This is a genomic window from Leptolyngbya sp. FACHB-321, from assembly GCF_014695975.1.
Lineage (GTDB): Bacteria > Cyanobacteriota > Cyanobacteriia > Leptolyngbyales > Leptolyngbyaceae > Stenomitos.
This window is the reverse complement of record NZ_JACJPI010000078.1, coordinates 57672-115342: the sequence shown is the minus strand read 5'-3', so window position 1 is coordinate 115342 and position 57671 is coordinate 57672. Positions and strand designations below refer to the sequence as shown.

Here is a 57671-nt window from a genome sequence, read left to right as displayed (position 1 = left end):
GATCGAAGTGCCAGCCCAACAAGCTATCGTGCCACTGTTGCTTGACAACGTAAAAGCTTTAGGTATTCAAGATTGCACCAAGCTAAAACTGAGTGGACGCGAACTTGGTGACGATTTTCCAGATTGGCAACAAGATTTTGAACTTGATGAATCAATTAACTCAACCGCATCTCTACCTGATGCGTCAGTTGCGCTCATACCTGAAACGAGTGCTCAAGCATTGAATCTAGAAAAACCTTCAACTGAAGAACCGTCTTTTTGGGGTTCCATGTTTGGGGCAGTTGCAGGAGCTGTGGGAGCTGTTGGCGGTACAGCAGCTTACGCCGGCGGGGCGGTTGCAGGCACAGTGTCGGGAACAGCTGGATCGGTTGGTAATGCAGCCGCGCAGGCAGGTGGAGCGATCACTGGCACTGCCTTTGGAGCGGCTGGCGCATTAGGTGGCATGGCATTACAAGCGACAGATGGCGTTGGCTACGTCTTTGACATGATTAACAGTAGCCCGCAATTACAAGATCTGACTAAAGCACTTAACGTAGACTGGCTACTCAAAATCGCTGAGCAGGTGGACGTTGTGCAAGCTGAAACGCACGTCAAAAATTTACAGCGAAAATATCCAAATGAGAAACCTGGTGACATTGCCCACCGTGTGATGCAAGAAAAAGCTCTCCACGTTGGAGGAACAGGGTTTGCTAGTAGCTTACTGCCAGGGTTCGCGGCGGCGATGATTGCCATGGATCTAGCAGCCACTACTGCATTACAGGCAGAAATGGTGTATCAGATTGCCTGTGCTTACGGGCTGAATCTATATGAACCAGCCAGAAAAGGTGAAGTCATGGCAATTTTTGGCTTGGCGCTGGGTGGCAATGCTGCACTTAACGCAGGTTTAGGGTTTGCAAGAAACATTCCTGTTGCAGGCGCGGTAATTGGCGCGGGTAGTAACGCTGCCATGCTGTATGCCCTTGGATATGCCGCTTGTAGATTCTACGAAGCAAAGCTGACTCCCTTATCACCTCCAACTGCTCTCAAAGCGTCTCAAGTTGAGAGTGAGAAATACCTGCGAGGCGCGATCGTTCAACAGGTGATCATGGATCAAATCTTGGTTCATGTCATTCTAGCTGGCAATCCAGGCAAAACATGGGAGGGGATTCTGCCAGAATTACAGACATTTGGCTTTAGTTCAGCTTCACTAGAGGCGATCGCTGCGAATGCTAAATCTCCTCCTACTCTAGAGAAACTGCTTAACCAAATTAATTACGACTTTGCCATCCCATTGCTGGCTCAATGTCAAAAAATTGCTCGACAAGACGGAGTGATTACACCAGAAGAAGCAAGAGCTCTGGCAACTGTGACAAACAAACTAAACATTCAACAAGTTTAGTCACAGTTGCCTTTTCGTAGAGGTAAGAACGAGTTGGCGAGCGCTGCCTGAGTCAGATCGATCGCGCTCCGATTCTTTAAGACAGAGGAAGCTTGGTCTGCAAGCGTCTCGACGGTGTATGTAATAGTGAAGAAACGAGCGTTGCACACTGCTACCGATGCCAGCCTGTCCTCGTTGCCACCAATCTGTTGCGCCACAGGCGATCGCCTGTCCCTCTTGTCATATGCCGCTCAAGGCGCATGGTCATCCCGGTATGCCACTGCACCGTGCTACAGGCTCTGAACCACTGTGCCTGACCTGCACATATCATGCTGATGATACCTGTACTTTTCCCAAACGCCCTGAGGCAATGGACTGTACCTTGTACAACGATGTTAATAAGCCGCTGCTGGTGGCTCCTGTAAGCTACACAGGTAGCGATCGCCTGAAAACCTGGGCAAAACGCCATGCAGGTTTTTTGGCGCTGCTTGGGCTGTTGCTGCTCAGCTTAATGGTCGTACTAGTGCGGTAAAGCCAGCGTGCGATCGATCTCCTGTCGCAAACAGATCAGTGCTTCCTTCACTTGAACAAGTAGTTGCGCGGGATGGTCAAGCTGCTGTTGCCGTGCTTGATCTTCTAGCTGTCCTGCAACGACTGCGATCGCTCGCCCTCCAACACTCGATGCGGCTCCCTTAATTAAATGCGCTGCTTGCTCAATTTGGTAACAATCACTGGCATCAATGCCCTTTTCTAGCGCCTGCACATACGGTGGTAAGACACCCATCAGCACTTGCAAAATTTCTCGCTCATATTCACTGTCACCCGCCGAAAGCTCGTGCAAATATTGCCAGTCAAGCACGTCGAGCGACTGAGCAGAGGGCGCAGCAACGTCACTTAGCGTTGCTGCCGAGGGTTGCGTCGCTAGTAGCAGCGTTTGAGGTTTTGTTTCAATGAGCGGCGTTGTCTTTCTGTGGGCAAGTGCTTTCTCTTGCAGGCTTTGACTCCAGTGAGCCAGCTTGATTGCTAATTCTTCTTTGCGTACAGGCTTGCTGAGATAATCATCCATGCCAGCTTCAAGACAGTGATCCCGGTCTTCTTTCATTGCATTTGCAGTCATGGCAATGATGATCGTGTGCTGATGATCTAGCGTTGCTTCCATCGTGCGTATGATACGAGTTGTATCATAGCCATCTAGCAGCGGCATCTGGCAATCCATCAACACAACGTCGTAATGTATGTTTTCCATTAATGACAGCACCTCTTGCCCATTAGCAGCCACATCGGCAGTGTAGCCAAGGGTTTTTAATTGATGTAGCGCTACTTTCTGATTGACGGCACTGTCTTCTGCTAGCAATAGCTTTAATCGAGTCACCTTCGTCTGTAGTGCATCCGGGTCCGACGGTAGGGGTGTTGGGGTCGGTGCTGCCAGCGTACGCTCCATCACTGTAGCCTTCGTTGGTTGATGCATCACCGCCATTAAACTCTCCAGTAACCGAGCCTGACGGACTGGTTTCCCAAGGCAAGCCGAAAAGCCACAGTCAAGTAAGCGTTGGGTGTCACGTTGATGGCGTGCTGTCATGAGGATCAACGGCATCGACGTGAGTGCTGGGTCAGCTTTGATTTGTTGCCCCAGCCATTTGCCATCTATGTCAGGCATTTGCAAATCGATCAGAGCGAGCTTGTAGGGCTGTTTCGCTGCTGCTGCCTCTCTCAGCATTTGTAACGCTACGATCGCATTGGCAGCCTCATCCACAGCCATTCCCCAGTCAGTGGTTTGTTCGCGCAGCATCTGACGATTTGTTGCATTATCATCAACGATGAGGATTTTTAGCCCGTCAAAACCCAATGTGCGATCGTTGGTTGACGCACTAGCGGGCAAAGAAGGCTGCTTTTCAAACGGGATGGCGAACCAAAATCTAGACCCTTGATTGACAATACTTTCGACACCGATCGTACCGTTCATACACTCAACCAACTGTTTGCAAATCGCTAACCCTAAGCCAGTGCCGCCATATTTTCGCGTAGTGGAAGCATCTACCTGAATGAATGGTTCAAACAGTGTCGGTTGGGCAGCCTGCGGAATGCCAACGCCTGTATCATCCACAGAAATGGTGATTGTGGCTGTTGTATCTGTTTCGGCTGCTAAGGAAACTCGAATGACTACTTCACCTTGATGGGTAAATTTAATCGCGTTGCCGGTTAGATTAATCAAAATTTGACGCAGCCGAGTCACATCACCTCGTAGCGCGATTGGCACCGTTGACGGTAGCAGCGTGACGAGTTCTAGTTCCTTGCTTTGCGCCGTTGCTGCTAATAGATCAGTCACCTCTTCGATACAAAGGCTGAGATCAAAATCAAGTATTTCAAGTGCGACTTCTCCGGCTTCCAGCTTAGAGAAGTCGAGGATCTCATTAATTAGGGTCAGGAGATTATCGCCGCTACAGCGAATCGTTTCTGCAAAATCTTGCTGCTGTGAGTCCAGCTTTGTATCAAGCAGCAAGCCCGTCATGCCAATTACTGCATTCATCGGCGTGCGAATTTCGTGGCTCATCGTCGCCAAAAAGTCGCTCTTTGTTTGTGCGGCCTGCTCTGCCTCTTTACGGGCAGTTTCGGCGGCTTCACGTGCTTGCTTTAGCTCCAGGTTTTGTTGCGTTAACGTCTGACGCTGCTGTACCTGAGTCGCTAGAAGACGCGCTTGTGCTAACGCAATACTTACCTGATCTGCCAGTTGTTTGAGGAAGTCAATTTCAAAGGATTTCCAACGCCGTGGTGCTGAACACTGGTCAGCAAACAGCAAGCCCCACAACTGCTCATTCTCAAAAATCGGCACGCCTAGAGTCGCTTTAATTTGAAACTGTTTGAGCAGGTCTTTGTACCACAGCGGTAGGCTGCACTGCTCAATGGTGTCGATCGCCAAAATGCGCCTGTCGAAGTACGCCTGTATGAGATCCTCAAACGCTGCTTCTGGTAGCTGATAGTTAAGGATAGGTAGCCAGCCTTCGCTAACAGACTCAACGACAACGGTAATATCGTGATGACGCTGAAGCTTATAAATCGACACCCGATCAGCTTGCAAAAATTCCCGTACTTCTGACGCGGTAGTCGTCAGAATATCGTTAAGTTCGAGTGATTGCCGAATACGGAGGGTAATAGTGGAGAGAAGCTGCGATCGCTGGCTCTGCCGCAGCACTTCTTCCTCCACCCGTTTGCGCTCGATAAACTGACCAATCTGCCGCCCGATCGCGGTCATCATCGTGAGCAAGTCGTCATCTGCCTGCCTGGGCTTTTGATTGAAAGCCGAAATAACGCCTAAAACCGTGTCTTTAGCCACAATGGGAAACCCGTACCCTTGACACAGTGATGCCCTGAGTGCGGCTGCTTTACCTTGAAAGTTCTGCTCTTGAGCAATGCTCGTGATCCAAAGCGGTTTTTGCTCTGCCCAAACACGCCCAACTAGCCCTACACCAGGCGCAAAGGTTAATTGCTGCGTACTGGCTTCAAACTCAGCAACATTGAGCGTTGGTTGGTGCCAGGTCGCGACAAAGTGCATCAATTTGGCTTCGGAGTCAACACGCCAAAGTTGACCCAAATCCCAGTGCAAGTTTTCGCAAAGAGCCTGCAAGATTTGGGGCGTTGCTTCACTCAGTGTTGCGGATTCGGCTAAAACTTTTGTAATGCCATATTGAGCACGGCGATGACGTTCAGCCTGCTCCTGCTCACTAATGTCATGCATTGAGCCACAAGTACCTGTGACGGTCCCATTAGCGGTTTTGGTGAGACTGACCAACGTTTCCATCCAACGAATGTCACCTGTTTTTGTGAGATAGCGAATTTTGTGACGACCATCGCTTTGTTGTCCTTCCAGCAAGGCGTCTGGGGGCTGTGCCGCGCGGTGTCGATCGTCAGGATGCACGAAGTCTAAAAAGTGTTTGCCCAGGCTTTCGTTGACTGAAAAGCCCATAATCTCAGTCCAGGCGGGGTTGAGAAACGTCCACAGACCAGCGACATTGCGCTGAAAAATTACCTCTCTAACGCTATCAACCACTGAGCGGTACTGGTGTTCACTGTCTCGTAGGGCAGCTTCAGAATGCCGTAGCTCTGTGATGTCAGTACCTGTTTGGACGAAGTACTCCACCGTGTTGTTAGCATCTAGCAAACCCGTACTCGACCAGGCAATCAAGCGTCGATCGCCCGTTCGTGTAACCCAGTGATGCTCGTGCTGGCTGGTAACAAAAGCTTTGGTCTGTAAGCTGTCTAAGATGTCTTGAGCGGGCTGTACTGCCTCTGCTGCTAGCAGCACGTCTTCCAACCGCTTGCCTGCTACTTCATTAAAGCTATAGCCAGTCGCGAGTTCACACGCTTGATTAAAGCGCACAATGCGGCGCTTGCGATCGAGTACAACGATAAGCGCACCCGCCGTATCTGTAATCGCAGCCGTCAAATCGCGCTCTTGCTCAAGCTGGATCTCAGTGCGCTGACGCTTGTTGATTTCGTGATACCCCAGGTAAAAAAGCAGCGAGAACGTGCCGAGATTGAAGATAAGATTGCCGATCAACCGACTTGTCGTTGTCGCTGCTGTCGTTTCTACCTGCGTTGACCACTCCTCTAAGAAGAGCGCTTCTGCCGCTGCATTGGTGTTCATTGCTTGCTGTCGGCGCTTGGCGAGACTCTGATAGTCATTCTGAAGCACTCGCAGCGATGCCTCTATGCCGCCTGCACGCCGCTGTTCGACCACACGCTGCATGGCGCTCGCTCCTTGCCCAATCATCTGTTCCAGTTGCTGAAGCTGTGGTTGCTGATTGGGCTGCGTAGCCAGGTTAGACAGTGCTTGAAAACTGTGCTTTGCCCTTGCCACCGCCAAGTTGTAGGCTTCCAACTCTTGCTGTTGTCCTGAAATGGCGTAGCGGTACTCGTTTAGCTCGATCTTGTCTAGTGCGGTGAAGATCTGCTGAATGTGCTCAAACGCCATGTGTTGGTTAGACGCCAACTGGTAGGACTGCACTAAGTCACGCACGCTGCGGTAAGACATAATGCTAACCCCAATGACCATGACGGAGGCAAGACCTAAGCCCAACGCCATTTTTTGGAGAAACTGCCAGCGCATCTTAGCCAACGGTTGGCGTTTTACAGCAACGCGCTCCCAAACTGCCACGCTGCGCCGCAATTCGAGTTGTTTGATTACTTGCTGCGCTAGAACGTAGAGTGCGTCAATTTGTTCAGCACTGAGTTGTCGGGGTACCGTATCAATGATGCACAGCGTCCCCATCGCATAGCCATCAACGGTAATCAGTGGTACTCCAGCGTAAAAGCGGATGTAGGGTGCGCCTGTGACAAGTGGATTTCGGGCAAAGCGATCGTCTTCCAGGGCATCGGGCACGATAAAGATTTTTGACTGTAAAACAGCATGGGCACAGAACGCGAGATCGCGGTGCGTCTGTGATGCCTCTAACCCAACTTTAGATTTAAACCACTGCCGTTCGGCATCAATCAGGCTAACTAACGCAATCGGCGCTTGGCAAATATAGGCAGCCAGCCGTGTAATGTCATCAAATGCCTTCTCTGGCTTTGTATCCAAAATCTTGCACTCCAAAAGCACCTGCTGTCTAGCAAGTTCATTCGTAGGCATAGGCGCAGGAAGACTATTGCTTTGAGTCGTCATTCAAGTTGCTAAAAAAGAGGGCAGTGATATCGATCACGCTCTTTTGTAAGCTAGCACTTACGGTAACAATCACAAATCGTAGATAACCCTTAAGTTAAGCAGTGGTGAAGACGCACTATCAACGGCTTTAGCTAGCTAAACAAAACCTGTGTTGACTGCAAACCCTTACTTTTCGGCGGTTTACGTCCTTAAACCTTATTAATTAAGTTGTATGACTGAGCCGCAGGTTTAGCTGCTAAACATTTTCAAAGAGGCGCTGGGTCGATCGCTAATAGTGAAACGGCACTGTTAGCAGAGGCAGACAAACCAGCAGCAGCCACAGCCACACCCAGAAGCGAACGGGCTGCACTGACTCTGGCTCTGACAATAACGCATCAATGCGCTCTTCTAAGCGAGTGCGGGGTGTCGCGCTGCTAAAGGCAGCACAGATTGTTTCAGAGTAAAGTTCTGGGGCTTTTACCATCTGCAATAGTGCTTCAGCAAGTAGCAAGGTATCGACTGTTTGCGCTGCCCAGCGATCGGCGCGGCGTTCTCGCAGCAGCAACAGTTCTTGCCATAGTGCCTCTGTTTGGGGCAGCCAGGCAGTCAATCGGCGCAGCCAGCCAAGCCAGAAAAACCAAAAGGTATCGCGGTAATGGTGATGTGCCTGTTCATGGGTTAACACTGCTTCCAGATGGTCGGTGCTAAACGTATCAATGAGTCCCTGGCTTACCACTAGCTCAGACTGCCAGAAGCCAACCTGTGCACTAAAGGGAAGCGGCGTAGACAGCACACGACCGACGTGCCCTTGTAAACTAACTTGAGGATAGGCACGCACTTGCTGAAGCGATCGCCATCCATCTGTCACCAGCCTCAGTGCCAAAATAACTGAGACACAAAGGAAGCCGACTGCTAGCGAGTAGCTAACCCAGCCTTCCCACCAGCGTACCATTTGCCCCTGGGGACCCATACAGACCAGGGCAATAGCGGTCATCAGTAAGAGCAGCGGTGGAAAAAGAAATAGCCCCAGCGATCGCTGCCAGCGTTCTTGGCAGGTACCTCCGGCGCTCACTCTTAGTAAGCGCAGCCCCCACGCGCATGACAGCCCAAAAAACAGCAGCGTTAAATGCATTCCTTATCCTCCCTTGCTTCACGGATGGCGCGGAGTCGTTGAGCGATCGCCTCCAGTTGATCGACGCTGGTTTGATCCAGACTATCGGCAAAGGCTGCTACCACATCAGGGTTGCCCACTGCCAGAAATTGATTGAGCTGCTCGTATGCTCGTAATGCCTGCGCTTGCTCTTTAGAAACGAGAGGCTGCCAGGTATAGACCCGACTTTTGCGATCGCAGACGAGCCAGCCTTTCTGAGTCAGGCGTTGCAGAACAGTCGTGACGGAGGTATACGCCAGTTCGCGCTCTGGATTAGACAGAATGCGATCGTGGACGTCTTTGACCGTCACGGTGCCGAGTTCCCAAATCAGATTCAAAATCTCGGCTTCTAAAGGTCCGAGCGAAAGCTGCTTCGGACGGTAGCTGGGTAATGGAGTCATTGAGTGCAGGGTGCCGAGCAAAATCTGTTTCTAGCTTATCGCTAGTCGCTTGTGTTGACGATAAGGGGGTGGAGAAGTAAAGGGGAGAAGTGGGGAGGTGGAGGAATGAAGGGGAAGTGGCTTATCTAGCAGTCGAAGAGAACGTTAGGACAGTCCTAAACCTTGAAAGTTCCTTTGACCAAGGACTTCGATTCATCCCTCATCCCTTATCCTTTTGCTATACCAATTCTCTTTTCACATGCTACAAAGCAAGATTCCTTTCTAATTGCGGTTTGTCTAGCTCTTTGTGGCTTTGGTCTGTAAAGCAGCGATCGAATAACCGACAGTTAGCAATGCTAGATTGAGCGTTTGCCAAGCAACTTGATTGAAGCACTCGTTTTATGAGTTTATCGACACTGATTTTGGCTGCGCTTGGCGTCGGCGTTATCTTCGGGACATCGCTAAATGCGTTTTTCCCTACCGTTATTGAACCGCTCAATGTTTATTGCTTGGCACCGATCGGCGAAGCCTTTTTGCGCCTGATTCAATTTGTGGTTGTGCCGATCGTCTTTTCCTCCATGCTTCTGGGGTTGACTCGCATTCAAAATGCAGCGCAAGTAGGGCGCTACGCTGCCAAGTTGATGATCAGCTACGTCATCACTAGCGTGATTGCGGTTGGTCTAGGGATGCTATTGGCGGTGCTGTTACAGCCCGGTGCCGGTATGACTGGCTTTACGGTGGCAGCAGCTACTCAGAGCACTGAGAACCAATCGCTGATTGCTTGGCTAGTAAGTTTGATTCCTGTGAATCCTTTAGAGGCGTTAAGCAGCGGTAATCTGCTCCAAACGATCGTGTCAGCCGCGTTAATTGGTGTGGGCATTCAACTCGTCGGCGAAAAAGCAGCAAGCTTTGTGGCGTTTATCGAAAGCTGCTATGCCATTTTTGAGAAGATTTTAGGCTTGATTTTATACACGGCTCCACTTGGAGTCTTTGCGCTGATTAGCTCAGTCATTGCTACTGAAGGGTTAGCCATCATTGTCAGGCTTTTTGTCTATGTTTTGGGCTTGCTGCTTGGCTCGTTGCTTATGATAGCGCTGTATGGGTTGGTGCTTTATGTACTGCAAGCGAAGCCAGTGCATTTTCTCCGTAGCTTAACGCCCGCCCTATCGCTTGCCTTTGGTACGGCAAGTTCTAATGCTGCGTTGCCTGTTTTGTTGCAGACGGTGCAAACAGACTACGGGCTGAGAGAAGACATTGCCAGTTTTGCGATTCCCTTGGGCACAGCCCTAAAGCGCGACGGTTCTGCCATTGTGCAAGGCTTTAACGCCCTTTTTATTGCTCAGGTGTATCAGGTGCCTGTTACGCCTTCTCTGTTGCTGGCGATCGCCCTTAGTTCTTTGCTAGTTTCCTTTAGCACTCCTGGTGTGCCAGGATCGGGCATCATCACGATGACGACGGTTTTAGCGGCAGCGGGCTTGCCTTTAGAGGGCGTTGCGATCGTGGCGGGAGTCGATCGTCTGGTGGATGGCGTCAAAACAGTGCTTAATGTTGTGGGCAATACAACCAATGCTGTGATTTTAAGCCGTTGGGAAGCCGAAGTTGGTTCGGAACAAGTCGCGCCAGCCGTGCCAGTCGGCAAATCTTAATCTGCCACCTCAGCCTCTTGCAAAATAACTGTCAGCAGCCCAGGGAAGCGATCGTCCAAATCCTCACGCCGCAGTGAATTCATGTGCTGCGTTCCTTCTTTGCGACTGTGCAACACACCAGCCTCGCGTAACACTTTGAAATGGTGCGATAGCGTCGATTTTGCCACAGGCACCGACAGAATCGCACTGCAAGACAACTCGCCCTTCTCTGCCAGTTGCTTCACAATCTCTAGCCGTACTGGGTCTCCCAAGGCATACAACACGCCTGCCAGAGAAAGGTCTTTTTTGTGTGGATGATATAGCAGCCTCATAGTTGTCATTATGGCACAGATTGCGCTATCGTTTAATAGTTCGATGTTCTTGAACTATCGAAATAACAAGACAGAAATCAGGAGGTTGCGATGTCATCCGTCACTACAGTTACAGACTCCAGCTTTCGAGACGAAGTGCTGGCAAGTGATTTGCCCGTCCTTGTAGACTTTTGGGCACCCTGGTGTGGTCCCTGTCGGCTGGTTGCCCCAGTTGTTGCTGAGCTAGCAGAGCAATATGCTGGACAAGTCAAAGTCGTCAAGCTCAACACAGACGAAAACCCCGACGTCGCCAGCCAGTACGGAATTCGCAGCATTCCTACACTGATGCTCTTTAAAGACGGGCAAACCATCGATCGGGTGGTGGGTGCCGTGCCGAAAGCAACGCTGGCAACTACGTTGGAGAAGCACTTAGCGGTAAGGAGCGAGGCTTCGACGTAAGCGCTCAACCGAATAGGTGAGCAAAAAGGGTGTGATCGCATCAAAACATCTCTGCAATTTATCCTGATGCGATCGACCTTACCCGAATAGAGGAGTGGTAGATGCACCCTGATCAATCCCTGGCTTCCCGCTAGGGATTTTTTATTTTTAACCGCCCGCAGCCATCTGAGAGTTGATCGCGCTAGAAAGGACGAGAATTTTCCTGATGCGATCGGCGTTAGCAGAATAAAGGAATGGTAGATGCACCCTGATCAATCCCTGGCTTCCCGCTAGGGATTTTTTATTTTTAACCGTCAGTCGTAAGCTTGCAGTCGATCGTTAAATACCGCGCAAATTTTCCTGATGGCATCCGCGTTACCAGAAGAATGGAGCGGTAGATGCACCCTGATCAATCCCTGGCTTCCCGCTAGGGATTTTTTATTTCAGCTATCAGGTCAGCAACTTATACAACAGTAGGAACGCACCGTTGCATCACACTAAGGTTCTTGTAGTGCCAATGCTACACAATTACACCCGATTACGATGCTCCCACTGCTCTCTCGTAAGCTGCCAATCTACTTCGTGCCACCCGTAATCAGATAACCCCAATGAACCGGGACGAGTGGCAACCACCGTTGCTCCGCTCCATGCTGCCAACCGAGTAATTCGCACGTTCGCGCTTACGGTGGAGCCGAAGATGACGTCCAACCCTAGTTCTTTGAACCCAAAATGGAGCAGAGCACGCCCAACCTCGATCGCATAGGCGTAGCGCCCCCAATAAGTTGGTGCAAGTTCAATGCCCAGTTCCATCTTGTCAGTATCACATCCCATTCTCCGCAATCCGCAGCAACCAACCAGAACGTAAGGTTCCTGGCGATGCACAATGGCAAATTGGTAGTTGAGCCGTGGGTGATCAGAAGCCCATGTCTGAAATGTCTCAAACAAGCGCTCTGCATGTTCGGGACTCGCCTCGTCTAACCCATAAAACGTCAGATTACGTGGATCGGCTTGATAGCTCAGAAATTGAGATCGATCAAACTCAATGAAGTCACGCAGCAGAAATCTTCTGGTTGTAATCTCCATAGCAGCAAGCCTAATGTTTGGGCTGTAGAAGATGATTTGCAACAATCAATATTTAAGCGATCGCTCGATCGCCCATCGCTGCCAAAATGCCTTCAAACAATTGCATTCCATCGGTACCGCCGAGCATTGGATCTGAGGCGCGTTCTGGGTGTGGCATCATGCCCAACACATTGCCTTTGCGGTTGCAGATGCCAGCAATGTTATTGAGCGATCCATTAGGGTTGTTGGATGAGTCCATGTTGCTGTCGGCTGTGGCGTAGCGGAACACAATTTGACCATTCGCTTCCAAGTCTGCCAGCGTGTCGGCATCGGCGTAGTAGTTGCCTTCACCGTGCGCGATCGGCAGCGTAATGACGGCTCCACTTGAATAGTGTTGTGTCCAGGGTAAATCGGTTCGTTCGACGCGTAAGGGAACGCGATCGCAGATAAAATGCAAATCTCGATTTCGCACCAGTGCCCCAGGCAGTAACCCCGCTTCAGTTAATACCTGAAACCCGTTGCAGATGCCCAAGACAAGCTTTCCCTGCTCAGCGTGTTTGATGGTTGCTTGCATTGCTGGCGAGAACCGCGCGATCGCCCCACAGCGCAAATAATCCCCATAGCTAAAGCCACCAGGAACGATAATGACATCCAGGTCAGATAGATCGCTTTCTTCATGCCAAACCATGCGCGTTGGCTGCTGCAACAGTGCTTCGGTGACGTAAGCAACATCGCGATCGCAATTGGAACCGGGAAAGACAATCACACCAAATTTAACCATGACGCTCTACTGCTAACCTAACGGGATGCCTGCTTTCTGAAAAACTTGCTCTGCGGTAAATGCTAACCCCTCAAAAAGCTTATCTGTGAGCAGTGTATTGCCCATATAGGTTTGAGGTGGCGCATCGGGATAGAAGACGGTAATGCTTCGGGCTTTGCTATCGACAACCCAAACCCGCAACACGTTAGCATCTAGATACGCCCTCGCTTTTGCAGCTAATTGACCAAATGTTTGACCAGGCGAAATGATTTCGATCGCGAGATCCGGTGGCACTGGACAAACCGTATTTTCTTGCCAACTAGCAGGTAACCGCTCGTAAGAGATATAGACGAGGTCAGGAGTGAGTACCCAGTCTCTTCCTTGCCAAGTCAACGCGATGCCCAGCTCTGGATAAACCTCGCCGCGACCTTCAAACTCAGGGCACAACAGAAAGAGAAAGGCACGGGTAAGGCTAGAGTGAAATTTTTTGAGGAACATTTTGGGGACTGCCTGACCATCAATCAGTTCATACGTTATGTCGCCCTCGCCTGGGGGCAGTGCGAGAAACGCTTGCAACGTCAGTAGATGGTTTGCCTGGAGTACCATTGCGGCTACTAAGAAGAGCTAGCTTTCATTGTAGGTGATCGTGGCTTGATGCAAGATCAGCCAATTGCCATCGGGGTCATAGGCATAAATTTCTCTGCCGTGGGACGCGGTGATGATGTTACCAGATGGTGGATAGCCAAGTTGGGTCAGGTGGGCGATCGCGGCTTCTAGGTTTTCTACTTCCAAACACAGGCTCATGCCAGTGGGCGAAGGGGAAGTGGAAACTGGGGCGTAGGGAGTGGGTGAAGTGGCTTTGGGACGAAAAATGCCGAGTTGGAGCCTGGGTAGATGAAATTCAGCGTAAACGTTGGGAAGCAAGACTGCTGGTTCTAAGCTCAAAAATTGGCTGTAGAACTGTGTCAAGGCATCAAAATTTGGCGTTGCTAATGCAAGCAGTGCAGCAGTGTAGCGAAGCGGCATGGCAGATTCCAGTGACAGGTTTCGGTAGAATAAACCTAGCTTCACATCTTGACGCAAAGGCAGATATCGCTATGGTAGACCCTCCTAAATGGACACCGGAAGCCAAGGCAAAATTACAAAACATTCCTTTTTTTGTGCGCTCTCAAGCTAGGGAACGGATTGAGCATTTGGCACGTGCCGCTGAACTAGACGTGATTACCGTTGAATTGGTCGAACAAGCGCGGCTAGAGTTTGGTCAATAAAACCTCATGCCTGAAGGACCCGAAATTAAACAAGCAGCGGATGCCGTGGCACGGGCGATCGCCCACACGCCCCTCATCCATATTTCCTTTGCCTTTGAACGCTTGCAGCCTTATGAAGCTATTCTTGTCAACGAGCAAATCTGGGCAGTGCAGTCAAAGGGCAAAGCGATGCTCATTCGCTTTCAAAATCAGCTCAATATTTATAGTCACAACCAGCTTTACGGCAAATGGTATATCCAGAAAGCTAACTCTTACCCAACTACGAATCGTCAGCTCCGCCTGGCAATCCATACGCCTAAAAAAGCGGCGCTTCTCTATAGCGCGTCGGAGATTGATGTCATCACAAACGAACAGATCACTAGCCATCCGTTCCTTAGTCGCGTAGGACCTGATGTGTTGGATGACGCTATGACTGTCGATCAAGTGCGCGATCGCTTCCTCGACAAACGCTTTTACCGTCGTGGGTTGGTAAGTCTATTGCTCGATCAAGGCTTTCTGTGCGGGCTTGGTAACTATCTCCGTAGCGAAGTGCTGTTTGTCGCGAGAGTGCATCCATCTCTGCGACCGATCGACTGCACGCCGGAGCAGATTGATGGTCTAGCGAAGGGAGCGATCGCAGTCAGTCGCCAATCCTATTTGACCAAAGGCATCACCAACAACCTGGACACTGTTGCTCAACTTAAACAGCAAGGCTTTTCTCGCCAGCAATACCGCTTTTACGTCTTCAACCGCGATGGTCGTCCTTGCTATAGCTGCGGTACTGCCATCCTCAAAGAGATTGCTGGCGGTCGCCGTATCTACTACTGCCCCCACTGTCAAAAACTGTGAGACGAGGATCCGTTAGCCCGGAGTGCTTGAGCGTTAAACCGCTAAACTAACGTCATCTATGCAAATGACGTGTTCTGGCACATCAGCTTGCCTGAGAGCCTGATAGCTGTCTGAGTTCAGCCCAACCAGGGTCACACTCTTGCCGAGGCGTTGATATTTGGCAACAACTTTGGCGATCGCTGTTGCGGCTGCATGATCCCACACGTGAGAGCGGCTAAAGTCGATCACGATGCCGTGGAGGTCAGCATTGTACGCAAACAGATTCACAAAGTTACTGGCAGAGCCAAAGAACAGTTGACCCGACACCGCATAAAGCGTGATGCCATCGTGATCAAGCGAGACGGCAACATGGGTTTGGGCAAGCCGCCAACCAAACATCAGCGTACTTAAGATAACGCCAGCAAGAACGCCCTGCGCTAGATCGTGTGTCAGTAGCGTAATTCCAGCCGTAAAAGGCATGATAATCGCTTCATTAAGCGGCATGGTTCGCAGCGTTTTAAGCGAACTAAAGTCAAAGGTTTCAAACGACACCATGATCATCACGCCAATGAGGGCAGCCATCGGAATCTGCTGGACGACATCCCGCAGCACGAAGATCGAAAACAGCAGAAACGCGCCAGCAACAGCGGTTGATAACCGATGCCGCCCGCCTGATCGCACGTTGATGATGGACTGCCCAACCATGCCACAACCCGCCATGCCACCCAGAAAGCCCGTTACCACGTTGGCAATGCCTTGTCCGCGCACTTCTTTGTCTTTAGAGCTGCGGGTATCGGTCAAATCATCCAGTAGTGCAGCCGTAAGCAGTGATTCCAGTAAGCCGACAATCGCCAGCGTTACGGCGTAAGGCAGGATAATTGCCAGCGTTTCTAGCGAGACACTGACCTGTGGCAGATGGAACATGGGCAGGTTGCGCGTGATCTCACCCATATCGCCCACGCGACGAATTGGTAGACGAGCCACGATCGCCACAACCGTCATCGCCACGATCGCCACCAGCGGTGACGGTATACTTTTGTTCACGCGAGGAAAGAGGTAGACAATGGCAAGCGTTGCCGCCACCATCGTATAGGCTTGCCACGGCTCTCCCGGTAATTGCTGCACCTGTGCCACAAAAATCAAAAGTCCGAGGGCATTCACAAACCCTGCAATCACCGTTTGGGGGATGAAACTAAAGAACCGTCCCAGTTTCAAAACACCAATCAAAAATTGAATGATGCCAGTCAGAATGGTCGCTGCAAAAAGATATTCAACGCCGTGTTTCACTACTAGCGTTGTCATTAATAACGCCATTGACCCTGTAGCGGCTGAAATCATTGCTGGTCGCCCACCTGCCAGCGCAATGACGATCGCCATACTAAAGGAGGTATAGAGCGCCACCATTGGGCTAACTTTAGCGATCGCGGCGAAAGCAAGCGACTCTGGAATCAATGCCAGCGCCACTGTAATGCCCGCTAACGATTCTACTTGCAGGGTGGCAAACGGCAGTTTCTGCGTGATGCGGGTTTGAAGCGATCGCATCTGTCTAAGCGCTGCCTTACCAGCTTTTTTGCTCGTTGAAACCATGCTGCTTCCTGCGTAGTAAGACTCGTTAACTCAAGAGAACCGGGCGAACTTCAAAGATCAAGTGCATAGTACCGTGCTGACGAAAGCAATCCAAGTCGTACCAAAAGCAAGACCGAAAGCTTGATACGCTCTTTACCCGATTGTGACCACACATAAAGTTTTGATTAACTGAATCACCATAAACTTTCGGCATTTACAGAGGCTAAGGACAGTAAATTCACGGTGTTCGTATCTTCTGGCGCGTCAAGCACGTCAAAATGTTGCATCCTAGTAGTCATGCTTCAACCTTCGACGACTATCTCAGAGCACACGCCCGCGTCATTCTATACATGGCGCAACTATAGCTGTGCGTATGATCGCCTCGCTCCTACTGATACAGCTAGTGGCGTGCCGCTGCTGCTGATTCACCCGATCGGGGTTGGCTTGTCCCGCACCTTCTGGCAACGCTTTTGTGACGAGTGGTATCGCTCTGGGCAGCGCAATCTGATTTATAATCCCGATTTGCTAGGCTGTGGCGATAGTGATCTACCGCAAATTGCTTACCACCCGTCTGATTGGGCAGAACAGCTTCAGGCGTTTCTGCAAACCGTGATCAAAACGCCTGTAGTGCTAGTGGTGCAGGGAGCGCTGTTGCCAGTAGCGATCGACCTTATCCACTTGCAACCAGATTTAATTCGGGGTGTAGTTATGAGTGGTCCACCTGCTCGCACCTTGATTGCAAACCCAACGCCAACCTGGCGACAGCAACTCAGTTGGAACCTTTTCAATTCGCCCTTAGGCAATGGGTTTTATCGCTATGCGCGGCGATCGCAATTTCTCCAATCGTTTTCCATCCGCCAACTCTTTGCGACGGCTAATGCCGTTGATGCCGAGTGGTTAGCCATGTTGAAAGAGGGATCACGCGATCTTGCCAGTCGCCATGCGGTCTTCTCGTTTTTGGCTGGTTTTTGGCGGCAGGACTATACGGCTAAACTAGCTGCGATCGCTCAACCATCGCTTGTTGTCATGGGCGGAGAGGCTTCGAGCATTAGCCGCAAAGGTAAGGCAGAAACGCCTGATGAACGGCTGCAAGATTATTTAACGCAGTTGCCAAAGGGTGAAGGTGTGAAACTCCCTGGACGCAACGTGCTGCCCTACGAATCGACGGCAGAGTTTGTCAGGGCGATCGCGCCTTTTGTGCAAAAGCTAGAAACGGTTTGAGCCAGCAAGTTTATTCACTGTAGAACCTTGCTCCTAAAAGCTCTACAGTCCCCAACCCTAATATGGATGTAATTGAAACTCGAACCGCAACGGAGGCGGATTTTGACTTTTTAGCAGATGTGCATCGACAGACGTTTCAGGTTTACGTCGAGCAACTTTGGGGTTGGGATGCGGCAGGACAGAGAGCGGCTTTGTACGAAGACTTTCAACAGTTTCCGTTTGAGATCATCTGTTATTGCGGAGAAGCGGTTGGCATGATGTCTGTGGCGAACCAGAGTGATGCGCTTTTCCTCCACTACCTTGCCATTCTGCCAACCGCTCAGCGTCGGGGACTGGGCACTCAACTGGTTCGCAGGCTTATGCACAAGGCGTTTGAGCAGCAATTGTCCGTTACGTTGATTGTGCTAAAGGTGAATTCAGCGAAAGCATTCTATGAACGACTGGGCTTTAAAGTGACGGGTGACGATGAGTATCGCTACTTTATGGCAAGCTCTGAAGGCACAAACACCGATAATAGAGAGCGGTAGCTTGTGCGGGCTGACATTGGATGACTATGTTTTTTCACAAAGATGAGCAGTTAGAAGGGTTGGGCGATCGCCTTCTAGAGGCAACTTGGGCTGAGTTTCCGGGTTTAGCCCGTAATCAGATTGCAGTGACGTGGCTTGTGTATGATCCGCCTGCCATTGTTAACACCGGCGGTGCTTTAAGTGCTGAAGAATTTTGGAAACACTCCCCACGTGGTTTTAGCTATCGCGGTGTGGAGAGCATCTACCCTGCCAGCGTCGTCAAGTTGTTTTATCTGGTGGCGCTGCACGAATGGCTAGAGCAAGGCATGGCGCAGCCCTCCACCGAACTGGAGCGAGCCACGAAGGATATGATTGTCGATTCCAGCAATGATGCAACGAGTCTGGTTGTAGATGTGTTGACGGGCACAACGAGCGGTCCCGAACTTCCAGTGGCTCCTTTTGAAACCTGGAAGCAGCAGCGCAATATCGTGAATCGCTATTTTCAATCGCTTGCGTGGACAGAGTTGGAAACCATCAACGTCAACCAAAAAACCTGGTGTGATGGGGCGTATGGGCGCGAACGTGAGTTTCTTGGTGAGTTGATGGATAACCGCAATATGCTCACGACAACTGCAACCGCGCGGCTGTTGCATAGCATTGTGGGCGGGGTGGCAGTATCGGCAGAGCGATCGCACTCTATGATGCAGCTTATGCGGCGATCGCTTCACCCAAATGACCTCGCTGCCGACCCTGAAAATCAAGTGACTGGTTTTCTGGGCGCAGGCTTACCTCTGAATGCACGCCTCTGGTCTAAAGCGGGTTTAATGAGCCGCGTTCGCCACGATGCAGCCTATGTGGAATTGCCGGATGCCCGACCCTACTTACTGGTCGTTTTTACCGAAGGGACTGCACACAGCCAGAATGAAGCAATACTGCCGTTTATCTCACAGCAAGTGGCAACAGCAATAGTTGGTCTTTAGGAGCTTTCCAGCAAACAAAATACCCGTAGGGGCAGGTTTAATACCAACGTGATCGGTTATTCGCAAAGCTTCTGGCAAAACCTGCCCCTACAAGCGGTACATTCTTTCTCAGAAACCTCCTTAGTGATTAGTGCGTTTGGTTATTGGTGCAACTCTTTCATCTGGTGATGGCTTATTGGCGATCGCATACGTGATGAGGAACGTTGTTTGGCGATCGCCGCTTTCGACCTGGATGCTGGCTCCTAAGCGTTCGACCAAGCGTTTGACCAGTGCAAGACCTAAACCAGTGCCGCCATATCTCCAGGGATCGGCATTGGGAATGCGGTAAAACTTTTCGAAAATGCGATCGCGCTCGCTGGCAGCAATTTCAACGCCCGTGTTGCTGATACCAATTTGCAAGCCACCGACGATCGCTTTGGCAAAGACGCAAATTGTCTCCTGAGACGAGGTGTATTTACAGGCGTTTTGTAAAAGCTCGGTGACGGTACGCTTCAGATACCTAAAATCAGTTGTTAAGGGCGGCAGGTTCTCTGAAACATCCACTACAAGCTGTTGCTGTTGCCTTAGCATGCGCTCGCTAAAACCGCTAGCAAGGTCAGGCAGCCAGCTTCGCAGATCGACAGTAGTGAGCGTTAAGGCATCACTACCCGACTCCACCTGCGACAGACCAAGCAGATCGTTAATGAGGTTAATTTCGCGCTCAGACTCATCTTTCAGCACCTTGAAATAGCGCGCAATGCGGTTGGAGTCACCACTGGCAACGGTATTGTTAAAGGTGCCTGCTTGCTTCAAGGCAATCTCCAGCATTTGAGTCGCCATTTTGATATTCGACATCGGTGTCCGTAATTCGTGAGAAACGGAGCTGAGGAAGTTGTCTTTGAGGTCGTTTAACTGCTCCTGCTCATCCACCTGTGCCTGAATTTCTTGATACAGACGCGACTGTCGCAGGGCGATCGCGCACTGGGTTGCTACCTGTTGTATCAGGCGAATCTCTGGTTCTTCAAAACATTTATCACACGGTCTAAGCAGCCATAGATCGCCTAATACACCCTGGTCGTCAGTGATGAGACAGCTCAGGATGGTAAACCGACAGCTAACCTGGCGCACCACATCGATCGGATCAGCGAGAGAGCAAAATTGCACCCAGCCGCCCTGTAATCTTTGCTGACCTACAGGATACAAGGTGTTGAGAGACAACACAGTGCCCTTTGCTGCCGCTACAACATCTGAGCGAATTGCCTCATAGAGAATCGTCAACGTGCCGCGCTCCATGTCAATTAGCCCGGTATCACAGCACAACACATCCAACTCGGCCGCTAACTCTTGCATCGTTGTTTGGAGAATATGATGCTCGTCCAGGCTATCGCGCACGCGATCGGTAATTTGCTTCAACAATGACTCGTAGGCAAGCGCTTTACGGAGTTGGGCAGTTCGTTCCTGCACCTGGGTTTCCAGCGTTTCGTTAAGCTGTTGCACCTGCTGATAAAGCTGAGATTGCTGGATGGCGATCGCTAATTGATCCACAATGGCACAGGCAAGATCAACCTCTGAGGTCTGCCAGGGTTGCTGCTGCTGCCTGGTCAAAGCTAGGCAACCCCAAAGCGTTGCCTCAAAGTGAATCGGCACCAAAAGCCAGGTTCCCGGTAGCATCTGAGCGTACTGATTCACGGTTGGATCAGGATGCTGGGCAATATCCTCAATCTGCACAACAGCAAAGCGCTTGAGATCGGCGATCGGCTCATTCGCATCATCAGAAAACTCCATGCCAACAAGATTGTTCAGCACCTGGTTGGAGTGACTATCAGCCACAATTTTCCAGACCGAATGTTCTGGCAGATAACGGATCGCATCAGCGCGGTCTGCCTGAAGCAGTCGAGCGATTTCAGCCGTTGCCGTCTCGAAAACGGTGGTTAAATCCAGTGAATTCCGCATCACCTGGATCACGCGGTTCAGTGCTTGTTCTCGCTGCGCCTGGAGCTGCAATTGGCTGTAGAAGTGGCAGCGCTCTGTTACGTCCTGGTAATAGACAAATAACCCGTCCTGCGATGGATGGGCATAGACCTCAAACCAACGGTTGAGCGGTGCGTAGAATGCCTCAAACCGAACGCTAACCTGCGTTGCCATCGCCTGGTGAAACTCGTGATCAAAAATAGTCCCAACGACTTCGGGGAAGGCTTCCCAGACAGTTTGCCCCAAAAGTTCTTGCTGCGTTTTTTGAAGTAGTGCCTCGGCGTGCTGGTTAACGTGGGTGAAACGCCAGGCTCGATCAAGCGCATGGAACCCAGCCGGTATGCTTGCAAACATGGTGGTCAGGCGATGATTTGATGCCTGAAGATTGCTGCTTGTCTGTTGCTGGTCAAGGATTGCCGCTTCCCTCGCTTGAAGCAGGCTGTGCTCCGTTATGACTCCCAGTACGTGCCCCTGATCATTCACGATCGGCAAATAGGCAACTTGGTGGTCTTGCATCATTTGCCAAGCTGTACTTAACGTCTCAGAATGGCTGAGGGTCAACGGCGATTGTGTCATCACCGCTTCAACCGTGGTTGCCGCTGGATTAACGCCCGCCGCGATCGCCCGTAAACAATCTTGCTCTGTGCAAATTCCAGCCAATTGCTGTTGCTTCATCACCAAAACACAACCGCTTTGATTCTGGCTCAACTGCTGCACTGCTTCCAGTACAGTTGCATCTGGAGCAAGAAGTGGCTGCTGCTGCATAGCGGGGGTGGTTGAAACCTGCATTTCACCAGAGTGTAAGGAGCAAAAGTGAAGCCTGGTTCTGTAGACGATATGCAATGGCAGTTAGGCAGTAGGCGAGACCCTAGCTATCTGCTGAAGCACCCAGCGTGCGGGCTTGACAACCCCATCCTAGCTAGGAATGCCAGCCAATCCTGCTTAAGTTCTAGATGTTAGAGAAGTGCCTTAAGACTGGGCACAAGCTAGAGCCTCAGTTGCTAAACCTGAGCGACGATCACACCCAGTTTCAAGCGGTCAGCTACAGTTTTTGGTAAAGAGTCTAACTTCAGCACGACAGCAAGGTGCTCTGACAAGGCGTTGCAGTAAAGCATTAAGTGACCAGGCTTTAGCTCTTAACGCTTTATTGCTCATTCAGTGCTCATGGAGAGGCTGTAACGGCGCGTCTAACCCATTGACTGTAGGAGATGTCTTTAACCATTGCTGTAAGGGTTGATTTAAGTGAAGACGACACACTTAACAGCTCACCGTAAAGTGCCAGAAACTTGATCCGTAGCCTGCGTTCTGTAGGGTTTTGCTCGTTTCCTACTTGCGTAAGGGCATCTGATTTCAATGGGTAAACCTAAGTAATCGAGCCTCATGCACGCTAAACGATCCTGCGAAATTTTAGAGATTAACGTTAAAGAAGTAATCAGCTAATTGGCTGAACTATATGCTGCTTTTTCGTAAATACTTGAGCGAAAAGAAAAGCAAGGATACCTTGAGGGCAAAGCCTCCACCCCTTCTTAGAGACAAGTCCGTCCAGGCTGCTAGCTCATTTAATCTAAGGTTCAATCCCTCGCACTCAGCAGTTTGGAGCGCAAGTAGTACAGTTTGGCTATCGAATCGCTAACCTACTGCGTCTCTACTTACTGCGTCCTCAATACTTACTGCGTCTTCAACAGTGCTGAGTCGATCGCACGTGGATAGATTAGCCACGCCCGTTCGTAAGGGTTAGTCAGCGTTTGTACCAGAGGCGACAGGTCGCTCAATTCCTGCAAGCCTGCGGCGGTATGACACTTGATGCCACGCTGGTAAAGGGTATAGCCACGGCTTAGAGAAATTTGCAGCCCTGCATAATAAGTTGCGTCACCGTTCACTGTGCCGAGCCTCTGCTGGACGCTTTGCAATAATGCCTGTCGATCGTTCGTATCCAGATGGGTGACATCCAGTGTTTTGGGCAGATCGCGATCGATAAACTGTCGGCATAGATCGCTCAAAATGGCATCGGTGCTACTTTGCCAACGTTGCAGATGGTAAGTGAAAACGCCATCATCTGCAGCAAGATATTGGTTTAAAGGTAGGCGATCGCAGTTGTCCGTCAGCCATGCTTTGACCGTATCATCGGCTTCTAGTAAGCCTTGCTGTAAGCATTCACGAGCCCGCACAAACGCTTGCTGCAATACCCAACAGGCAGCGATGTTTTTAGGATGGTTGTAAACCTGGGCATACATAAAGTAGCGCACGATCAAGTAATGCTCAACGGCAGTCATGCCTTTACGGGCAACGACAAGCTGCTGCGTGACCGGGTCGTAGCGCATTGCCATGAGAATGCGCTCGAGGTCTATTTTGCCGTAGGATGCCCCCGTAAAGTAGCTGTCGCGCATCAGGTAATCGAGGCGATCGCAGTCAAGTTGGCTTGACACCAGTTGCCAGACTAATGGGATTGGATGTTTCTTGAGATAAACCTGGAGAATTTGCTCAGTTAAGTCTGGAGCTACAGTATCCAACGCTGACCGAATAGGCGCCGACTCTTGTAAAATGCGCCCCGTCCAGTGTTCGTGATTGCTGCCAAAAACTTCTTCGCCTGTATGGCTAAAGGGACCATGCCCAATGTCATGCAGTAGCGCAGCGCAGAGTACAACCGCACGATACGGTTGCAGTTGGGGATAGACGCTGGCAAGACGATCAAATGCCCGACGCGCGATCGCCAGCACCCCAAGCGAATGCGTAAACCGTGAACTTTCAGCTCCATGAAAGGTAAGACTGGCTGAACCTAACTGCCGAATCCGTCGCAACCGTTGAAAGGCAGGCGTATCAATAAGACGGATAAGTGCCGCTTCGATCGGATCGCTACCGTTGAGTGCGATCGCTCCATGGAGCGGATCGTGATACGTGCGTTCAGTACTAAACAGCACCCGCCACCATTGAATGTGTGGTCAACAGCTCTACTGCCGCTTGGTATTGGCGGTCAGCGGGTGTACCGACTTGAGCGCCAGTAATGGGGTCAAGCGGCACTGTAACATCGGGCTGAATACCTTGCTTATTAATGTCAATATGACCAGGGGTTTCATACTTCGCCACGGTGACAGCCAGACCAGAGCCATCTGACAGGTCAAAGAGCGATTGAATCAACCCTTTCCCAAAAGTTTTTTCGCCTAGGATGGTGGCGCGCCCGTTATCCTTCAAGGCTCCCGCCAAAATTTCGCTAGCGCTTGCCGTGCCTTGATTAACCAAAACGACGAGCGGATCGTGCGTCAATGCCTTCTCTGTCGCATCAAAGCTCCCTTGAATGCCTTGGCGATTGACGGTGTAAACGATCGTCCCTTTATCCAACCAAAGACGGGCAATCTCAACACCCGCTTGCAGCAGCCCACCAGGGTTATTTCGCAAATCAAGGATGTAAGCGTTAGCGCCCTGCGTCTCCAGACGAGTCAGCGCGTGGGCAAACTCAGCCGTTGCATTGGCGTTAAATTGACTCAGGCGAATGTAGCCGATTTTGGCAGGCTCATCCGTATTCGCAGGTGTAGATTGCAACCTCAAATCGGCATAAACTGGGTTGAGTTCAATACGATCGCGCACAACCTTAAAATCTAGCAGCGCCTCTTCCCGCTGAATTGTCAACATTACCTCGCTACCGATCTTCCCCCGCATTCGTCCTGCCGCGTCATCTAAGGACAGCGCCTCAGTTGAGGTGCCATCAATGCTCACAATCGTATCTGCTGGCTTGATGCCTGCGCGATCGGCTGGAGAACCAGCGACTGGAGCAATCACGCGCAATTTGCCAGTCTCTGGGTCAGAGGCAATCTGCAACCCAACTCCCGTTAATTCGCCAGATGTATTCGTCTGTAAGCTTCGGTATTGCACCGGCTTCAGCAACCGCGTAAAGGGATCATCCAGGCTCGCCAACATTTTCTGGATTGCTGTATATGTTTGCTCACGATCGCTCAGCGGTTGCTTAAATGCCTTTTGCCGCACCAGCCACCAGTTCTGCTGATTAAACGTGTCATCAACATAGGCGCGATCAACCAGCCGCCAAACTTCTGCTAAAAGCTTTTGCTCTTCAGTCAGCGCGTTTGCTTGCGGTGCTGACCAACCCAGCACTATCAAAACTGCCAAAAGGACAGCCACTAGCCGTCCTGTCCAGGAGGTATGTTTACTCATAGTGAATAATCTTAACCTCAGCAATGGAGTGTCTGCTACCCATAGCACGAGTTCAATCGCTTTAGGCATGGTACGAGTGGAGCAAAAACCGCCTACGGCAAAGCCGCATAATGACCCTTTAATCACACTGTTCTCAACGGCTGAACGATCGCCAAGACTATTGTCTCAGGCAACGGTTTGCTTTAGAAAACTTCATCCTGTCTTAAGTATTTAAACCAGCAAGTAGACGAAGCAATAAGTTGGGAAGACGCTGACACAGGCACGCGTTAACACAGGAGGCTGATTCACTTTGCGTATGAAATCCAGCCTGCGTCTGTGTTACATTCTTTAGGAACAGCAATACATTTTTTTAGGAATTCTTGCTTCATGTTCACTAAGCAGGTGACCGGCTCGAAAACATTCCAGTGGTTCGAGGAGCGGCTAGAAATTCAAGCACTTGCAGACGATGTTTCTAGCAAGTATGTCCCTCCCCACGTAAATATTTTTTACTGTTTGGGCGGCATTACGCTGGTTTGTTTTCTCATCCAGTTTGCCACTGGGTTCGCTATGACGTTTTATTATCGTCCAACCGTTGCCGAAGCGTTTGACTCTGTTCAGTACATCATGAACGAAGTGAGCTTTGGCTGGTTGATTCGATCGATCCATCGCTGGTCTGCCAGCATGATGGTCTTGATGATGGTGCTTCACACCTTCCGGGTTTATCTAACAGGCGGCTTCAAAAAGCCCCGTGAGTTGACCTGGGTGACTGGCGTGATCCTTGCTGTTATCACAGTTTCTTTCGGCGTGACTGGCTACTCGCTCCCTTGGGATCAGATTGGTTACTGGGCAGTCAAGATCGTCTCTGGTGTACCTGAAGCGATTCCAGTTGTCGGGGTACTGATTTCTGATCTACTCCGTGGTGGTTCCAGTGTTGGTCAGGCAACTCTGACTCGTTACTACAGCGCTCACACCTTTGTCTTGCCCTGGCTGATTGCAGTGTTCATGCTGCTGCATTTCTTGATGATTCGCAAGCAAGGTATCTCTGGTCCTTTGTAATAGTTGCTCCCTTGGGCGCTAACTATCTACGCTAGTGACATTTGTTTACCTGCTTCCATCCCTCTGCTGACTTCAGAACAAAAGGAGAGTGACTTTAATATGGCAACGGTTAAAAAGCCGGATCTATCTGATCCTCAGTTGCGTGCCAAGCTTGCCAAAGGTATGGGACACAACTACTACGGTGAGCCTGCATGGCCCAACGATTTGCTTTACATCTTCCCAGTCGTTATTCTGGGGACGATCGCGCTTAACGTTGGTCTGGCAGTGCTTGATCCAGCGGCGGTTGGCGAACCTGCTGATCCCTTTGCAACCCCGCTAGAGATTTTGCCTGAATGGTATCTCTACCCCGTATTCCAGATTTTGCGTACTGTACCCAGCAAACTGTTGGGTGTGGTTGCTATGGCTTCAGTGCCTCTGGGATTGATTGTGATTCCTTTCATTGAAAACGTTAACAAGTTCCAAAACCCGTTCCGTCGCCCGGTGGCAACAACTATGTTCCTCGTTGGCACTTTGGTGACACTGTGGCTAGGTATTGGTGCAACTTTCCCTATTGATAAGTCTCTAACGCTCGGTCTGTTCTAGATCGCTCGTCGTTAGACTCTTCTTAACACCTGTTTGATTCCTGCTTTGGCTAAAGCTAACTAGGAATTAGATAGGTGTTATTTTTAGGTTCAATTATTTTAACCTCACGCTGGAAGCTGCCGCTGGTAGTGCTTTTGCTTAAGGGATTTTTCTTCAAAGTAGGGTTTTCTACCCAAACCTTTGGGGGGTTTCTGCTTAGGCGCTGGGGCAATTTCTGATTAGGATGAGAGTATTCAAAACAACCTTGTGCAGGAGACTGCGGTGAACCAGGATAGCTTTAAGAATTTTCAAATCGGCTTTGCCGAAGTTAGTCGTTTCCTTTTGCCCTTTGCGGTGATTTGGCTGCTAGGGGCAATCGGTCTAGGCTGGCTCGTTAAATCATTTTTTATCCTGGTCGGGCTGATTTTGATAACGCCTGTGATTGCATTTTTTGGCTTTCGCTGGTGGCTAAGGCGCAACCTAATTCAGGCAGATTGTCCGGTCTGCCAGTATGAGTTTGTTAGCCTCAACCAAACGGAGTTCAGTTGCCCCAATTGCAATGAACCGCTGAAGGTAGAGAGTGGACGCTTCAATCGTCTTACACCACCAGGAACCATTGATGTCAGCGCTGTCGAAGTGTCAGCTAAAACGATCGAGGATTAGCACTAGAGCTGCGAGTCTTTCAGGTTGGGCGCTAAACCTACTGTTAAAATGTTGACTTAAACGAGTAAGCATTAGCGCAACCTTTACTCGTCAAGTGTTTAACTTTTCTTTCAGCACAAAGCCGGGATGTTTTACGAAACATCTCGGCTTTGCACTAAAAGTTTTGAGGCAATCTCTGTTTAGCTGCGAGAAATTGACAGTGTATAAGAGTGTTGACCCTTGGCACGATCGCCAACATAGACCGAGTAAGTGCCTTTAGTCCACCGTCCAGGAATAGTAACTTTACCATTAGAGTAGCTGTCGGCTGGCACGCAGAAGTCCTGCCCGGAGCTACTACGAATTAGTAAGGCAGGCTGACCAGAGGACTGCAATGTAAACTGCAAATTGGCATCTTCTGCCACCTGGATGACGTGATTCGGTGCCGAGGCAATGAAGCCAGCACAGCCCTTACTATCTTTTTGGCTACCACCCGATGTCCCGTTGAGTTGAACGGCAGGTGAACTAGAATTAATTGCGACTGCTTGACTAAGAGCAGGTGAGGCGGTTCCCAGTGCGACTGCTAGTGCCACAGGTATACCGAACCAATAGTTGAAGGTTTTCATTTGACTCCTCTCTGCCGATATCTGAAACACATTGATGAAGCGATCGCTCAGTAGCTTAGTGCATTGCAATTAAGAGAGTGAAAGGTGTCACCTGTTAATTCGTCTTATGCTATGAAACGATGCAATACATTTAGTATTACAAGGAACGGCAGAACTAGCCGGGCAAATGTACCTGTTGACTGAGTGGCACTGATAGCCCAACCTGTAACATCTATCACTTAGGGGCAAATGGGTCTTGCAAACCTTGTAACCTTTACCCAGGTTGCCGATACTGCTCGATTAGCGTGGGCAAGTGATCGTAGCCATCCACGCCGATAGCAGCAATGAGTTCAGGGCGGAGTTGGGCAAGCGTTGGCGCAAAGGCATCGCCCATTTGTCCCTGAAGAATGGTCAATAGCCCGGCGGGTTGTCGCCAATCACGAGAGGCAATACTTTCGAGGAAATACATACCCAAGCAGCCCGTATATACCGCTCTGCTAGTGTCTTGCAGCCGATAGTACGCTTCTGCCAAATATGCCAGGTTCAGCCCTTGCAGGTATAAATCTCCAGCAACCTGAGCCGCTTTAAGCCCCTCAGCAAGATAGTCGATCGCCGTTTGCGGTTGTTCTAGCACCACATGAGCAATCCCCAGGCTGTTAAAGGCAAAGGCTTGACTTTGGCGATCGCCCATCTGTTCTGCCAGCTTTAAGCCTTGCTGCAAATAGCTGATGGCGGCTTCGTAGACCTCTGTTTCGGCTTGCTCCAGCTGTTGTGCCTGAAAAACTTCGCCATAACCGAGATTAACCAGGGCATTGGCTTCGCCCAGTCGATCACCGACCTGACGGCTGAGAATGAGTGCCCGTTGACTGTAGTTAATCGCCTCCCTATAGTTTTTTTGAGCAACGCAGGTGCGACTAAGGTGGTTAAGGTTCGCGATTTCGCAGGGACGATCGCCTGCCTCTGCTGCAATTTCTCTGGCAATATCGTGAAATTCTTTTGCCCGATCGATCTGCCCTTGCGCCCGTTCTGAGGAGCCGATCAGAGTGAGAATGCGTGCTTTTTCTTGAGTACCCTCTGCCCGTTTTAGTGGCTCATCGAGATAATTCACCACGCTTCGTAGCTGGCTGCCTGGAAAAGAGGCAAACACACCGCCGTACAACGGAAAGTAAGGACGCTGGGCAAACGATCGCAGAATTTGCAGTGTCATTTGGAACGCCCCCTCCGCAAATTGGCTTTGATGGAACGAGTTAAGTGCCGTTGCCTGATTAAAGCCTCGTGCCAGTTGCGACCAGAGGATAGAAAATGCCAGAAAGGTCGAGATCGATAGCTTCGCGCCGACTTTGGCATCATAGACAAGGCGATCAAACCAGGCAACCAGCCCTTGTTGGATGTATTGCAAAAGAATGACCAGTTCCACCCAGGTGCTACTCTCCAAAGTGGGCATCTGCGCGACGAACTCGCTGACTGACTCGTTGCGCGCGATCGTCTGAAAGAGCTGGATCAACTGGGGTTGCGTCAGTTGCTTTGACCATACCGTCCATGGATTGCTCTTGCCTGACGTGCTAGCAAAACCGAGCGTCTGCTCCTGGTCATAAATCCAGCTAACGAGCTGACTTTGAACTCGCTCCCACGATGCTAACCCCTGACTGATTCCTGCTGCTAGCTGGTGGAGTTCTTGCTGTACGGTGCTGTCATTGGCGGCATCCTCCTGTTGCTGAAGCACTTTAGCAAGCTGTTTAAGCTGCGTCGCGTTGAGGCATTGAGGCTGATTAGGGTCGATCGCCCGCAAAAATTCTGGCAGTCGTTGTGCTGCATCCGCCGTGGTGATTTTCTGCATGACACTGGCGATCGCTTCGGTTGCCTGGTTGTGTTGCTGCCAGCGCTCCCACTCACCCTGAATCGTTTGGAGTGCTCTGCGGCTGCGAGCCGCTTTTGCTTGCTTCAACTCATTGGTTTCGGCATCAAGCTGTGCCTGCACGCGATCAACGTACTGTTGTAGACAGCGCTCAAAGAGTTCACCAGTGCCAACACTGACCCCTTCTACCAGCATTTGGTAGACCTGTTCTTTTGACCGAATGTTGCCCTTTAGAGTCATTTGCACAATCTGATCAAGCAGTTGCAGGTAGCGATCGGGCGAAGGAAGCGTCTCTGACATAGCGCTAATCTGACAGGAGGACATCGCCGATCGCTAACAGCGCCCAGCACACTTAGTTTAATCAAGTCTGTTTACTTCTCGACAACTAAACGCATGATTACTGCTGCAAGACTTGCTTTTTACTGTTGCTTTACTGCCGTTTAGTGCTGCGGCGATGGGTATCCTGCTATCCTGTTCTCTTCTATGAAACATTGCTGCCGCTTTGATCCCCTGAAGCGGGCAAATAAGTGCTTCAATAGTAAAGAACTGGGCTTAAATTGAAGCATTGCACAAAGCCCTTGCTGGTGGGCGTTAAGGAGTAACCACATGAACCATCTCAAGCGCGTCAGCTCCAACAAGCAAACAGCAACCTTCTGGCAAGGCAGTTTGACGCTGCTGGGTGGTGCTGCACTCGCTGTTGGTATCACGTTGGCTAGCTCTTCAGCCGTCATGGCGCAGGCTGCTTATGGCAGTTATGTGGGTGCAGGCGTGGCAGTGGGGTTAAGTGATGGCGACGCAGGTGGTGAACCGAGTCGCACGTCCGGCGTGATTGCGGCTCGTTATAAGTTTCTTAAGCTGCCAGTTTCCATTAGAGCCCAAGCGCTGGTTGGTCGGCGCACTACGCTCGTCCCAACGGTCTCCTACGACTTCCCGATTAACTGGCGTACCGATGCCTATATTGGTGTGGGTGCGGCTGTGCCTCTAGATGACGATCGCACTACACCCTTAGGCAACAAGACCAGTTTTGCGATTCAACCCGGTATTGATTACGTATTGCCTAACAGTCAGCTAGTTGTCTTTGGTAATGCAGTCATTGCTTTTGATGCCTACCGACAGGGTGGCAATAATGCTACATCGGTTCAAGCAGGCGTCGGGTTACGGTTCTAACGCTACTAGCAGTCTTTAACAGCCTAAATGCAGGTGAGACGCGTAATTCCGTTGTTTTTGAAACGGCTTGCTCTATCTCCTTGCATGGGTGCTCAAAGCTTAAAAATCTGAAAAGCTAGATCTTTCATCCTTAGTAATAAATAGTGATAAAGGATGTGAACGTTCTTATCTTCTAGCTTTTTGAATCAAGGGTCAATTTAGATGCAGCAACATTGGAGCGCAACTAAGCGCGGCTGACTATTGATTTGGGTGATTGCTCAGATGTTTTGGGTTTGGCAGGGTTAAGCGATCGTGGCTCCAATGGCAACGCTACTGTAAAGGTCGTGCCCATCCCTTTGTCGCTGCAAACCTGAATCCGTCCCTGGTGCAACTCCACGCACTTTTTGACGATCGCCAGCCCTAACCCTGTGCCCTGGATGCTGCCCACGTTACCACAGCGATAGAACGTTTCAAACAGATGTGTTTGGTCTTTGACGGGGATACCAATGCCCTGGTCTTGGATCTGAAAGGTTGCAGTGCCATTTTCGCAGCAGAGCTTGAACTGAATGTCGCCTCCCTCCGGCGAATACTTGAAGGCGTTGGAAAGTAAGTTTGTGAGAATATGCCGCAGCAAAGCAGCATCCATCACTACATTAGAGCAGTTACCTTGAGGGGTAAACATGATGGTATGACTGTCACTGTGACTAAACTGTAAGTCTTCAGTAATCCCAGTACAAAGCTTTACCAGGTCAACGGGTTCTGGTCGATAACGCAAGCCAGCTTCGGTGCTGCCCAATAGTAAGACTTCATCCAGCAATTGCGTAACTTGATGAATAGCTGTTTTAATGCGGTCAAAGTACTGCTGGCGCTTTGCTTCCGTTAAATCCTCACCGAAGTTTTGTAACAGTTCTACAGCTGTGCGAATCATCGTCATGGGGGTACGAAACTCATGCGATGCCATAGAGATAAAGCTTGACTTAAGCAGATTGAGTTCTTGCTCTTGTTCTAAGGCTTTGAGCATACTTTGCTCGCTGTTTTGCAGGCGTTTCAGAATATGCCCACGCTCAATGCCATACCGGAGCGATCGCGCTAAAAGTGACGGTGTAATTTGTCCTTTGACCAAATAATCCTGCGCTCCGCCTGCCATGGCTTGCAGTGCCAGTGTCTCATCATCCATCATCGTCAACACAACGACTGGAACATCAGGTACACTGGCGCGAAAATCAACTAAAGTATCTGCCTCATCAGAATCGGGCAGACGCAGATCGAGCAGCACAATATCAACTGTATGTGTAGAACAGGCAGTAATGGCACTGCTGAGGCGCTCGACGTGTATTAGTTCCCATTGCAATCCCTCTAGACGCAGAAAAAAGTGGCGCATTAAATCAGCGTCGGTTGGGCTATCTTCTACTAAAAGGACACGCTTCGATACTTCGTCCATAAGGCTGCCTCACCGCAAAGCGTGCTGGCTACGTTCAAAATTTTTATACTGTTGCAACCTGCCGCAAGGCTTTGGTGCTATCTCTCTACTCGTCCTACTACCTTGCCCGGATAGAACAGGTGTTGCATCCGTAGATTTACTATCATCTTTCTGCACTCTGATCAAACTCTGTAAAGTGACCAGCGCTTAGGTTGGCGGTAGTTTGACGGCTGCCAGCCAGAAGTTGCCGATTAGCTGCACTACCTGCATAAATTGCCGCACATCAAAGGGTTTAGTGACATAACAGTTGGCGTTGAGATTATACGAACGGAGGATATCCTCCTCACTGTTAGAGGTAGTCAGCACCACAACTGGAATCCGCTTAAGGTCAGGATCGGCTTTGATCTCTGCCAGCACTTCGCGACCATCCATACCCGGTAAGTTTAAATCCAGCACAATGAGATCGGGGCGAACCTCATTGGCATATTCACCCTCCTGGCGCAGGTATTCCATTGCAGTTTCGCCATCTTCAACCCAGTGCAGGCTGTTAGCAATCTTGGCTTGCTCGAAGCTTTTGATCGTGAGATGGGCATCACTAGGAGAGTCTTCAATCAGCAAAATCTCGATCGTGTCCAACGGCTGTAGGGTCATGGTAGGGAATGGTGAAGTAAAAAGTTGTTCCGGTTCCTGGTTGTGATTCTGCCCAGATGTGCCCACCGTGGCGATCGACGATCTTCTTGCAAACGGCTAACCCGATGCCAGTACCAGGGAATTCTGTGCGGGTATGAAGCCGCTTGAAAATTTCAAAAATCCGTTCAAGGTAACGCGGCTTGATGCCGATACCATTGTCGTGAATAGAGAATAACCAGGTGATTTCGGAAGGGTGGGATGATGTTTCAAGTTGGGGTTTCTCGCTGTCCCCTCCCTCATGCTCCCTTTGCTCCCCTTTCTCCTTCTGCGCTTCCGCTCCCTCCGCTCTCCTAGCGCTGATATGAACCCTAGGGGCATCATCGCGACAGAATTTAATCGCGTTACCAATCAGATTCTGTAGGAGTTGGGTTAACTGAAGTTTGTCGACTGTGACGGTTGGTAGTGGGTCGGAGGTGACAAGCGCTTGACGTTCAGCGATCGCGACTTGTAGGTTACTGAGCACCTGGTCAAGCACGATGTTGCTGTCAATGGGTGCAAACACAAGGTCACGAGTACCAACGCGAGAGTAGTGGAGCAGGTCTTGGATCAACTGCTGCATTCGCTTCCCGCCGTCTACAATGTACTCGGCGTATTGCTGTGCTGAAGCATCAAAGTGGGTCTGGTAATCTTGCATCAGCAGTTGGGTGTACCCAATGACGGCTCGCAGCGGCTCTTGTAGATCATGTGATGCAATGTAGGCAAACTGTTCTAACTCTCGGTTAGAGTTTACTAGCTCGTCGTTTAGCTGCTTTAATGCTGTTGTGCGTTCCTCCACTTTTATTTCAAGCGCTTCATTCATGTTCAGAATTGCTTGTTCTGCTAGCTTGCGCTCATTAATGTCAGCGATCAACGCAAAGTAGCCCTGTACTGCTCCCTGCTGGTTAATGTCAGGTAAGTAGGTCGCACTCACCCAGCGCTTCTCATCATTTTTATAGGTGATGAGACTCTCGTAGGTAGCAGTTTCACCTGACAGCGCATGCTTAACATAGGGCTTAATGCTTTGATAGGCCTGCTCGCCTAATACCTGGCTCAGGTGCTGTCCCTGAATGTCTGTCGAGCTACAGTCAAACCACTGTTCGTACGTCTGATTGTGGAAGCGAAAGCGCTGGTCGACATCAATGTAAGCAATCAGGACGGGCAGCGCATTGGTGATAGTGCGAAGTTGCTTTTCGCTCTCTAAAAGTGCCTGCTCTACTTGCTTGCGCTCAAGCAGTTCGCTATGGAGTAGTGCGTTTACCTGAGAGAGTGCGGCTGTGCGCTCCTGTACTCTTGCTTCTAATTGCTCATTTGCTTGCTGCAGGGCTGTCTGGGCACGTTTGCGATCGGTGATATCAAACAACGTTGATCGGCTCATCAAAAAATCACCCTCTGAGCCTTTAATCGCAGTGGCGCTCAAGCTAACGGGCAGAATGGTGCCATCTTTGCGAACCAGTTCAAACTCAATATCACTGATCCAACCTTGCTGCTTGAACTTGGAAAAGTGTTCCTGAAACGCTAGCGCACTGTCGGGTGTTGCCAAATCACTAAACTTCAGCTTGTGTAAGACTTCATCACGGGTATAGCCTAGCCAACTTAGCTCAGTATCATTGATGCGGCTAAACGTACCTGTCGCATCTAAAGAGTGGTAGCCGCAGGGAGACTGATTATAAAGGTCGTAAATCTCTTCTGCGTATGTTTGCAAGGCGGCTTCAGCGCGCTGGCGAATGCGAATTTGCAAATGGAGCAGCAAAAAGACCCCCATCAGCAGACTGAAACTTAAAAGGTAGCCAGACCCATTGATTCTAATTGCCTGCTGCACACTGTCATCTGTCGCCGCTTTACGTAGCTGCAACAGTTGGCGTTCCTCGTTTTTCATGCTGTTGACCAAGCGTTGCACTTCTTGACCCAGCAGCAAGTTTTCCTTAGCAAACGAAGCTTGCCTTGCTTCGTTTGACTGCCCCTTTTGTACCAGGGCGATCGATTGTTGAGACAGGTTAATGCGTTTTGCAATCACCTGCTCCAGTACTGTGAGTTGTTGCTGTTGCTGTGGGTTATCGCTCGTTAACCGTCGAACCTCTCGAATGCCCTGTCCGGTTCTCTCTAGCCCAGCTTTGTAATCAGCTAAGTAGGTCTCTTTGCGGCTGACTACGTAGCCGTAACGCCCACTTGCAACTGTGATGTTACCGTCAAAGATTTTGTCTAGCCCTTGCAGCACTTCATAGGTATGCTCAACCCATTGCCGACTCGCAATTAGTCTTTGGACGCTCAAGTAGGAACCTGTAGCCACCCCACCCAGTACAAGCAGTGCCAGAACAAAACCGCCTGCAACCAGTTTCTCAGCCTGTCGTTTCATGGCAGCGGTTCCCGTTCAGCTTGAGGTGTCAGCTTACCAAAGCAGACGTTGAAGATCCTTCAGGGTTATTACTGATATGGGGGCTTCTGCTCTGGATGCCAAGCAGTAGTTACTTGCAGCAGCTTCGTTGCCGATACAGTTAATGTGTGCCACTTAGTGACAGAAATTCATCCGAGCAGTCAGCTCAACTTGACCAAACTTATGGCGATCGCTCCAATTGGTCTGATAGCGTAAAACGATTCGCGTAGCCTTGATATAAGCGCCAACGTTCTAATTGCTATAGCAATGACCGTGCTAAAGCCAGCTCAATTTCTAATCAGATTCTGATGTACGATCGGGATGACAGGATTCGAACCTGCGGCATCCTGCTCCCAAAGCAGGCGCGCTACCAAGCTGCGCTACATCCCGTTACTCTCCAAGCTTAATCAGTATAGCTTGTCTGTCCAGTTTTTAGCCTTCAGTCGTAAATCTCATGCTGACCGCTCAGTCTGGATACCAGAACATCCCTTTAATGCCTTCTGGATCTGACATAAAGCCTAAATTTCGGTAAAAATCTACTACTTGCGGGTCGGCAAATAGAGTAATGTTGCTTATGTCTTCACTCCGCAGCTTCTTGATGACCTGCTTCATCAGCGCCTTGCCAAACCCTTTACTCTGAAAGTCTGGATGCACTACCACATCCCAGATCGTCGCGTTAAAGGCGTGGTCAGACGTGGCTCGTGAAAAGCCAATCAGCCGTCGATGGGAACCTTGCTGCTCCCACATTGAAACAACAAGAAAGCTATGCTGAATCGCTTTCTTGACTTTTCGTAAGGGGCGGCGTGACCAACCAACAGCATCACATAGTTCTTCTAGCTCATACAGGTCAATTTCCCGGTCTGTGCTGAAGAAAATACGAGAACTGGGGCGATCGCCAGCAACCTTACCGATGTAGTCCTCCATTTGCATCGCCTGAGGTGCAGAGGACGCATCAGAACTGCTAAACAGGCTTTTCCAAAAACCCATGCAAACGTGGTTAAGGTAGTAAAAGTGAAATCACAGTAATGAATAGTATACGCTCTGAACCCTTTTCTCGTCCGTTTTACGCTGCCAGATTCAGCAACACATCAGCATCCCTCTGAAAAAATAACGGTAAAGCTTGGAAATGTCTTGAGCATTGACCTAAAGTTAAGTTCTTAATGGCAGGCGATCGCTCCATCACGCAGCAGGTTCTCACCCCACAAACGAGTGTTTCGATTATGGCGCTGGGCTTAAAGTCATCGACGCTAGAACTGTTAAAGCGCTTCAATCGGGCGTTTCCCCAGTTTTATGAGCAGTTTGTCAGCAGCGAGATTCAACTGCAAAACTTGCGGCTGGCATACCACCTTTACAAAACTAAGCAAGCCGTTATTGAACTGAAGCAAGAAGGCAGCAAGAGTGCCCTCCATTTTGCCTACCGCAATCAATCCTTTCTCCTCAGCGATATTTTTGGCGTGCTGGCTGCCTACGGGCTAACGATTCATAGCTTGAGTCTGTACGGTCAGATTTACCCGCCGATGCTGGTTTTCATCAAGCTGATTGTGTCGCGTAGCGGGAAGGCACTGACCGAGAAAACTGCCGAAAATGTCTGTCGCGCTATTCGAGAAGCGCTAGCAGGGCGCTTTGAAGTCGAGGAAATGCTGGCAGTAGAGTTTAATCTCGATGCGGGGTTGGAGCAGGTCGAAACTGAGTTTTACGTCGATCCAGTGTTCCACCTACCAGCTTTGCTGATTGAAGCTGACAACCAGCCGGGGCTGTTCTATAAGGTTATGTATGCCATCTGGCAGGAAGATTTGCTAGTAGTAAATGCCAATTTGCTGGTTTGGCGTGGTCGCACTCGCCTGATTCTCTATTTGCTAGGTCCTAACGAGAGCCTCATTCCGGAATATCTGGGGCAAAAGATAGCGGAAGGGGTCAAGCAGAGGTTGTTGGGCAGACGGTTTTAGGTAAGGCTACTGAGGAAAGGCTAAAGGCTAAAGGCTAAGGGCTAAAAATTGCTCCTTTAGCTTTTGGTCTTTATCCCTTCTCTGCGCCTTTTCCTGATCGAGTTACGATGAAGCTATGCAGACGATCGCAATTTTGGGAGCGCCTCACGCTTACGATCTGACGGCTCCTACTGCCTCAAAGGCTACTTTGGTCTTTATTCATGGCTGGCTGCTCAGTCGTTCTTATTGGCAACCGCTCATTGAGCAACTGTCGCCTGACTATCAGTGTTTGTCTTACGATTTGCGGGGTTTTGGTGGGTCACAGCCCTGTCCAGAGACACCGTTGGCTCAAGTCGTTGCTGGTTACGGTTTGACTGACTATGCTAACGATCTGGCACTGTTGCTAGAGCAATTACAGCTTGAAAATGTTTGGTTGGTCGGTCATTCGGTTGGCGGTAGTATTGCCCTTTGTGCTGCTGAACAGTTGCCACAGCAGGTAAAAGGTGTGATTTGCCTGAACTCGGGTGGTGGTGTTTATTTGAAGGCAGAGTTTGATCGCTTTCGGGCGGCAGGACAACAGTTGGTCAAACTGCGTCCGCGCTGGCTTGGTCAGGTGCCGTGGCTGGATCTACTGTTTACACGAGCAAGTGTGGTACAGACAATCGCGCGTCGGTGGGGACGACAACGGTTGCTTGACTTTGTGGCGGCACAGCCGGAAGCTGCCCTAGGGTTGTTGCTGGATTCTACTACCGAAGCTGAAGTCCATCGCTTACCGCAAGTGGTGGCTAGACTTAAGCAGCCTGTTTACTTCATTGCTGGGGCACAAGACCCCATTATGGAACCGCAGTACGTGCGCCATCTCGCTAGCTTTCATCCTCTGTTTAAAGGGTGTGGAGCGAACGTTGCTGAAATTGCTAACTGTGGGCACATGGCGATGCTGGAGCAACCAACGGCTGTAGTGGCTCAACTCCGAGCCATTCTTGCCCAGTATGATGCATCAGGCGTTGCAAGGTAGTTGAGGAAAAAGAATGCTGGTTTGGTTCATGCATGGAGCGTCAGTAAGGGAAAGCAGCTATGCTGATCCGCTGCGATCGCATATCATCAGCGCGTTTCCTGATCAGGGGTTAGCGCTACCAGAGTTTTACTCTTGCTTTTGGGGCGATGCACTCGGTCGCACCGATCAACTGTGGGGTTTGATTCAGCAAGACTTAGAAGCGTTCCGGTGGGATCATCCTCAGATTGATCTGGATGATGTCTTTCACTATCGCCAGCGTCGAGAACAGTTGATTAGTGGGTTCTTTAACGATATTTTCAATTATCTGAACACTCAGCAAGGGCGCGAAGTCCGGCGGCTCATTGCGGTGCAGTTTCTTAGCTTTTTGACCGAAAACCCTTTTGAGGAAGACCTGCATATCGTGGCGCATTCGCTAGGAAGCGTGATTTTATGGGACATTCTCTTTTCTGAAAATTTTGATGACTCTGATCCGGCGTTTTACATTCGCCATGCTATCAAGGGGCTGAGTGGGCACAGTAGCGGTCGTAAGGTGAAGCTAAGAAGTGTGACCACGCTCGGTTCGCCAATCATTATTTTTAGCCAGTTTTTACGCATCAACGGCGATCGACTGAAAGCGTTTGCCAGTCGTTATACGGCTGAACCACTGCGTTGGGTGAATGTGATTCATGCGTCGGATGTGTTTGCCTATCCCATCCGTGCCAGCTTAGAGCTAGACAACTCAAACCTGTACTTTCAGGATCATTACTTGGGCGATCGCAGCTTTTTCAAGAAGCAAATCGGCGATGTCACGATGGCGCTGGGACTGCTGGCTGACCATAGCCGCTATTGGCGCAGTAGCAGAGTGGCGCGAGTGGCGATCGCCAACCTGCTTGGTGATTACCCTGCCCTAGAGCAAACCAGCCCCATTTTGGAGTTTGGCGAATCTGATTAATCCAGAAGCTCAGGTTGAGGAAAGACCGTACTTTACCCTCCCATCATCCATGCCTTGGCTAAGTGGTGCTCCGTCAGGTTCTTCTTACAGCAACGATCGCTTAACGAACCGTTAAAGATACTTCTGGAGCAGCAAATTTAGCTTTTCCTTTGTTGTTGCCGAAATTTTGTCGAGTGGAGTGAGAATGGCGTACTTGAGCGCTGAATGAGCATCCGATGTGGGCGGATTCTCGGTCAGGCGGCGGACGGTCTCTTGAATGACTTTCTGAGCGTTGACGGCATTGCGCTGAAGATTGGCAATCACCAGATCGACAGTCACGCTGTCATGATCGGGGTGCCAGCAGTCGTAGTCGGTTACCAGCGCTAAGGTGGCGTAGGCAATTTCTGCCTCTCTCGCCAGTTTTGCTTCTGGCAGGTTGGTCATGCCGATTATGGTTGCACCCCAGCTTCGATACAGATGCGATTCAGCTTTGGTGGAGAAAGCGGGACCTTCCATGCAAACGTAGGTGCCACCACGATGGAGGGTGCTATCAGTAAGGTTGAGGCTGGCGACTGCATCAGCTAGGACGGTTGCCAAGTTGTGACAAACGGGATCGCCAAAACCAATATGGGCAACAATGCCATCACCAAAGAAGGTAGAGACACGATTCTTGGTGCGATCGATAAATTGATCCGGCACCACCATATCCAATGGCTTTGCTTCTTCCTTCAGCGAACCGACTGCCGAGGCAGAGATCAAATACTGCACGCCCAGGCTTTTCATCGCGTAGATGTTGGCGCGAAACGGCAACTCTGATGGTGTGAGATGGTGATTTCTGCCGTGCCGTGCTAGGAACGCAACCCGCGTGCCGTCGATCGTCCCCAGAATGATTGCATCAGAGGGTTTGCCAAAGGGAGTGTCGATCGCCACTTCTTCTACATCCTTGAGCGCGTCCATTTTATAGAGTCCGCTGCCGCCAATAATGCCGATCGCTGCCTGAGACATGGGGGTTTCCTTTGGTAGGTCGTAGTTATTCTACCTGTTGAGAGAAGGCTAAAGGCTAAAGGATGAAGGATAAAAAATGTAGTCCTTTACTTTTAGCCGCTTGAACCAGCAGACTTTTGATCTCGACGCTGTGATGCCATTGCTGCGGGAAGCGGTGCGTCCCTTTCCAAAAGCGGCAATGTTTGCGTTAGCAGAACTAGGCTACACGTCGCCCTTTGAGCAACTGATCGCATGCATCATTTCCATTCGCACGCGAGATGAAACGTCGCTTCCCGTTGCTATCAAGCTGTTCGATCACGCCCGCACTCCAGCAGCAATGGTGCGGCTCACCACTGACGAGATTGAAGACCTGATCCGTGACTCGACCTTCCATGAATCGAAGGCACCCCAGATTTGGACGATCGCCCGTCAAATTATTGACACGTATGGCGACGAGCTCCCGTGCGACTTTGATACGCTCGTCTCCTTTGCAGGCGTGGGTCCTAAATGCGCCAATTTGACGCTGGGCATTGCCTGTAAGCAGCCTTCGATCAGCGTCGATATTCACGTGCATCGGGTCACAAATCGCTGGGGTTACGTGCAGACGCGCACACCTGAAAAAACGTTGAAAGCACTGGAAGCAAAATTGCCGGAGCGTCATTGGATTGAGATCAACGAACGGTTAGTGCCATTTGGTAAACACATTTGCACTGGAGAGTTACCGCGTTGTTCAACCTGTCCGCTGCTTGAGATGTGTCAACAAGTCGGGGTGCAAGAGCATCGGTAGAGCGTGGGAGTGAGGAATGGGGAATAGGGAATAGGGTTAGGGCTAGAGAAAGATTAACGCTGGGTATCAGTAAAAGCAGTACGAAAAGACTACAATCCAGGCAGACCGTCATTGCCGCAACGTTATGATTTCTGATTCTCAGGCGCTTCCCACCCTTAGCGCGAAACAAGAGCGGCAGAGTGGTCGGCAGTATTACGTCAACGATCGCGGCGATCGTCTGCCCAGCGTCAGCACTATTCTCAACGCAACGCGATCGCAGCAACAGCGGGATGCGCTTGCCCAGTGGCGTGGACGGGTAGGCGTAGAGGAAGCCGCACGCATTAGTGGCACTGCCAGCCGACGTGGCACAGGCACACACAAACAGGTGCAGCGCTATCTGCAAGGCGAAGTTGTGACCTGTCCCGATGGCATCAAACCATACTGGGAAAGCATTAAACCTGTCTTATTTGCTGTGGATGCTGTGCGGCTGGTTGAGGGGACGGTCTTTCATCATGAGCTTGGCTATGCTGGTAAGGTCGATTGTGTCGCTAGCTACGAGGGTGTTCCCTGCCTGTGCGAATGGAAAACAGCTGATCGACCAAAGCATTCCTTAGAGCGCCTGAACGACTACCCCTTGCAAGTTGTTGCCTACTGGGGAGCCGTTCACCATACATATCAAGATTATGACGTGAACTTGCATCATGCCCTGCTAGCGATCGCCATTCCCGATCTGCCCGCTGAGATCTTTTGGTTTGACTCAGAGACGATCAACTATTACTGGCAGCAATGGGAAGCACGAGTCGCTCTCTTCTGGCGACGGCAGGGAGGGCGGCTAAAGTATGAAGGCTAAAGCATAAGCTTTTAGCCTTCATACTTTAGCCTTTAGCCTTTCTTCCAATGTCTGCCTACAACGCTATTTATGCGATCGTTCAACAAATCCCTTATGGGCAGGTAGCAACCTATGGGCAGGTGGCAGAATTGGCAAGCCTGCCGGGGCGGGCGCGGCTAGTGGGCTATGCGTTGTTTCGGGTGGCGCCAGAAATGGATGTCCCATGGCATCGGGTTATTAATGCAAAGGGCGAGGTTTCGGAGTCATCGGTGCGGTACGGCAGTGATCACTTGCAGCGATCGCTCCTGGAAGCAGAAGGCATCGAGTTTAGCGCTGAAGGACGGATCAACCTGCGGATGTATCGCTGGCAAGGGCTAGTTGATGCCGATTGACACGGTATCAGCGCTACGGTTACTCCTTCACCCGCTCACCCCTTTACTCTCCCACCTCTTCACCGCTCCACCCCTCACTCAATAAACTTGAGCAGCCGCACTTTTGGTTCGGCAACGTGGTTGTATTTACCTGCCATTGCCTCAATTTGCGCTAGCTGACCCAGCGCTAAACCGCATGGGCTACCGTACTTTGCCTGGACGCGATCGCTAGCAATGTTGAGTGCCGTGCGCGATCGTTCAATAAAATCCGTCAGCGCATACTCATTTCCTGGTGCAAAATATTCTTTTACGACCAACGATGGCGAGTAGCACGTCTCTTGAGAACCATCTGGCAGTTCAATCTGAAAACGGATTTCGGGCATGGGAATCGTCGATAGATCTAATGTGCAAATGTAATGCTGGGCTGGCTATCAGCTATCAGCTATCAGCTATCAGCCCATACTGACTGCTGACCGCTGACCGCTGACCGCTTAACTTACTTCTACTTAAACGCAGACTTACCAGCAAACCGTGCTGCTTTGCCCAGTTGCCGCTCAATTCTCAAAAGCTGGTTGAATTTGGCGACTCGTTCACCCCGGCAACCAGAACCTGTTTTGATCTGCCCAGCACTGGTAGCCACAACGAGGTCGGCGATCGTCGTGTCTTCCGATTCGCCAGAGCGATGGGAGACGAAGTATTTGTAGTTGTTCTTGCTGGCTAGCTCAATCGTGTCTAACGTTTCAGTCAGAGTGCCAATCTGGTTGACCTTAATCAGCACCGAGTTACCAACACCTGCTTCAATGCCTTCTGCAAGAATTTTGGCATTGGTGCAGAAAAGGTCATCGCCAACGAGTTCAACCGTATCACCGATCGTCTCGGTAAGCAGTTTCCAACCTTGCCAGTCGTTTTCGCCCATTCCGTCTTCCAGGGAGACGATCGGGTACTGGCGTGCCCAGGATGCCCAGAGGTCTACCATTTCCTCTGAAGTCTTGGTGGATTTGTCTGATTTGAAAAAGACATACTTGCCGTCTTCCCACATTTCGCTAGTGGCAGGGTCAAGACAGATAGAAATGTCTTCACCGGGCTTATAGCCTGCTTTTTCAATCGCTTCTAAAATCACTTCTACCGCTTCAACGTTCGATTTGAGGTTAGGTGCAAAGCCGCCTTCATCGCCCACGCCAGTGCTCAAGCCTTTTTTGTTGAGAATGGACTTGAGCGCATGGAACGTTTCCATGCCCATCCGAATCGCTTCGGTGAAAGAGGGGGCATTGTGAGGCGCAATCATGAATTCCTGAAAATCCACTGTGTTATCAGCGTGACCACCACCGTTGATAACGTTTAGACAGGGCACAGGCAGCAGGGAAGCATTCGTTCCGCCTAGGTAGCGATAGAGGGGTAATTGCTGATAGTTCGCAGCTGCTCTTGCAACGGCTAGCGAAATGGCAAGAATGGCATTTGCGCCCATCGTGGCTTTGTTGGGTGTGCCGTCTAGCTCAATCATGGCAAGGTCGATCGCGCGCTGATCAGTAACCATCATGCCAATGAGTTCGGGAGCCAGTTTGTGATTTGCATTCTCAACGGCTTTGAGCACGCCTTTGCCGCCATAACGCTTGCTATCACCATCCCGTAGTTCGACTGCTTCTTTCTCACCTGTAGAGGCACCAGAAGGGACGATCGCCGATCCTTCTGTGCCATCCTCCAGCACAACTCGCGCTTCGACGGTAGGGTTGCCGCGTGAGTCTAGTACTTCGCTTGCAATAATTTCCTCAATGTACATGGGGTCACTACTCCTTGGAGGGAACTTTAGGTTAGAAACGGCGCATACTGCCTGTGCCATCTTTTGCCTAGACATCGTACAGTACGATGTCTCCTCATAGGAGTACTACAGGCAACAGACAATACCGGAACGCAGTTGGCAGTAGGGCATCGATTGTGCTGTTGATAAACAATAGATAGGGTAAGCCACGTTTTGTGTCGTTGGCTGCTAAAGTCCAGATTCACTTCAGGGTAAGCTTAACAAAGCGCTATAAAACTAAATAAAGATTGCGATCAACAGTTCACTTGTGTACGCGAGCATACAATCTTTACAGGCAGTAGGTGTGTCACCAGTTACGTAAGCTACGCGAGTTTTCCTTAATCAGGCGGTTGGTGCCTCTCGCAGCAGCTTGCTAAGAGATTCAGCAAACCTAACAGCACGGGAAGTAAAGTTTGAACCTTCTCAAGCTTTGCCCGTACTACTTTTTCTATTCCACTGGTTATATTGTTTTGATAGGAAATTATAGTGTTGCCCCTTCTAACACTACAGCGATGCTCGTGATCATTACTGCATTCAAGCTCTTACACTGCTGATGTCAACGCCTTTGTCAAAGATTGAACCAGGTTATACCGCTTTTAACGTTAGGGAATTAAAGCTAGGTACGGCTGAAGCTGCGCGATCGCAGCTAGAAGCACACCTTTTGCAGGGTATTGCCGATGCAATCGTGGGCATACAAACCTTTGAGCTTGCCCTGGATGTAGCGCTGCAACATGTTTGCCAGAGCATGAACTGGGTCTTTGCCGAAGCCTGGGTGCCTAACAGCGCTCAGACCCAGCTTGAATGCAGTCGCGCCTGGTATAGCTGTAAAGGCGGACTGCAAACCTTTAGAGCCGCAAGCGAAAGGGCAGTGTTTGCTCCTGGTGAAGGATTGCCAGGACGGGTGTGGCAAAGTAAACAGCCAGAATGGATTCCCGATGTGAGTTGCTCATCCGATCGTGATTTTTTGCGAGTGCGGCTTGTCAAAACTACTCCGCTGAAGGCAGCGCTTGCAGTGCCCATTTTGGCAAAGGGCAAGGTTCTGGCGGCAGTTGTTTTCTTTCTTGCAGCACCACGCTTTGAAGAGGAAGAGTATGTATGCATTGTCTCTAGCGTAGCGGCACAGTTGGGCACCATTATTCAATACAAGCAGGTTGAAACAGAAACAACGTTGGAGCAGCACCAGCAGCAGTTATCTACTTTAGTTAATTCCTTACCAGGCATTGTTTTCATCGGTGGTAATGACCCAGAGTGGTCAATGCTTTACCTCAGCGAGGGTTGTTTGGCGATTACTGGCTATCGTAGTGAAGAACTTGCTGGCAGCCAACGGCAACGCTCTTACAACGACATTTGCCACCCTGATGATGTGCCGCTTATTATCAGCAGCATTGCAGCGGCGATCGGCTGCCAGAAACCTTATGAGATCGAGTACCGCATTGCCACCAAAGCCGGACAAGAGAAATGGCTGTGGGAGAAAGGGCATGGACTCTACGACTCAAACGGCGCAGTGCTGGGCATTGAAGGTTTTATTACCGACATCACGGCACTGAAGCAAGCTGAAAAAGCGTTGCGCGAAAAAGAAGCCTTTCTGCGATTGTTGCTCGACAACCTGCCCCTCGCAATTTTTTGGAAAGATACGAACTCAGTGTATCTAGGCTGTAACAAACAGTTTGCTGAAGATCTCAAACTGGCTTCTGTTACCAGCGTGCTGGGTAAAACTGATCATGAATTGCCCTACGATCGCGCCCTTGCCATCCGCTTTCAACAGCAAGACTCTCAAGTAATTACGACTGATCAGCCGATTCTGGCTTTGATCGAAGAAAACACGATTCCAAATGAACGTTTAAACTGGACACGCGCTAACAAAATCCCCATTCATGATGCTGACGGCACTGTCATTGGTGTGCTAGGTACTGTTGAAGATATCACCGATCGTCGCCAGACCGAAGAAGTGATCCGTCTTCAGCTTGCCGCGATCGAAGCCTGCACTGAAGGTATTGCGGTACTCAATGCCAGCGGCGAATTTGTCTACCTGAATCCAGCACACGCCCAGTTCTTTGGCTACGAACAGGCTGCCCTAATTGGCAAAAACTGGCGCATTCTGTATGACCCTGACGAAGCGCTGCGTTATGAGCGTGAAGTCTTCCCAGCCTTGCAGCAAGAGGGACGTTGGCAGGGAGAGGCGATCGCCAGACGAGCAGATGGCAGCACCTTTGCCGAAGAACTTTCCATCACGCTGTTAGAAGATCATGGCTTGCTCTGCGTCTGTCGCGATGTAAGCGAACGTAAACAGGCAGAAGCCGCATTGAAGCAGGCGGAGGAGAAATATCGCAGCATTGTCGAAAATGCGGTTGAAGGTATCTTTCAAACCACGCCTGGAGGGCATTACCTCACTGCCAATTCAATGCTGGCAAAAATTTACGGCTACGACTCCCCTCACGAATTAACAACTAAGTTAATCGACATCCGGCACCAGCTTTATGTTGATCCGCAGCGGCGGGATGAGTTCAGCCGTTTGCTACAGGCGCAGGATGCCGTTTTGGATTTTGAGTCGCAAGTTTACCGCAAAGACGGCAGCATCATCTGGATTGCTGAGAATGCCCGCGCGATGCGGGATCAAAAGGGGCAACTGCTGGGTTACGAAGGCACTGTCGAAGACATTACTCAACGCAAACTGGCAGAAGCCGAACTGCTGCAACGCGATAGTCTGCTGCAAGGCGTTGCTACTGCCATGACTTATTTGTTAACCGATACGAACTACGAAGCGGCGATCGCTAAGGTCCTGAAAACATTAGGCTCCGCCGCTAGAGTCGATCGGGTCTATATCTACGAAAATCATCCCCATCCTGAAACGGGTGAGATTGCTATGAGTATGCGGTATGAATGGGTGCGACCCTCCATTCAGCCATCGATTCAGCAGACCCACTGGCAAAATCAACCCTACAGTGCCGCTGGTACTGACGGTTGGTACGATGTGTTATCCGTTGGTCGAGCACTCTGCGGCGCGATCGATCAATTTCCGGCAGACCAGCAGGCGTTGTTTCAACTAGATAACATTCTCTCCATTCTCATGGTGCCCATTCTGATCGACGATCAGTTTTGGGGCTATATCGGCTTTGACGATTGCACTACAAAACGTCGTTGGTCAGGCAATGAAGAATCAATTTTAGTGGCGATGGCTGCAAGTATTGGCGGTGCGCTCAAACGCCGGCAGGCAGAAGCCACCATTCGTTATCAAGCCTTTCACGATTTGCTAACGGGCTTGCCCAACCGGATGCTCTTTAACGATCGCCTACCCCTGGCACTGGCAAACGCGCATCGTAACGGAACAATGCTCGCTGTCATGTTTCTCGACCTCGATCGCTTCAAAACCATTAACGACACTCTGGGACACGCGATCGGCGACCAACTCTTGCAAGCCGTTGCTACTCGCTTAGCTGGCTGCCTGCGAGAAGGTGACACGATCGCTCGCTGGGGTGGCGACGAATTTACCTTGCTGCTGCCTCAAATTAACAATACTGAAGATGCTGCTAAAGCGGCACAACGCCTCAGTAAAGCGCTGAAACCTGCCTTCCATATAGAAGGGCATGAACTTTACATCAGTTGCAGCATTGGTATTGCCCTTTACCCGCATGATGGCGAAGATGCTCAAACGTTGCTTAAAAATGCGGATGCCGCTTTGTACCGCGTCAAAGAACAGGGACGCAACGGCTACCAGATTTATACTCCCGCTATTAACTCCCAGGCTTCGGCATTGCTAGCGCTTGAAAGCAGCCTGCATCATGCTCTGGAACGGCGACAATTTGTGCTGCACTACCAGCCACAGATTAATGTCAATACAGGGCAAATCACCGGCATGGAAGCCCTCTTGCGCTGGCAACATCCCGAATTAGGGCTGATACCGCCGCGCGTGTTCATTGCGCTAGCAGAGGAAAATGGGCTGATTGTACCCATTGGTGAGTGGGTACTACGCACTGCCTGCGCCCAAAACAAAGCGTGGCAAGTGGCTGGACTGCTCCCCTTGCGTATGGCAGTTAACCTCTCAGCCAGACAATTTCAGCAGCCCCATCTGGTTGAAACCGTTGCCCAGACGTTGGCAGAAACTGGTCTTAGCCCCTGCCACTTAGAATTAGAGATTACCGAAACGGTGGTGATGCATGATGTGGACTTTACTACGTCCATGCTCAAAGACTTGCAGGCAATGGGTGTAAATCTTGCGGTAGATGACTTTGGCACTGGCTACTCATCGCTCGGCTATCTGAAGCGCTTTCCCTTAAACACCATTAAGATTGACCAATCCTTCATTCGCGAACTGACGATCGACCCAAACGATGCCGCGATCGTCACCGCTGTCATTGCCCTCGGTCGCGGTCTTAATCTAAACGTCGTCGCCGAAGGTGTAGAGACACAAGCGCAACTAGACTATCTGCGATCGCGCCACTGCGAAGAAATGCAAGGCTATTGCTTCAGTCGTCCCATGCCAGCAGCAGCAGCCACCCAGTTCTTACAAGCACACCAGCCTAAAGCTCTGTTTACTGCACTGTAAAAGCCATCAAGCAAACGCGTAAGAGAGGGGAGGAAGTGAAGAAGTAAAAAGGTGAAGGAGTAAAGGTATGCCCTCCCACCCCATCACTCTCCCTCCTCCCCCTAGAGCAGCGGCGATCAACGTTACAATGGATGGGTTCTACAGGCTGAATCCTCCCGCCGCTAGACTGTTTGCAGCATCGGGTCGCACGGATTGATCGCCTACTTTGACAGGAGCTAACGGCTGTGGTTGCACACGTCTCTACCGATCGTTACGAAGCCCAGACCCAGGCGATCGCTCGCCAATTACTCAGCGCGACCCGCGAAAACCGCTCCTTCTTCGCTCAAGTGCGTGACCAGATGCGGTGGGATGACAAGCTGCTTGCGTGGACGATGGGCAATCCGGGTCTGCGGGTGCAGTTATTTCGTTTCATTGACTGCCTGCCATCGCTTCGTAGCAAACCCGAAATCGCCCGCCATCTTCAGGAGTATTTGGGTGATGCGACTGTTGAGCTACCCAGCGCTTTAAAGGGGATGCTGAACTTTGCCAATCCTGATTCCGTACCCGGACAGCTAGCTGCAACCACCATTTCTACTGCTGTTGAAACGCTGGCGCATAAGTACATTGCGGGTGAAACCATTCAGCAAGTGCTGAAGACGATCGAGCGCCTGCGGAAAGACAAGATGACCTTCACGGTCGATCTGTTGGGTGAAGCGGTGATTACGGAAGTCGAGGCACAGTCCTATTTCGATCGCTATCTGGAGCTGATGGCGCAGTTGACCACTGCTGCAAAGTCCTGGTCGAACGTGCCACAGATTGATCAAGCAGACGGCGAGGCATTGCCCAAAGCGCAAGTCTCTGTGAAGCTTACTGCCTTTTATTCGCAGTTTGATCCACTGGACGTTGAAGGCAGCCGCGATCGGGTGAGTCAATCCATTCGGCTGCTGCTGCGTCGTGCAAAGGAACTGGGTGCTGCCGTCCATTTCGATATGGAGCAATACGCTTACAAAGATTCAACGCTGGCGATTCTCAAAAAGCTGTTGCTCGAAGATGAGTTTCGCACTCGTACCGATGTCGGTGTCACTCTACAAGCGTATCTGCGCGATAGTGAACGCGACTTAACCGAGCTAATCGCCTGGGCAAAACAGCGCGGCACGCCTTTGACGGTTCGCCTGGTGAAGGGTGCTTACTGGGATCAAGAAACAATCAAAGCGGCTCAAAAAGATTGGCAGCAGCCCGTCTTCAATGATAAAGCCTCCACAGATGCCAACTTTGAAACGATGACTCGCTTGCTGCTAGAGAGCCACGAGCATCTCTACGGCGCGATCGGCAGCCACAATGTCCGCTCTCAGGCCTACGCAATGGCGATCGCCGAAACCCTCCAGATTCCGCCCCGTCGCTTTGAACTCCAGGTGCTCTACGGCATGGCGGACAAGCTGGCAAAAGCGATCGTTGCCAAAGGCTACCGCGTGCGGGTTTACTGTCCCTATGGCGAACTCATCCCTGGTATGTCATACCTCATTCGCCGCCTGCTTGAGAACACTGCTAATAGCTCTTTCTTGCGCCAAAACCTGGAAGAACGTCCGGTCGAAGAACTCCTTGCTGCACCCACAAGCCTAAACTCTGATTCAGCGGTCAGCGGTCAGCAGTCAGCGGTCAGCCATCCAAAATTTATTAACGCTTCGGATGCTGATTATGCTGATTCTAAGCAGCGCGATCGTGCCTTGCAAGTGATTCAAACTGTGCGGCAACAGCTTGGCAAAACTTATCAGCCGTTGATTGATGGTGAGTATGTAGCAACAGATGCGCATATCAATTCCTTGAACCCTTCAAACTTCAGCGAAACGGTGGGTCAGGTTGGGCAGATTAGCGTTGAGCAAGCCGATCGCGCGATGGAGGCTGCTAAAACCGCCTTTCTTGACTGGAAGCGCACTCCGCCAACGAAACGAGCCGCTATTTTGCATACGGCTGCTGACCTGATGACTCAGCGACGCGATGAACTCGCTGCCTGGATGGTTTTTGAGACAGGAAAGCCGCTGAATGAAGCGAATGGTGAAGTATCGGAGGCGATCGACTTTTGCCGCTACTACGCGGATGAAATGGAACGGCTTGATGCTGGCGTTGCCTACGATTTTCCGGGTGAAACTAACCGCTACCACTATCAGCCGTTGGGCATTGTTGTCGTCATTTCGCCCTGGAACTTTCCGCTGGCGATCCCCACTGGGATGACGGTCGCAGCACTGGTTGCGGGTAATTGCGTGCTGCTCAAGCCTGCCGAAACGTCCAGCGTGATCATCGCTAAACTGACCGAGATTTTGATTGAAGCGGGCATTCCGAGTGGTGTGTTCCAGTACGTTCCTGGTAAAGGCTCCACTGTAGGAGCGCACCTGGTCAAACACCCGCAAACCAACATGATTACCTTCACCGGCTCTCAGGAAGTAGGCTGTCGCATTTATGCTGATGCAGCGATTCTGCAACCAGGGCAAAAGCACCTGAAGCGCGTTGTGGCAGAGATGGGTGGCAAAAATGCCATCATTGTCGATGAAAGCGCTGATCTGGATCAGGCGGTGCAGGGTGTGGTGCAGTCTGCCTTTGGCTATAGCGGGCAGAAATGTTCTGCCTGTTCGCGAGTGATTGTGCTGGAGCCGATCTACGACCTATTTTTGCAGCGCTTAGTGGAGGCAACTCGATCGCTCAACCTGGGACGTGCCGATCATCCCAGCACTCGCGTGGGTCCCGTTATTGATGCTGCTGCCCGCGATCGCATCCTGGAGTACATCGACAAAGGGCGGCAGGAATGCGAACTGGCGTTAGAAATGCCCGCGCCCGACGGTGGCTATTTTGTAGGACCCGTTATTTTTCACGATGTGCCACCGACGGCGACGATCGCCCGTGAAGAAATCTTTGGTCCCGTTCTGGCAGTCATGCGCGCAAAGACGTTTGATGAGGCGCTAGAACTGGCTAATGGTACTCAGTTTGCCCTCACGGGTGGGCTTTACTCACGCACCCCATCGCACATTGAGCAGGCACGCGCCGACTTTGAAGTAGGCAATTTGTACATCAATCGCGGTATCACTGGGGCGATCGTGGCGCGTCAACCTTTTGGTGGCTTCAAGCTGTCGGGCGTTGGCTCCAAAGCCGGCGGACCCGATTACCTGCTGCAATTCCTGGAACCCCGTGTGGTGACCGAAAACATTCAGCGTCAGGGCTTTGCACCGATCGAGGGCGCAGAGTAAAGGCGTGCTAGAACATAACTGCATTTGGGATCGCTATCAGCTTTTTTCTGGCTCCTGACTGCTTCTTCCTTTACAGTGGCTCACTTACCAGCAGTAGAGCATGCTCATGGTAACGACCTCTACCCTTGCTATTACCTGCAAAAAACTGTCTCATGAAAATTAAAGACGCAATTAATTTGCACAAAGGTTTGACAGCCGCGATCATAGTTGGCTTCATGGTGACATACCAGAACTTTACCTTGGGTCCTTGGGTGTATCTAGCGCTGCATGGAAGCTACGGCTTTCTATGGTTACTCAAAGATCGGCTCTATCCAGACAAGCAATGGGAGCAGGTTATCCCGCTTGGGACAGGTGTGTTTACGTTTGCTCTACTGGGGCTTTACTGGGTGCCGCCGTTTCTGCTTATTAGCCGTGGCACTGTGCCGCCGTTACCGTTAGTCGCAGGGGCGATCGCGCTCAATATTTTGGGCATCTTTCTACACTTTGTTAGCGACGCTCAGAAATATTACACGCTCAAGTACCGAGCGGGATTAATCACTGAAGGTTTGTTTGCTCGCTGTCGTAACACTAACTATCTAGGCGAAGTGTTGATTTACCTGTCCTTCGCACTGCTAGCGCAACACTGGCTGCCGTTTGTAATTTTGGCTTTATTTATCAGCTTCGTGTTTGTGCCCAATATGCTGAAAAAAGATCAATCGCTCTCGCGTTACCCCGACTTTGCCAGCTACAAAGCGCGATCGGGCTTGCTCTTGCCGCAGCTAGTGGGGGTGACAAGCGCTACTCCAGACGGTATTGTACCGACTGAGGAGTCTTGATCGCTTGAGCCGCCTGCATGAAACCTTTTGTCAGCCAACCACTTGTGAGCCGATCCAACCCACTGTCTCCTCTCTGGTTGCGATGGTTGGTGATTTTTCTCATCGTTGTAGGTGTTGTGTTTCGCTTTGTCAACCTGAACCATAAGGTTTACTGGCACGATGAGGTGTATACGTCACTTCGAGCCGCTGGCTATACCGGGCAGGAAATCGGTCAAGAAATCTTTCAGAACAAACTGTTTTCGCCGCAAGATTTGCTCCAGTACCAGCAGATCAAGCCAGGCAGTACGCCTGCTGATACCGTGCGATCGCTGGCAGTGGAAGATCCCCAACATCCGCCGCTTTATTTCTTGCTTAATCGAGTCTGGGTACAGTGGTTAGGCAAACCGCTGGAAGCAATTTTTGGCAGTCCGATTACCGCACCACGACTGTTGCCAGTGCTAATTAGCCTGCTATCGCTGCCGTTCATGTATGCCCTGGCTCAGGAATTGTTTGCGTCTCAGGCGATCGCACTACTGGCGACTGCCTTTCTAGCACTCTCACCCTTTGATATCCTCTTTGCTCAAGTCGCACGTCAGTACAGTTTGCTGGCATTAGCGGTGATTGCCAGCCACTATTTCCTGCTGCGGGCGATCCGCCTGTCGAAGGTGCCTAAAACCCGCTCTCGCGATGTGTGTCAACGTCCACCAGCCGCATGGCAGCATTGGGGGCTGTATGCGCTTGCCATCACGATCGGCTTGTATACGCAGCCTTTCTTTGCATTGACGCTGATTGGACATGGCGTTTATGTAGTGCTGGAAGCGATCGCAGATGGACAGCGCGATCGCCTTCAACAACGGTTGGCTGGTTTTGGTCTCGCCTTAACGGCTGCCATTATGCTTTATGCGCCGTGGATCATCGTCATGTTGCAGGGCTTCCAGCGTGCGCTTGACACAACAAGCTGGGCAACTGCCGTAGCAGGCTTTGATTATTTGCTGAAACTTTGGACATTAAGCTTTACCGCGTTGTTTCTCGATCTTGACTTTGGCTTCAACAATCCCTGGACGTTTGTGCTGCGAGTGCCGATCATAGTGTTGATTGGGATGGCTTTCTACACGCTGGTGCGACGGAGCGATCGCCCGGTGTGGCTGTTTGTGGTAACTGCGACGGTTGTGCCTTTTTTGCTGCTGGCATTGCCCGATCTAGTGCTGGGCAGTCGACGATCGGCAGTTAGCCGCTATCTCATCGCCTGTTACCCCGGTATTCAGTTGGCGATCGCCTATCTCATCGTCACCAAGCTCCCACCCAAACCTCATTACCTCAACCGCATACCTCTGCGGTCAACAGGTGCGTCTCGGTTTCGCTTTCGCTTTACACCCTACACACTGTCGTTCCTCAACCGCTGGTTTTGGCGAACTGTCTTGTTCGCTCTCTTTACCGCCAGCCTTGTATCTTGCACCGTGAGTGCAGCCTCTGACACCTGGTGGCACAACGTACCGAGCTACTTTAATGCGGCAGTTGCCCGTCGTGTCAACGTCGCGCCATCGCCTCTGGTGGTGAGCGATCGTGGCGATGACTTTACCAATATTGCTGACTTGATTTCACTCAGCTATCAGCTCCAGCCAAACGTGCGGCTACTCTTACTGAATCAAGATGCTAACTGGGTAACAACTGAGTCATTTAAATCGCAAATTGACGGCGCGACGGTGTTTACCTTTCGTCCTTCAAATCAACTCAGGCAAGGATTGGAGCGATCGCGTGGCTCCCTCCAGTTTATTTTACCTGCTGCCCGCCTCTGGCAAGTGCCGTAGTCGGCAACGATGCCTCTAGTTGTCCGCTGTTGACAGAACCTGTATGATAAGTGTGTTTGAAGGGGAGTAGCTGCTGGCAGGTGCCAGCCCATTTGAATCAACATACTGGCGATGAGCCTGGTTCAGATGACAAAAAGCTTCTAGCGATCAACCTTCAGTAAGCAGCTTTGATTGAATTATTGATCTTCAAAAGCTGACTACTGACTGCTGACTGCTGACTGCTATTTGCAAGCGAGACCTTCACTAAGTTCACAACCTTTGTGAGCTTGGTGAAGCTGTTGCAGCCCTCATCAAGCTTACTTAGATAGCAGAGATCTGAGGAGTTTGATGGAATGCTGGCAGCGTTTACGGCTGGATTATTGCTTATTACGATTTCAGAACTAGGTGATAAAACGTTTTTTATCGCCATGCTTCTGGCAATGCGACATTCTCGTCGTCTTGTTTTTGTTGGCTCGATCGCAGCGCTGGCAACGATGACGATCCTGTCCGTTTTGCTGGGGCAAGCCGTGGCGCTGTTGCCCAAAACCCTAGTGCATATCGCTGAAGTCGTTTTGTTCATCAGCTTTGGCATGAAGCTGCTGTATGACGCGACGCAAATGCCCAGTACTGCTATCTGCGATGAGGTTAAAGAAGCTGAAGAAACGATTCAACATGCTGATACGGTAGCAGCAAAGCACGGAGCCAGACGCAGTATTGTGCTTCAGGCATTTGTGCTGACGTTTGTAGGCGAATGGGGCGATCGCACGCAATTTGCTACGATCGCGCTTGCCGCTGCGAATGATCCCTGGGGCGTAACAGCAGGTGCAATTGTCGGACACGCTATCTGTGCAGCGATCGCGGTCATGGGCGGACGGTTAATCGCTGCGCACATCTCCGAAAAGCTGATCACAGGCTTGGGTGGTCTGCTGTTTCTCGTGTTTGGTGTTGCCGCCTGGATGGAAGGAGCATGAGGGCAACTCAATCCGTTAAGGCTTCGGTACTGGTGTTTCTGAAGGGCTAGGCGCACTGCCTGCGGGGCTAGGCACGCTCGTTGGAGATGCTCCTGGTGAAGGGGCACTGGCAAGTTGGTTAATCTGATCCTTAAATTGTGCTGGTGCAAGTTCAGCAGCGCTAGCAAACAGTGGTTTGGCAGCCTCAGTCTTGCCCTGATCCTTCAAAATCAGCGCTTTGCCAAGAATGGGACGAAAATCTTGCTTATTGCTTTTGGCAGCTTCATCAAATACCGCGATCGCCTCATCAAAGCGTTTCTGCGAGGCATACACCTGCCCCAAAATGACTTGAACTGAGCCAACATCCACGCTACCCGCCTGAATTTTGTTTGCCTGCGGTGCAGTCTTAATCGTGTCTTCTAATAAACCGACGGCTGCTTCAGGACGGTTTTGTTGCAGCAGTAAATTAGACAAGCCTTGAAGCGCGTTGCGATCGCCGGGTTGTGTTTTCAAGATCTCGCGATAGGTCTGGGCGGCTCCTTCTGTATCATTGGTTTGCTGCTTTGCCTGAGCCAGCAGAATGGCATACTCAGTTTCCTTCGGGTTGAGTTTTGCCAGTTTTTCAAGTGGGGCGATCGCGCCTTTCACATCGCCTAGACCCAGCCGTGCTTCCAGAAGACCGCGTAAGGCTGTTGCGTTTTCAGGTTCCCGTTGCAGCACCAACTCATAGCCCTTTGCCTGCGCCTCCAGTTCTTCCTTCTTAGGAGTCGCGCTGGCAGACTGTGTTGGCGTAGGTTTAGTAGCTGTCTGTTGTTGTCCTTGAAAGGCGGCTTCAATGAGTGGGATCAGTGAAAAGCCTACAAAAGCGACGACTGCCAGGATAAGAACCACATTGATAATCCAGCGATTGCGCTTATTGGTCACAGATCTGCCTCGAAACTCTACTGTTATTATCAACGACAAAGGCCATTTCCGATGGCAAGATCACGGTATCGCTGTTGCTAGAAAGATGAAAGTGGGGGGCTCTAAGGGATGGTAAGCGTGTACTCCGGACAGGATTGCTACCGCGTATCCGTGCAGTAGCGAGTCGAACCCCTGAAGTTAAGGTTGCAGCCACTATGCCCTAACCAGTTGCAAGGAGCAGATCTAAATATTTGGAGCTAAATTAAGTTATGGCTTCCTATAGAGTCTTGAAAACCTGTCTGTGATAAGATTGTTAATTCGAGATGGCTGTCAAAAATTATGCTATCAGCAACAGGCTGCAGGGCCTCTAAATTGTCAGCCTCCGCAACCCATCAATTGATAAAGAGAATCCGCACAGCACCATGATCAAACTGCGATTGAAGCGATACGGCAAAAAGCGTGAAGTTAGCTACCGCATTGTGGCAATGAATAGCCGCGATCGCCGGGATGGACGTCCCTTGGAAGAATTGGGCTTTTATAACCCTAGAACCGATGAAATCCGGCTCAATATTCCCGCGATCGTCAAGCGGTTGCAAGATGGAGCGCAGCCAACTGATACGGTACGCAGCATTTTGCAGAAAAACAACGTGTTTGAACAGGTCAATGCCTGAGCCGTCTCAACACACTCATGCTGCTAAACCAGCCGAGCCAGACTATGCTGGGCTGGTCAGGTTTTTGGTGGCACCATTTTTGGAGCTGCCAGAGTCACTTAAGGTTGACTGCGAAATCTCGCCAAACCGAAGCAAAGTTTGGGTACGTGTAGCATTTGAAGGAACTGATAAAGGGCGTGTGTTTGGGCGTGGCGGTCGCAACATCCAGGCAATTCGTTCGGTACTTGAGGCGGCAGCTCGTGCGGCTGGTAGTACAGCCTATCTGGATGTTTTTGGTAGTTCACCTCAAAGCAGCGAGGATGGTAGCGATCGCGAGGACGTGGCAAGTAAACCTCCACCGCGCCGCTCATCTAGTGTCAAAGAAGCGCCTAAGCTGCGCTCGCGCAGTGCCCCTCCTGATGAATTGGAGACGTGAAAATTTGATCGCTGATTCGTCGTTGGACTCACAAATGTTTGCATGGTAGAGGCTGTTACTGTCGAATTACCCAATGCTGCAAGCGCGATCGCCCTCGCCGGGGAGCGAGAAGAAAATCTGAAAATTTTAGCCAGACAGACTGGTGCAACGCTAGTCTTGCATGGGCTAGCACTACGGATTTCTGGTACTGATCCTCAAATTGAATTAGCCACTCGTTTAGTAAAAGCGCTTGAAGCTGTTTGGGGTCGCGGCACGGTTATCTCTGGTGTTGATATACTGACTGCTCGCCATGCGCTAGATACTAAACAGCAGGA

Annotated in this window: 51 protein-coding genes and 1 tRNA gene (2 of these 52 cut by a window edge); 29 read left to right on the top strand and 23 right to left on the bottom strand. The window is 50.7% G+C overall.

Going from position 1 to position 57671, the window contains the following annotated elements:
* A protein-coding gene (locus tag H6F76_RS23220; protein WP_199322320.1) for a hypothetical protein crosses the window boundary here: on the top strand, positions 1 to 1378 show its 3' portion. It extends 443 nt beyond the left edge of the window; only the last 1378 of its 1821 coding nucleotides appear in the window; the start codon falls outside the window, past its left edge; its stop codon occupies positions 1376 to 1378.
* A 157-nt stretch (positions 1379 to 1535) separates the two neighbouring features.
* Complete coding sequence (locus tag H6F76_RS23215; protein ID WP_190511840.1) at positions 1536 to 1889, top strand: zinc ribbon domain-containing protein; 354 nt, start codon at positions 1536 to 1538, stop codon at positions 1887 to 1889.
* Here H6F76_RS23215 and H6F76_RS23210 read toward each other — a convergent pair.
* The 3 genes from H6F76_RS23210 to H6F76_RS23200 form a co-directional block, all read right to left on the bottom strand.
* Positions 1878 to 6983 (bottom strand): GAF domain-containing protein, encoded by a 5106-nt coding sequence (locus H6F76_RS23210; RefSeq protein WP_206754407.1) that lies wholly within the window; start codon positions 6981 to 6983, stop codon positions 1878 to 1880. The two genes, H6F76_RS23215 and H6F76_RS23210, sit on opposite strands and share 12 nt — an antisense overlap.
* Positions 6984 to 7284: 301 nt before the next feature.
* The gene (locus tag H6F76_RS23205; protein WP_190511836.1) at positions 7285 to 8127 is read right to left on the bottom strand and encodes a M56 family metallopeptidase; all 843 of its coding nucleotides are present in this window, start codon (positions 8125 to 8127) and stop codon (positions 7285 to 7287) included.
* Positions 8118 to 8546, bottom strand: coding sequence for a BlaI/MecI/CopY family transcriptional regulator (locus H6F76_RS23200; RefSeq protein WP_190448762.1), 429 nt, complete (start codon positions 8544 to 8546; stop codon positions 8118 to 8120). The genes H6F76_RS23205 and H6F76_RS23200 overlap by 10 nt, the downstream gene beginning before the upstream one ends.
* A gap of 380 nt (positions 8547 to 8926) precedes the next feature.
* Here H6F76_RS23200 and H6F76_RS23195 point away from each other — a divergent pair, with 380 nt between their 5' ends.
* The gene (locus tag H6F76_RS23195) at positions 8927 to 10171 is read left to right on the top strand and encodes a dicarboxylate/amino acid:cation symporter (RefSeq protein WP_190511834.1); all 1245 of its coding nucleotides are present in this window, start codon (positions 8927 to 8929) and stop codon (positions 10169 to 10171) included.
* Here the strand turns inward: H6F76_RS23195 and H6F76_RS23190 are convergent.
* Positions 10168 to 10482 carry a metalloregulator ArsR/SmtB family transcription factor gene (locus H6F76_RS23190; RefSeq protein ID WP_190511832.1) on the bottom strand — a complete coding sequence of 105 codons (315 nt, stop codon included), beginning with the start codon at positions 10480 to 10482 and terminating at the stop codon, positions 10168 to 10170. The two genes, H6F76_RS23195 and H6F76_RS23190, sit on opposite strands and share 4 nt — an antisense overlap.
* Before the next feature lie 90 nt (positions 10483 to 10572).
* Here H6F76_RS23190 and trxA point away from each other — a divergent pair, with 90 nt between their 5' ends.
* On the top strand, positions 10573 to 10920 hold the full coding sequence (gene trxA, locus H6F76_RS23185; protein WP_190448760.1) for a thioredoxin: 348 nt from the start codon (positions 10573 to 10575) through the stop codon (positions 10918 to 10920).
* Between the two features lie 507 nt (positions 10921 to 11427).
* On the opposite strand, the gene H6F76_RS23180 is transcribed toward trxA, so the two are convergent.
* From H6F76_RS23180 to H6F76_RS23165, 4 genes are read right to left on the bottom strand one after another with little or no spacing between them, the layout of a single operon-like run.
* Positions 11428 to 11982: a GNAT family N-acetyltransferase gene (locus H6F76_RS23180; RefSeq protein WP_190511830.1), complete on the bottom strand. Its 555-nt coding sequence runs from the start codon at positions 11980 to 11982 to the stop codon at positions 11428 to 11430.
* A gap of 52 nt (positions 11983 to 12034) precedes the next feature.
* Positions 12035 to 12742 (bottom strand): phosphoribosylformylglycinamidine synthase subunit PurQ, encoded by a 708-nt coding sequence (purQ, locus tag H6F76_RS23175; RefSeq protein WP_190511828.1) that lies wholly within the window; start codon positions 12740 to 12742, stop codon positions 12035 to 12037.
* Between the two features lie 12 nt (positions 12743 to 12754).
* A complete protein-coding gene (locus tag H6F76_RS23170) occupies positions 12755 to 13327 on the bottom strand; it encodes a Uma2 family endonuclease (RefSeq protein WP_190511826.1) in 573 nt (190 codons plus the stop codon).
* A gap of 18 nt (positions 13328 to 13345) precedes the next feature.
* Positions 13346 to 13747 (bottom strand): VOC family protein, encoded by a 402-nt coding sequence (locus H6F76_RS23165; protein WP_190511824.1) that lies wholly within the window; start codon positions 13745 to 13747, stop codon positions 13346 to 13348.
* Positions 13748 to 13818: 71 nt separating this feature from the next.
* Here H6F76_RS23165 and H6F76_RS23160 point away from each other — a divergent pair, with 71 nt between their 5' ends.
* Positions 13819 to 13989 (top strand): PCP reductase family protein, encoded by a 171-nt coding sequence (locus H6F76_RS23160; protein WP_190448755.1) that lies wholly within the window; start codon positions 13819 to 13821, stop codon positions 13987 to 13989.
* Between the two features lie 6 nt (positions 13990 to 13995).
* Positions 13996 to 14817, top strand: coding sequence for an endonuclease VIII (gene nei, locus H6F76_RS23155; protein WP_190511822.1), 822 nt, complete (start codon positions 13996 to 13998; stop codon positions 14815 to 14817).
* 33 nt (positions 14818 to 14850) lie between these two features.
* Here nei and H6F76_RS23150 read toward each other — a convergent pair whose 3' ends face one another.
* The gene (locus H6F76_RS23150; protein WP_347276098.1) at positions 14851 to 16338 is read right to left on the bottom strand and encodes a SulP family inorganic anion transporter; all 1488 of its coding nucleotides are present in this window, start codon (positions 16336 to 16338) and stop codon (positions 14851 to 14853) included.
* 321 nt (positions 16339 to 16659) lie between these two features.
* Between H6F76_RS23150 and H6F76_RS23145 the strand changes: the two genes are divergently transcribed.
* From H6F76_RS23145 to H6F76_RS23135, 3 genes are all read left to right on the top strand, one after another.
* Entirely contained in the window at positions 16660 to 17583 is a 924-nt protein-coding gene (locus H6F76_RS23145; RefSeq protein ID WP_190511818.1) for an alpha/beta hydrolase, read from the top strand.
* A 62-nt stretch (positions 17584 to 17645) separates the two neighbouring features.
* Positions 17646 to 18110 (top strand): GNAT family N-acetyltransferase, encoded by a 465-nt coding sequence (locus H6F76_RS23140; RefSeq protein WP_190511816.1) that lies wholly within the window; start codon positions 17646 to 17648, stop codon positions 18108 to 18110.
* Between the two features lie 20 nt (positions 18111 to 18130).
* Entirely contained in the window at positions 18131 to 19069 is a 939-nt protein-coding gene (locus H6F76_RS23135) for a serine hydrolase (RefSeq protein WP_190511814.1), read from the top strand.
* A gap of 120 nt (positions 19070 to 19189) precedes the next feature.
* Here the strand turns inward: H6F76_RS23135 and H6F76_RS23130 are convergent, their stop codons facing one another.
* The 3 genes from H6F76_RS23130 to ctpA all read right to left on the bottom strand — a co-directional run bounded on the left by H6F76_RS23130 (position 19190) and on the right by ctpA (position 25183).
* On the bottom strand, positions 19190 to 21784 hold the full coding sequence (locus tag H6F76_RS23130) for a GAF domain-containing protein (RefSeq protein ID WP_190511812.1): 2595 nt from the start codon (positions 21782 to 21784) through the stop codon (positions 19190 to 19192).
* A gap of 902 nt (positions 21785 to 22686) precedes the next feature.
* Positions 22687 to 23937, bottom strand: a complete 1251-nt coding sequence (locus H6F76_RS23125; protein ID WP_190511810.1) for an HD domain-containing protein — start codon at positions 23935 to 23937, stop codon at positions 22687 to 22689.
* A complete protein-coding gene (gene ctpA, locus H6F76_RS23120) occupies positions 23927 to 25183 on the bottom strand; it encodes a carboxyl-terminal processing protease CtpA (RefSeq protein ID WP_190448748.1) in 1257 nt (418 codons plus the stop codon). Before ctpA ends, H6F76_RS23125 begins: the two co-directional genes overlap by 11 nt.
* A 1-nt stretch (position 25184) precedes the next feature.
* Here ctpA and H6F76_RS23115 point away from each other — a divergent pair, with 1 nt between their 5' ends.
* The 4 genes from H6F76_RS23115 to H6F76_RS23100 all read left to right on the top strand — a co-directional run bounded on the left by H6F76_RS23115 (position 25185) and on the right by H6F76_RS23100 (position 27442).
* Complete coding sequence (locus H6F76_RS23115) at positions 25185 to 25397, top strand: hypothetical protein (RefSeq protein WP_190511808.1); 213 nt, start codon at positions 25185 to 25187, stop codon at positions 25395 to 25397.
* A 152-nt stretch (positions 25398 to 25549) separates the two neighbouring features.
* The gene (petB, locus tag H6F76_RS23110) at positions 25550 to 26218 is read left to right on the top strand and encodes a cytochrome b6 (RefSeq protein ID WP_190448746.1); all 669 of its coding nucleotides are present in this window, start codon (positions 25550 to 25552) and stop codon (positions 26216 to 26218) included.
* A gap of 99 nt (positions 26219 to 26317) precedes the next feature.
* The gene (gene petD / locus H6F76_RS23105) at positions 26318 to 26800 is read left to right on the top strand and encodes a cytochrome b6-f complex subunit IV (protein WP_190511806.1); all 483 of its coding nucleotides are present in this window, start codon (positions 26318 to 26320) and stop codon (positions 26798 to 26800) included.
* A gap of 261 nt (positions 26801 to 27061) precedes the next feature.
* On the top strand, positions 27062 to 27442 hold the full coding sequence (locus H6F76_RS23100; RefSeq protein WP_190511804.1) for a hypothetical protein: 381 nt from the start codon (positions 27062 to 27064) through the stop codon (positions 27440 to 27442).
* A gap of 179 nt (positions 27443 to 27621) precedes the next feature.
* On the opposite strand, the gene H6F76_RS23095 is transcribed toward H6F76_RS23100, so the two are convergent.
* Together H6F76_RS23095 and H6F76_RS23090 are read right to left on the bottom strand one after the other, a co-directional pair.
* The gene (locus tag H6F76_RS23095) at positions 27622 to 28044 is read right to left on the bottom strand and encodes a hypothetical protein (RefSeq protein WP_190448743.1); all 423 of its coding nucleotides are present in this window, start codon (positions 28042 to 28044) and stop codon (positions 27622 to 27624) included.
* 253 nt (positions 28045 to 28297) lie between these two features.
* Complete coding sequence (locus H6F76_RS23090; protein ID WP_190511802.1) at positions 28298 to 30178, bottom strand: tetratricopeptide repeat protein; 1881 nt, start codon at positions 30176 to 30178, stop codon at positions 28298 to 28300.
* A gap of 306 nt (positions 30179 to 30484) precedes the next feature.
* Here H6F76_RS23090 and H6F76_RS23085 point away from each other — a divergent pair, with 306 nt between their 5' ends.
* Positions 30485 to 31045, top strand: coding sequence for a porin family protein (locus tag H6F76_RS23085; RefSeq protein ID WP_242036811.1), 561 nt, complete (start codon positions 30485 to 30487; stop codon positions 31043 to 31045).
* 223 nt (positions 31046 to 31268) lie between these two features.
* Here H6F76_RS23085 and H6F76_RS23080 read toward each other — a convergent pair whose 3' ends face one another.
* From H6F76_RS23080 to H6F76_RS23060, 5 genes are all read right to left on the bottom strand, one after another.
* A complete protein-coding gene (locus H6F76_RS23080; RefSeq protein ID WP_190511800.1) occupies positions 31269 to 32465 on the bottom strand; it encodes an ATP-binding protein in 1197 nt (398 codons plus the stop codon).
* Positions 32466 to 32651: 186 nt separating this feature from the next.
* A complete protein-coding gene (locus H6F76_RS23075; RefSeq protein ID WP_190448740.1) occupies positions 32652 to 33095 on the bottom strand; it encodes a response regulator in 444 nt (147 codons plus the stop codon).
* Positions 33052 to 35466: a PAS domain S-box protein gene (locus tag H6F76_RS23070; RefSeq protein WP_190511798.1), complete on the bottom strand. Its 2415-nt coding sequence runs from the start codon at positions 35464 to 35466 to the stop codon at positions 33052 to 33054. The genes H6F76_RS23075 and H6F76_RS23070 overlap by 44 nt, the downstream gene beginning before the upstream one ends.
* Before the next feature lie 334 nt (positions 35467 to 35800).
* Positions 35801 to 35874 (bottom strand) — tRNA-Pro (locus H6F76_RS23065).
* 75 nt (positions 35875 to 35949) lie between these two features.
* Positions 35950 to 36471: a GNAT family N-acetyltransferase gene (locus H6F76_RS23060; RefSeq protein WP_190448738.1), complete on the bottom strand. Its 522-nt coding sequence runs from the start codon at positions 36469 to 36471 to the stop codon at positions 35950 to 35952.
* 233 nt (positions 36472 to 36704) lie between these two features.
* Here H6F76_RS23060 and H6F76_RS23055 point away from each other — a divergent pair, with 233 nt between their 5' ends.
* From H6F76_RS23055 to H6F76_RS23045, 3 genes are all read left to right on the top strand, one after another.
* Complete coding sequence (locus tag H6F76_RS23055) at positions 36705 to 37430, top strand: hypothetical protein (RefSeq protein WP_190448826.1); 726 nt, start codon at positions 36705 to 36707, stop codon at positions 37428 to 37430.
* Between the two features lie 115 nt (positions 37431 to 37545).
* The gene (locus H6F76_RS23050; RefSeq protein ID WP_190511796.1) at positions 37546 to 38424 is read left to right on the top strand and encodes an alpha/beta hydrolase; all 879 of its coding nucleotides are present in this window, start codon (positions 37546 to 37548) and stop codon (positions 38422 to 38424) included.
* A gap of 13 nt (positions 38425 to 38437) precedes the next feature.
* On the top strand, positions 38438 to 39355 hold the full coding sequence (locus H6F76_RS23045; protein ID WP_190511793.1) for a hypothetical protein: 918 nt from the start codon (positions 38438 to 38440) through the stop codon (positions 39353 to 39355).
* A 111-nt stretch (positions 39356 to 39466) separates the two neighbouring features.
* Here H6F76_RS23045 and H6F76_RS23040 read toward each other — a convergent pair whose 3' ends face one another.
* Positions 39467 to 40339, bottom strand: coding sequence for an S-methyl-5'-thioadenosine phosphorylase (locus tag H6F76_RS23040; protein ID WP_190511791.1), 873 nt, complete (start codon positions 40337 to 40339; stop codon positions 39467 to 39469).
* 100 nt (positions 40340 to 40439) lie between these two features.
* Here H6F76_RS23040 and nth point away from each other — a divergent pair, with 100 nt between their 5' ends.
* The 3 genes from nth to H6F76_RS23025 all read left to right on the top strand — a co-directional run bounded on the left by nth (position 40440) and on the right by H6F76_RS23025 (position 42305).
* Positions 40440 to 41105, top strand: a complete 666-nt coding sequence (nth, locus tag H6F76_RS23035; protein ID WP_199322318.1) for an endonuclease III — start codon at positions 40440 to 40442, stop codon at positions 41103 to 41105.
* A gap of 124 nt (positions 41106 to 41229) precedes the next feature.
* The gene (locus H6F76_RS23030; protein ID WP_190511790.1) at positions 41230 to 41934 is read left to right on the top strand and encodes an exonuclease; all 705 of its coding nucleotides are present in this window, start codon (positions 41230 to 41232) and stop codon (positions 41932 to 41934) included.
* A 47-nt stretch (positions 41935 to 41981) separates the two neighbouring features.
* Positions 41982 to 42305 (top strand): MGMT family protein, encoded by a 324-nt coding sequence (locus H6F76_RS23025; RefSeq protein WP_190511789.1) that lies wholly within the window; start codon positions 41982 to 41984, stop codon positions 42303 to 42305.
* Positions 42306 to 42379: 74 nt separating this feature from the next.
* Here the strand turns inward: H6F76_RS23025 and H6F76_RS23020 are convergent, their stop codons facing one another.
* Both H6F76_RS23020 and eno read right to left on the bottom strand, forming a co-directional pair.
* Positions 42380 to 42667 (bottom strand): MSMEG_0570 family nitrogen starvation response protein, encoded by a 288-nt coding sequence (locus H6F76_RS23020; RefSeq protein ID WP_190448732.1) that lies wholly within the window; start codon positions 42665 to 42667, stop codon positions 42380 to 42382.
* A 119-nt stretch (positions 42668 to 42786) separates the two neighbouring features.
* Positions 42787 to 44061, bottom strand: coding sequence for a phosphopyruvate hydratase (gene eno, locus H6F76_RS23015; RefSeq protein WP_190511788.1), 1275 nt, complete (start codon positions 44059 to 44061; stop codon positions 42787 to 42789).
* 571 nt (positions 44062 to 44632) lie between these two features.
* On the opposite strand from eno, the gene H6F76_RS23010 reads away from it, so the two are divergent.
* The 6 genes from H6F76_RS23010 (at position 44633) to H6F76_RS22990 (ending at position 55389) form a co-directional block, all read left to right on the top strand.
* On the top strand, positions 44633 to 48622 hold the full coding sequence (locus H6F76_RS23010) for an EAL domain-containing protein (protein ID WP_190511787.1): 3990 nt from the start codon (positions 44633 to 44635) through the stop codon (positions 48620 to 48622).
* 67 nt (positions 48623 to 48689) lie between these two features.
* Positions 48690 to 48818 carry a hypothetical protein gene (locus H6F76_RS31165; RefSeq protein ID WP_277881270.1) on the top strand — a complete coding sequence of 43 codons (129 nt, stop codon included), beginning with the start codon at positions 48690 to 48692 and terminating at the stop codon, positions 48816 to 48818.
* Between the two features lie 28 nt (positions 48819 to 48846).
* Entirely contained in the window at positions 48847 to 51837 is a 2991-nt protein-coding gene (gene pruA / locus H6F76_RS23005) for an L-glutamate gamma-semialdehyde dehydrogenase (RefSeq protein WP_347276097.1), read from the top strand.
* A gap of 152 nt (positions 51838 to 51989) precedes the next feature.
* On the top strand, positions 51990 to 52652 hold the full coding sequence (locus tag H6F76_RS23000) for a DUF1295 domain-containing protein (protein WP_190511786.1): 663 nt from the start codon (positions 51990 to 51992) through the stop codon (positions 52650 to 52652).
* A gap of 17 nt (positions 52653 to 52669) precedes the next feature.
* The gene (locus tag H6F76_RS22995; RefSeq protein WP_190511785.1) at positions 52670 to 54439 is read left to right on the top strand and encodes a glycosyltransferase family 39 protein; all 1770 of its coding nucleotides are present in this window, start codon (positions 52670 to 52672) and stop codon (positions 54437 to 54439) included.
* Between the two features lie 332 nt (positions 54440 to 54771).
* Positions 54772 to 55389 (top strand): TMEM165/GDT1 family protein, encoded by a 618-nt coding sequence (locus tag H6F76_RS22990; protein WP_190511783.1) that lies wholly within the window; start codon positions 54772 to 54774, stop codon positions 55387 to 55389.
* Between the two features lie 15 nt (positions 55390 to 55404).
* Here H6F76_RS22990 and H6F76_RS22985 read toward each other — a convergent pair whose 3' ends face one another.
* Positions 55405 to 56292, bottom strand: coding sequence for a tetratricopeptide repeat protein (locus H6F76_RS22985; protein WP_190448726.1), 888 nt, complete (start codon positions 56290 to 56292; stop codon positions 55405 to 55407).
* A gap of 401 nt (positions 56293 to 56693) precedes the next feature.
* On the opposite strand from H6F76_RS22985, the gene rpsP reads away from it, so the two are divergent.
* The 3 genes in view from rpsP to H6F76_RS22970 are tightly spaced (at most 42 nt apart) and all read left to right on the top strand, a layout consistent with a single transcriptional unit that may run on beyond the window.
* Entirely contained in the window at positions 56694 to 56942 is a 249-nt protein-coding gene (gene rpsP, locus H6F76_RS22980) for a 30S ribosomal protein S16 (RefSeq protein ID WP_190448725.1), read from the top strand.
* Positions 56935 to 57357 (top strand): KH domain-containing protein, encoded by a 423-nt coding sequence (locus H6F76_RS22975; protein WP_190511782.1) that lies wholly within the window; start codon positions 56935 to 56937, stop codon positions 57355 to 57357. The genes rpsP and H6F76_RS22975 overlap by 8 nt, the downstream gene beginning before the upstream one ends.
* Before the next feature lie 42 nt (positions 57358 to 57399).
* Positions 57400 to 57671: the 5' end (the start) of a PhoH family protein gene (locus tag H6F76_RS22970; RefSeq protein ID WP_190511781.1), read on the top strand. The gene runs 685 nt beyond the window's last position; 272 of the gene's 957 nt are visible here — the first part of the coding sequence; the start codon lies at positions 57400 to 57402; its stop codon lies off the right edge, out of view.

What these genes read in the sequence shown, in the direction of transcription:
- H6F76_RS23215 (WP_190511840.1), top strand. Translation starts at nt 1,536, where the DNA reads ATGCCAGCCTGTCCTCGTTGCCACCAATCTGTTGCGCCACAGGCGATC.
- H6F76_RS23210 (WP_206754407.1), bottom strand. Translation starts at nt 6,983, where the DNA reads ATGCCTACGAATGAACTTGCTAGACAGCAGGTGCTTTTGGAGTGCAAG.
- H6F76_RS23205 (WP_190511836.1), bottom strand. Translation starts at nt 8,127, where the DNA reads ATGCATTTAACGCTGCTGTTTTTTGGGCTGTCATGCGCGTGGGGGCTG.
- H6F76_RS23200 (WP_190448762.1), bottom strand. Translation starts at nt 8,546, where the DNA reads ATGACTCCATTACCCAGCTACCGTCCGAAGCAGCTTTCGCTCGGACCT.
- H6F76_RS23195 (WP_190511834.1), top strand. Translation starts at nt 8,927, where the DNA reads ATGAGTTTATCGACACTGATTTTGGCTGCGCTTGGCGTCGGCGTTATC.
- H6F76_RS23190 (WP_190511832.1), bottom strand. Translation starts at nt 10,482, where the DNA reads ATGAGGCTGCTATATCATCCACACAAAAAAGACCTTTCTCTGGCAGGC.
- trxA (WP_190448760.1), top strand. Translation starts at nt 10,573, where the DNA reads ATGTCATCCGTCACTACAGTTACAGACTCCAGCTTTCGAGACGAAGTG.
- H6F76_RS23180 (WP_190511830.1), bottom strand. Translation starts at nt 11,982, where the DNA reads ATGGAGATTACAACCAGAAGATTTCTGCTGCGTGACTTCATTGAGTTT.
- purQ (WP_190511828.1), bottom strand. Translation starts at nt 12,742, where the DNA reads ATGGTTAAATTTGGTGTGATTGTCTTTCCCGGTTCCAATTGCGATCGC.
- H6F76_RS23170 (WP_190511826.1), bottom strand. Translation starts at nt 13,327, where the DNA reads ATGGTACTCCAGGCAAACCATCTACTGACGTTGCAAGCGTTTCTCGCA.
- H6F76_RS23165 (WP_190511824.1), bottom strand. Translation starts at nt 13,747, where the DNA reads ATGCCGCTTCGCTACACTGCTGCACTGCTTGCATTAGCAACGCCAAAT.
- H6F76_RS23160 (WP_190448755.1), top strand. Translation starts at nt 13,819, where the DNA reads ATGGTAGACCCTCCTAAATGGACACCGGAAGCCAAGGCAAAATTACAA.
- nei (WP_190511822.1), top strand. Translation starts at nt 13,996, where the DNA reads ATGCCTGAAGGACCCGAAATTAAACAAGCAGCGGATGCCGTGGCACGG.
- H6F76_RS23150 (WP_347276098.1), bottom strand. Translation starts at nt 16,338, where the DNA reads ATGCGATCGCTTCAAACCCGCATCACGCAGAAACTGCCGTTTGCCACC.
- H6F76_RS23145 (WP_190511818.1), top strand. Translation starts at nt 16,660, where the DNA reads ATGCTTCAACCTTCGACGACTATCTCAGAGCACACGCCCGCGTCATTC.
- H6F76_RS23140 (WP_190511816.1), top strand. Translation starts at nt 17,646, where the DNA reads ATGGATGTAATTGAAACTCGAACCGCAACGGAGGCGGATTTTGACTTT.
- H6F76_RS23135 (WP_190511814.1), top strand. Translation starts at nt 18,131, where the DNA reads ATGACTATGTTTTTTCACAAAGATGAGCAGTTAGAAGGGTTGGGCGAT.
- H6F76_RS23130 (WP_190511812.1), bottom strand. Translation starts at nt 21,784, where the DNA reads ATGCAGCAGCAGCCACTTCTTGCTCCAGATGCAACTGTACTGGAAGCA.
- ctpA (WP_190448748.1), bottom strand. Translation starts at nt 25,183, where the DNA reads ATGAGTAAACATACCTCCTGGACAGGACGGCTAGTGGCTGTCCTTTTG.
- petB (WP_190448746.1), top strand. Translation starts at nt 25,550, where the DNA reads ATGTTCACTAAGCAGGTGACCGGCTCGAAAACATTCCAGTGGTTCGAG.
- petD (WP_190511806.1), top strand. Translation starts at nt 26,318, where the DNA reads ATGGCAACGGTTAAAAAGCCGGATCTATCTGATCCTCAGTTGCGTGCC.
- H6F76_RS23095 (WP_190448743.1), bottom strand. Translation starts at nt 28,044, where the DNA reads ATGAAAACCTTCAACTATTGGTTCGGTATACCTGTGGCACTAGCAGTC.
- H6F76_RS23090 (WP_190511802.1), bottom strand. Translation starts at nt 30,178, where the DNA reads ATGTCAGAGACGCTTCCTTCGCCCGATCGCTACCTGCAACTGCTTGAT.
- H6F76_RS23085 (WP_242036811.1), top strand. Translation starts at nt 30,485, where the DNA reads ATGAACCATCTCAAGCGCGTCAGCTCCAACAAGCAAACAGCAACCTTC.
- H6F76_RS23080 (WP_190511800.1), bottom strand. Translation starts at nt 32,465, where the DNA reads ATGGACGAAGTATCGAAGCGTGTCCTTTTAGTAGAAGATAGCCCAACC.
- H6F76_RS23075 (WP_190448740.1), bottom strand. Translation starts at nt 33,095, where the DNA reads ATGACCCTACAGCCGTTGGACACGATCGAGATTTTGCTGATTGAAGAC.
- H6F76_RS23070 (WP_190511798.1), bottom strand. Translation starts at nt 35,466, where the DNA reads ATGAAACGACAGGCTGAGAAACTGGTTGCAGGCGGTTTTGTTCTGGCA.
- H6F76_RS23060 (WP_190448738.1), bottom strand. Translation starts at nt 36,471, where the DNA reads ATGGGTTTTTGGAAAAGCCTGTTTAGCAGTTCTGATGCGTCCTCTGCA.
- H6F76_RS23055 (WP_190448826.1), top strand. Translation starts at nt 36,705, where the DNA reads ATGGCGCTGGGCTTAAAGTCATCGACGCTAGAACTGTTAAAGCGCTTC.
- H6F76_RS23050 (WP_190511796.1), top strand. Translation starts at nt 37,546, where the DNA reads ATGCAGACGATCGCAATTTTGGGAGCGCCTCACGCTTACGATCTGACG.
- H6F76_RS23045 (WP_190511793.1), top strand. Translation starts at nt 38,438, where the DNA reads ATGCTGGTTTGGTTCATGCATGGAGCGTCAGTAAGGGAAAGCAGCTAT.
- H6F76_RS23040 (WP_190511791.1), bottom strand. Translation starts at nt 40,339, where the DNA reads ATGTCTCAGGCAGCGATCGGCATTATTGGCGGCAGCGGACTCTATAAA.
- H6F76_RS23030 (WP_190511790.1), top strand. Translation starts at nt 41,230, where the DNA reads ATGATTTCTGATTCTCAGGCGCTTCCCACCCTTAGCGCGAAACAAGAG.
- H6F76_RS23025 (WP_190511789.1), top strand. Translation starts at nt 41,982, where the DNA reads ATGTCTGCCTACAACGCTATTTATGCGATCGTTCAACAAATCCCTTAT.
- H6F76_RS23020 (WP_190448732.1), bottom strand. Translation starts at nt 42,667, where the DNA reads ATGCCCGAAATCCGTTTTCAGATTGAACTGCCAGATGGTTCTCAAGAG.
- eno (WP_190511788.1), bottom strand. Translation starts at nt 44,061, where the DNA reads ATGTACATTGAGGAAATTATTGCAAGCGAAGTACTAGACTCACGCGGC.
- H6F76_RS23010 (WP_190511787.1), top strand. Translation starts at nt 44,633, where the DNA reads ATGTCAACGCCTTTGTCAAAGATTGAACCAGGTTATACCGCTTTTAAC.
- H6F76_RS31165 (WP_277881270.1), top strand. Translation starts at nt 48,690, where the DNA reads ATGCCCTCCCACCCCATCACTCTCCCTCCTCCCCCTAGAGCAGCGGCG.
- H6F76_RS23000 (WP_190511786.1), top strand. Translation starts at nt 51,990, where the DNA reads ATGAAAATTAAAGACGCAATTAATTTGCACAAAGGTTTGACAGCCGCG.
- H6F76_RS22995 (WP_190511785.1), top strand. Translation starts at nt 52,670, where the DNA reads ATGAAACCTTTTGTCAGCCAACCACTTGTGAGCCGATCCAACCCACTG.
- H6F76_RS22990 (WP_190511783.1), top strand. Translation starts at nt 54,772, where the DNA reads ATGCTGGCAGCGTTTACGGCTGGATTATTGCTTATTACGATTTCAGAA.
- rpsP (WP_190448725.1), top strand. Translation starts at nt 56,694, where the DNA reads ATGATCAAACTGCGATTGAAGCGATACGGCAAAAAGCGTGAAGTTAGC.
- H6F76_RS22975 (WP_190511782.1), top strand. Translation starts at nt 56,935, where the DNA reads ATGCCTGAGCCGTCTCAACACACTCATGCTGCTAAACCAGCCGAGCCA.